The sequence below is a fragment of the Sphingomonas sp. PWP1-2 genome (assembly GCF_049898305.1).
Classification (GTDB): Bacteria; Pseudomonadota; Alphaproteobacteria; order Sphingomonadales; family Sphingomonadaceae; genus Sphingomonas; species Sphingomonas glacialis.
This window is the reverse complement of the sequence record NZ_JAFCXM010000002.1, coordinates 562,549-618,348: the sequence shown is the minus strand read 5'-3', so window position 1 is coordinate 618,348 and position 55,800 is coordinate 562,549. Positions and strand designations below refer to the sequence as shown.

The 55,800-nt window shown below is 65.3% G+C and carries 53 protein-coding genes and 1 tRNA gene (1 of these 54 only partly in view); 28 read left to right on the top strand and 26 right to left on the bottom strand.

All coding sequences use genetic code 11. The features are described from left to right. The 8 genes from ACP7C5_RS07775 to ACP7C5_RS07740 all read left to right on the top strand — a co-directional run. Window positions 1–88 carry the 3' end of a hypothetical protein gene (locus ACP7C5_RS07775; RefSeq protein ID WP_426263782.1) on the top strand. 524 nt of this gene lie to the left of the window's left edge, so only the last 88 of its 612 coding nucleotides appear in the window; the start codon falls outside the window, past its left edge; it ends in the stop codon at window positions 86–88. Between the two features lie 91 nt (window positions 89–179). Continuing rightward, window positions 180–401: a helix-turn-helix transcriptional regulator gene (locus ACP7C5_RS07770; protein ID WP_426263781.1), complete on the top strand. Its 222-nt coding sequence runs from the start codon at window positions 180–182 to the stop codon at window positions 399–401. After that, window positions 398–1,525 carry a hypothetical protein gene (locus tag ACP7C5_RS07765; protein WP_426263780.1) on the top strand — a complete coding sequence of 376 codons (1,128 nt, stop codon included), beginning with the start codon at window positions 398–400 and terminating at the stop codon, window positions 1,523–1,525. Before ACP7C5_RS07770 ends, ACP7C5_RS07765 begins: the two co-directional genes overlap by 4 nt. A 197-nt stretch (window positions 1,526–1,722) precedes the next feature. Continuing rightward, complete coding sequence (locus ACP7C5_RS07760) at window positions 1,723–3,222, top strand: N-6 DNA methylase (RefSeq protein ID WP_426263779.1); 1,500 nt, start codon at window positions 1,723–1,725, stop codon at window positions 3,220–3,222. Then, window positions 3,212–4,378, top strand: coding sequence for a restriction endonuclease subunit S (locus tag ACP7C5_RS07755; RefSeq protein WP_426263778.1), 1,167 nt, complete (start codon window positions 3,212–3,214; stop codon window positions 4,376–4,378). The genes ACP7C5_RS07760 and ACP7C5_RS07755 overlap by 11 nt, the downstream gene beginning before the upstream one ends. Continuing rightward, window positions 4,375–7,419 (top strand): type I restriction endonuclease subunit R, encoded by a 3,045-nt coding sequence (locus ACP7C5_RS07750; protein WP_426263777.1) that lies wholly within the window; start codon window positions 4,375–4,377, stop codon window positions 7,417–7,419. The genes ACP7C5_RS07755 and ACP7C5_RS07750 overlap by 4 nt, the downstream gene beginning before the upstream one ends. After that, window positions 7,419–8,159, top strand: a complete 741-nt coding sequence (locus ACP7C5_RS07745; protein WP_426263776.1) for a M48 family metallopeptidase — start codon at window positions 7,419–7,421, stop codon at window positions 8,157–8,159. Before ACP7C5_RS07750 ends, ACP7C5_RS07745 begins: the two co-directional genes overlap by 1 nt. 8 nt (window positions 8,160–8,167) lie before the next feature. After that, on the top strand, window positions 8,168–8,872 hold the full coding sequence (locus tag ACP7C5_RS07740; protein ID WP_426263775.1) for a hypothetical protein: 705 nt from the start codon (window positions 8,168–8,170) through the stop codon (window positions 8,870–8,872). Window positions 8,873–9,007: 135 nt separating this feature from the next. On the opposite strand, the gene ACP7C5_RS07735 is transcribed toward ACP7C5_RS07740, so the two are convergent. Then, entirely contained in the window at window positions 9,008–9,370 is a 363-nt protein-coding gene (locus ACP7C5_RS07735) for a lyase (RefSeq protein WP_426263774.1), read from the bottom strand. A 190-nt stretch (window positions 9,371–9,560) separates the two neighbouring features. Between ACP7C5_RS07735 and ACP7C5_RS07730 the strand changes: the two genes are divergently transcribed. Together ACP7C5_RS07730 and ACP7C5_RS07725 are read left to right on the top strand one after the other, a co-directional pair. Next, the gene (locus tag ACP7C5_RS07730; RefSeq protein WP_426263773.1) at window positions 9,561–9,878 is read left to right on the top strand and encodes a hypothetical protein; all 318 of its coding nucleotides are present in this window, start codon (window positions 9,561–9,563) and stop codon (window positions 9,876–9,878) included. Window positions 9,879–9,973: 95 nt separating this feature from the next. Continuing rightward, window positions 9,974–10,537: a recombinase family protein gene (locus tag ACP7C5_RS07725; protein WP_426263772.1), complete on the top strand. Its 564-nt coding sequence runs from the start codon at window positions 9,974–9,976 to the stop codon at window positions 10,535–10,537. A 762-nt stretch (window positions 10,538–11,299) separates the two neighbouring features. Here the strand turns inward: ACP7C5_RS07725 and ACP7C5_RS07720 are convergent. The 6 genes from ACP7C5_RS07720 to ACP7C5_RS07695 all read right to left on the bottom strand — a co-directional run bounded on the left by ACP7C5_RS07720 (window position 11,300) and on the right by ACP7C5_RS07695 (window position 17,303). After that, a tRNA-Lys gene (locus ACP7C5_RS07720) sits at window positions 11,300–11,375 on the bottom strand. 109 nt (window positions 11,376–11,484) lie between these two features. Beyond that, window positions 11,485–12,603 (bottom strand): rod shape-determining protein RodA, encoded by a 1,119-nt coding sequence (rodA, locus tag ACP7C5_RS07715; protein ID WP_133188014.1) that lies wholly within the window; start codon window positions 12,601–12,603, stop codon window positions 11,485–11,487. Continuing rightward, complete coding sequence (gene mrdA / locus ACP7C5_RS07710) at window positions 12,600–14,624, bottom strand: penicillin-binding protein 2 (protein WP_426263913.1); 2,025 nt, start codon at window positions 14,622–14,624, stop codon at window positions 12,600–12,602. The genes rodA and mrdA overlap by 4 nt, the downstream gene beginning before the upstream one ends. A 77-nt stretch (window positions 14,625–14,701) precedes the next feature. Next, complete coding sequence (mreD, locus tag ACP7C5_RS07705) at window positions 14,702–15,211, bottom strand: rod shape-determining protein MreD (protein ID WP_189674630.1); 510 nt, start codon at window positions 15,209–15,211, stop codon at window positions 14,702–14,704. Window positions 15,212–15,218: 7 nt separating this feature from the next. After that, the gene (mreC, locus tag ACP7C5_RS07700; protein ID WP_426263771.1) at window positions 15,219–16,136 is read right to left on the bottom strand and encodes a rod shape-determining protein MreC; all 918 of its coding nucleotides are present in this window, start codon (window positions 16,134–16,136) and stop codon (window positions 15,219–15,221) included. 120 nt (window positions 16,137–16,256) lie between these two features. Further along, on the bottom strand, window positions 16,257–17,303 hold the full coding sequence (locus tag ACP7C5_RS07695) for a rod shape-determining protein (RefSeq protein ID WP_010186326.1): 1,047 nt from the start codon (window positions 17,301–17,303) through the stop codon (window positions 16,257–16,259). A 160-nt stretch (window positions 17,304–17,463) separates the two neighbouring features. On the opposite strand from ACP7C5_RS07695, the gene mutL reads away from it, so the two are divergent. Further along, window positions 17,464–19,299 carry a DNA mismatch repair endonuclease MutL gene (mutL, locus tag ACP7C5_RS07690; RefSeq protein ID WP_426263770.1) on the top strand — a complete coding sequence of 612 codons (1,836 nt, stop codon included), beginning with the start codon at window positions 17,464–17,466 and terminating at the stop codon, window positions 19,297–19,299. Between the two features lie 69 nt (window positions 19,300–19,368). Beyond that, entirely contained in the window at window positions 19,369–19,749 is a 381-nt protein-coding gene (locus ACP7C5_RS07685; RefSeq protein ID WP_426263769.1) for a hypothetical protein, read from the top strand. A 274-nt stretch (window positions 19,750–20,023) separates the two neighbouring features. Here the strand turns inward: ACP7C5_RS07685 and rplI are convergent, their stop codons facing one another. The 4 genes from rplI to ACP7C5_RS07665 all read right to left on the bottom strand — a co-directional run bounded on the left by rplI (window position 20,024) and on the right by ACP7C5_RS07665 (window position 21,853). Next, window positions 20,024–20,623, bottom strand: coding sequence for a 50S ribosomal protein L9 (gene rplI, locus ACP7C5_RS07680; RefSeq protein ID WP_426263768.1), 600 nt, complete (start codon window positions 20,621–20,623; stop codon window positions 20,024–20,026). 12 nt (window positions 20,624–20,635) lie between these two features. After that, complete coding sequence (gene rpsR, locus ACP7C5_RS07675; RefSeq protein WP_010186331.1) at window positions 20,636–20,860, bottom strand: 30S ribosomal protein S18; 225 nt, start codon at window positions 20,858–20,860, stop codon at window positions 20,636–20,638. Window positions 20,861–20,874: 14 nt separating this feature from the next. After that, window positions 20,875–21,309 carry a 30S ribosomal protein S6 gene (gene rpsF, locus ACP7C5_RS07670; protein WP_133188028.1) on the bottom strand — a complete coding sequence of 145 codons (435 nt, stop codon included), beginning with the start codon at window positions 21,307–21,309 and terminating at the stop codon, window positions 20,875–20,877. Between the two features lie 172 nt (window positions 21,310–21,481). Continuing rightward, window positions 21,482–21,853 carry an RcnB family protein gene (locus tag ACP7C5_RS07665; protein WP_189674634.1) on the bottom strand — a complete coding sequence of 124 codons (372 nt, stop codon included), beginning with the start codon at window positions 21,851–21,853 and terminating at the stop codon, window positions 21,482–21,484. Between the two features lie 219 nt (window positions 21,854–22,072). On the opposite strand from ACP7C5_RS07665, the gene fabD reads away from it, so the two are divergent. The 6 genes from fabD to mltG all read left to right on the top strand — a co-directional run bounded on the left by fabD (window position 22,073) and on the right by mltG (window position 26,985). After that, entirely contained in the window at window positions 22,073–23,008 is a 936-nt protein-coding gene (fabD, locus tag ACP7C5_RS07660; protein ID WP_426263912.1) for an ACP S-malonyltransferase, read from the top strand. Between the two features lie 42 nt (window positions 23,009–23,050). Continuing rightward, window positions 23,051–23,467 carry a GxxExxY protein gene (locus ACP7C5_RS07655; protein ID WP_426263767.1) on the top strand — a complete coding sequence of 139 codons (417 nt, stop codon included), beginning with the start codon at window positions 23,051–23,053 and terminating at the stop codon, window positions 23,465–23,467. Window positions 23,468–23,489: 22 nt separating this feature from the next. Then, entirely contained in the window at window positions 23,490–24,230 is a 741-nt protein-coding gene (gene fabG / locus ACP7C5_RS07650) for a 3-oxoacyl-[acyl-carrier-protein] reductase (RefSeq protein ID WP_426263766.1), read from the top strand. Window positions 24,231–24,324: 94 nt separating this feature from the next. Further along, window positions 24,325–24,561: an acyl carrier protein gene (locus tag ACP7C5_RS07645; protein WP_010186338.1), complete on the top strand. Its 237-nt coding sequence runs from the start codon at window positions 24,325–24,327 to the stop codon at window positions 24,559–24,561. Between the two features lie 123 nt (window positions 24,562–24,684). Further along, window positions 24,685–25,944 (top strand): beta-ketoacyl-ACP synthase II, encoded by a 1,260-nt coding sequence (fabF, locus tag ACP7C5_RS07640; protein ID WP_133188038.1) that lies wholly within the window; start codon window positions 24,685–24,687, stop codon window positions 25,942–25,944. A gap of 75 nt (window positions 25,945–26,019) precedes the next feature. Then, the gene (mltG, locus tag ACP7C5_RS07635; RefSeq protein WP_426263765.1) at window positions 26,020–26,985 is read left to right on the top strand and encodes an endolytic transglycosylase MltG; all 966 of its coding nucleotides are present in this window, start codon (window positions 26,020–26,022) and stop codon (window positions 26,983–26,985) included. Between the two features lie 152 nt (window positions 26,986–27,137). On the opposite strand, the gene eda is transcribed toward mltG, so the two are convergent. The 8 genes from eda to ACP7C5_RS07595 all read right to left on the bottom strand — a co-directional run bounded on the left by eda (window position 27,138) and on the right by ACP7C5_RS07595 (window position 34,632). Continuing rightward, window positions 27,138–27,749: a bifunctional 4-hydroxy-2-oxoglutarate aldolase/2-dehydro-3-deoxy-phosphogluconate aldolase gene (eda, locus tag ACP7C5_RS07630; RefSeq protein ID WP_426263764.1), complete on the bottom strand. Its 612-nt coding sequence runs from the start codon at window positions 27,747–27,749 to the stop codon at window positions 27,138–27,140. Further along, window positions 27,746–28,714, bottom strand: coding sequence for a glucokinase (gene glk / locus ACP7C5_RS07625; protein WP_133188044.1), 969 nt, complete (start codon window positions 28,712–28,714; stop codon window positions 27,746–27,748). Before glk ends, eda begins: the two co-directional genes overlap by 4 nt. Before the next feature lie 63 nt (window positions 28,715–28,777). Then, entirely contained in the window at window positions 28,778–30,598 is a 1,821-nt protein-coding gene (edd, locus tag ACP7C5_RS07620) for a phosphogluconate dehydratase (protein WP_426263763.1), read from the bottom strand. A 28-nt stretch (window positions 30,599–30,626) separates the two neighbouring features. Then, window positions 30,627–31,343: a 6-phosphogluconolactonase gene (gene pgl, locus ACP7C5_RS07615; RefSeq protein ID WP_426263762.1), complete on the bottom strand. Its 717-nt coding sequence runs from the start codon at window positions 31,341–31,343 to the stop codon at window positions 30,627–30,629. Window positions 31,344–31,519: 176 nt separating this feature from the next. Further along, complete coding sequence (zwf, locus tag ACP7C5_RS07610; RefSeq protein WP_426263761.1) at window positions 31,520–32,986, bottom strand: glucose-6-phosphate dehydrogenase; 1,467 nt, start codon at window positions 32,984–32,986, stop codon at window positions 31,520–31,522. 71 nt (window positions 32,987–33,057) lie between these two features. Beyond that, a complete protein-coding gene (gene argC, locus ACP7C5_RS07605; protein WP_426263760.1) occupies window positions 33,058–33,987 on the bottom strand; it encodes an N-acetyl-gamma-glutamyl-phosphate reductase in 930 nt (309 codons plus the stop codon). Next, window positions 33,984–34,376: an SH3 domain-containing protein gene (locus tag ACP7C5_RS07600; RefSeq protein ID WP_322163892.1), complete on the bottom strand. Its 393-nt coding sequence runs from the start codon at window positions 34,374–34,376 to the stop codon at window positions 33,984–33,986. Before ACP7C5_RS07600 ends, argC begins: the two co-directional genes overlap by 4 nt. Continuing rightward, window positions 34,297–34,632: a MarR family transcriptional regulator gene (locus tag ACP7C5_RS07595; RefSeq protein ID WP_029625324.1), complete on the bottom strand. Its 336-nt coding sequence runs from the start codon at window positions 34,630–34,632 to the stop codon at window positions 34,297–34,299. The genes ACP7C5_RS07600 and ACP7C5_RS07595 overlap by 80 nt, the downstream gene beginning before the upstream one ends. Window positions 34,633–34,879: 247 nt before the next feature. On the opposite strand from ACP7C5_RS07595, the gene secG reads away from it, so the two are divergent. Together secG and ACP7C5_RS07585 are read left to right on the top strand one after the other, a co-directional pair. Then, window positions 34,880–35,284: a preprotein translocase subunit SecG gene (gene secG / locus ACP7C5_RS07590; RefSeq protein ID WP_133188054.1), complete on the top strand. Its 405-nt coding sequence runs from the start codon at window positions 34,880–34,882 to the stop codon at window positions 35,282–35,284. A gap of 107 nt (window positions 35,285–35,391) precedes the next feature. Continuing rightward, a complete protein-coding gene (locus ACP7C5_RS07585; protein ID WP_322163891.1) occupies window positions 35,392–37,026 on the top strand; it encodes a CTP synthase in 1,635 nt (544 codons plus the stop codon). A gap of 27 nt (window positions 37,027–37,053) precedes the next feature. Here ACP7C5_RS07585 and ACP7C5_RS07580 read toward each other — a convergent pair whose 3' ends face one another. Together ACP7C5_RS07580 and ACP7C5_RS07575 are read right to left on the bottom strand one after the other, a co-directional pair. Beyond that, a complete protein-coding gene (locus ACP7C5_RS07580; protein ID WP_426263759.1) occupies window positions 37,054–38,202 on the bottom strand; it encodes an aspartyl/asparaginyl beta-hydroxylase domain-containing protein in 1,149 nt (382 codons plus the stop codon). 163 nt (window positions 38,203–38,365) lie between these two features. Then, a complete protein-coding gene (locus tag ACP7C5_RS07575) occupies window positions 38,366–38,836 on the bottom strand; it encodes an Hsp20 family protein (RefSeq protein ID WP_189674645.1) in 471 nt (156 codons plus the stop codon). A gap of 261 nt (window positions 38,837–39,097) precedes the next feature. On the opposite strand from ACP7C5_RS07575, the gene ACP7C5_RS07570 reads away from it, so the two are divergent. From ACP7C5_RS07570 to ACP7C5_RS07540, 7 genes are all read left to right on the top strand, one after another. Beyond that, the gene (locus tag ACP7C5_RS07570; protein WP_426263758.1) at window positions 39,098–41,578 is read left to right on the top strand and encodes a TonB-dependent receptor; all 2,481 of its coding nucleotides are present in this window, start codon (window positions 39,098–39,100) and stop codon (window positions 41,576–41,578) included. 491 nt (window positions 41,579–42,069) lie between these two features. Continuing rightward, window positions 42,070–43,320, top strand: coding sequence for a lipoprotein-releasing ABC transporter permease subunit (locus ACP7C5_RS07565; protein ID WP_189674647.1), 1,251 nt, complete (start codon window positions 42,070–42,072; stop codon window positions 43,318–43,320). After that, the gene (locus ACP7C5_RS07560; protein WP_189674648.1) at window positions 43,313–43,987 is read left to right on the top strand and encodes an ABC transporter ATP-binding protein; all 675 of its coding nucleotides are present in this window, start codon (window positions 43,313–43,315) and stop codon (window positions 43,985–43,987) included. The genes ACP7C5_RS07565 and ACP7C5_RS07560 overlap by 8 nt, the downstream gene beginning before the upstream one ends. Next, window positions 43,984–44,583 carry a GNAT family N-acetyltransferase gene (locus ACP7C5_RS07555; protein WP_426263757.1) on the top strand — a complete coding sequence of 200 codons (600 nt, stop codon included), beginning with the start codon at window positions 43,984–43,986 and terminating at the stop codon, window positions 44,581–44,583. The genes ACP7C5_RS07560 and ACP7C5_RS07555 overlap by 4 nt, the downstream gene beginning before the upstream one ends. Further along, entirely contained in the window at window positions 44,580–45,059 is a 480-nt protein-coding gene (locus ACP7C5_RS07550) for a glutathione peroxidase (protein ID WP_426263756.1), read from the top strand. Before ACP7C5_RS07555 ends, ACP7C5_RS07550 begins: the two co-directional genes overlap by 4 nt. 227 nt (window positions 45,060–45,286) lie before the next feature. After that, complete coding sequence (gene dnaE, locus ACP7C5_RS07545) at window positions 45,287–48,904, top strand: DNA polymerase III subunit alpha (protein ID WP_426263755.1); 3,618 nt, start codon at window positions 45,287–45,289, stop codon at window positions 48,902–48,904. A gap of 109 nt (window positions 48,905–49,013) precedes the next feature. Beyond that, entirely contained in the window at window positions 49,014–50,594 is a 1,581-nt protein-coding gene (locus tag ACP7C5_RS07540) for a long-chain fatty acid--CoA ligase (protein WP_426263754.1), read from the top strand. A gap of 162 nt (window positions 50,595–50,756) precedes the next feature. Here ACP7C5_RS07540 and ACP7C5_RS07535 read toward each other — a convergent pair whose 3' ends face one another. Both ACP7C5_RS07535 and ACP7C5_RS07530 read right to left on the bottom strand, forming a co-directional pair. Beyond that, window positions 50,757–51,050, bottom strand: coding sequence for a DUF167 domain-containing protein (locus ACP7C5_RS07535; RefSeq protein ID WP_426263753.1), 294 nt, complete (start codon window positions 51,048–51,050; stop codon window positions 50,757–50,759). Further along, window positions 51,047–52,120: a PA0069 family radical SAM protein gene (locus ACP7C5_RS07530; protein ID WP_426263752.1), complete on the bottom strand. Its 1,074-nt coding sequence runs from the start codon at window positions 52,118–52,120 to the stop codon at window positions 51,047–51,049. The genes ACP7C5_RS07535 and ACP7C5_RS07530 overlap by 4 nt, the downstream gene beginning before the upstream one ends. 57 nt (window positions 52,121–52,177) lie before the next feature. Here ACP7C5_RS07530 and ACP7C5_RS07525 point away from each other — a divergent pair, with 57 nt between their 5' ends. After that, window positions 52,178–52,516, top strand: coding sequence for a VOC family protein (locus ACP7C5_RS07525; RefSeq protein ID WP_189674655.1), 339 nt, complete (start codon window positions 52,178–52,180; stop codon window positions 52,514–52,516). A gap of 73 nt (window positions 52,517–52,589) precedes the next feature. On the opposite strand, the gene moaB is transcribed toward ACP7C5_RS07525, so the two are convergent. From moaB to ACP7C5_RS07510, 3 genes are read right to left on the bottom strand one after another with little or no spacing between them, the layout of a single operon-like run. Next, window positions 52,590–53,117, bottom strand: coding sequence for a molybdenum cofactor biosynthesis protein B (moaB, locus tag ACP7C5_RS07520; protein WP_426263751.1), 528 nt, complete (start codon window positions 53,115–53,117; stop codon window positions 52,590–52,592). Continuing rightward, the gene (locus ACP7C5_RS07515) at window positions 53,107–54,909 is read right to left on the bottom strand and encodes a lytic transglycosylase domain-containing protein (RefSeq protein ID WP_189674657.1); all 1,803 of its coding nucleotides are present in this window, start codon (window positions 54,907–54,909) and stop codon (window positions 53,107–53,109) included. Before ACP7C5_RS07515 ends, moaB begins: the two co-directional genes overlap by 11 nt. Further along, window positions 54,906–55,658: a uracil-DNA glycosylase gene (locus ACP7C5_RS07510; protein ID WP_426263750.1), complete on the bottom strand. Its 753-nt coding sequence runs from the start codon at window positions 55,656–55,658 to the stop codon at window positions 54,906–54,908. The genes ACP7C5_RS07515 and ACP7C5_RS07510 overlap by 4 nt, the downstream gene beginning before the upstream one ends. Window positions 55,659–55,800: the final 142 nt, after the last annotated feature.

Genomic DNA, 55,800 nt, shown 5'->3' with positions numbered 1-55,800 from the left:
TCCGCAGGATGTCCACGTCTGGGCATGGATTGCCAAGCGTATGATCGACCGCGAGACGGTCGAACAAGCGACGCCAGAGCGCCCTTAGCATGTGATTTTTACCCCCGCGTTGTGGTCATGTGTTTCCGATCCAAAAGCGTCAATCTGTCATAACCAGCCATGCGGTGATTGAGAGTGACATGCCGATATTGATCGAACCACCTATGACGAGCCGGGACGTGTCCGAGCTTCTCAACGTGTCTCAACGGACATTGCATCGTTGGGGACGGCTCAGGAAGGGGCCGCCGAGCATCAAGGTCGGACGCTCGGTGTTTTATCGGCGTGCCGCCGTTGAAGGCTGGCTGCTGTCGCTTGAAGGTGATGGGGATCGCGGTGCAATCGTTGCAAGGAAGCATCGGTGAGCGTCGCGCAGCAACGGCGCTTCCGCAGCCGTCTCCAAACGCAGATCGCGCGCCGTAGTGCAGCCGGAAGTAGCGGGGCCATCGCCAGCGGCCTGCTGTCGCGTGAGACGGAGCGGTATCTGACATCGCACGCGGTTCAGTCCTCGGTTTTATACGACCTATGGGTCCGCAAGCACGGATTGCCCGAGGCTCAGCGACTGTGGACGTCTGCCCAGCGAGCGCCGGTCTGTCCTCACAGCTATCGGCGCTTCCGACCTTCGACGATCGCGTTCTTTCATAAGCCCCGTTCAACCGAGGGCGTGCGGAAGATATGCCGCCTCGCCGAGGTTGAGAAGATGTGGCACGTTATCGCACGCGATCTGATCGTTGCGCAGCATCAGCCCCGGCCACATATCGGCGATTGGGTCGGTCGCGGACGCGACTGGCAGATTGATCAAATTCGGGCTGCGCTCACCTCGCCGGTGCAAGGTGTCGTGTGTGCCGACATCACCCGCGCTTTTGCCAGCGTCAATATGGATGCTGTCTATGATCTTCCCTACCTGCCCGAACCGTTGACCAGAAGGGCGATTGACTACAGGTCACACAGGTTCGTTCGCAGGGAGCGAAGCGAATACGCTAGGGATGTCGCCTTAGCTGTTCGTAGTTATGATGGTGATCTCGAAAGGTCCCCGTCCGGCCTTATGGAGGGCTCCCCCGCGTCAAACGCGATATTCTCGGTACTCATGGATGACCTGCCAGATCACTTCGGGGAAGGCATAAGCGTTTTTCTCTATTGTGACAATATCATCTTGATAGCACCAACGGTATCGCGCGCCCTGCAAGCACGGGAAGCACTCGCTCGGTATCTCACCGAGCACCGGGCGGGGCCATTTGACATGCGAAGTTACGTTGGCGAGGTCGGTGAGGGCTTTGATCACCTTGGCTACAGGCTGTGGAAGCGGCGCACGGGCGGCGCGGAAGTCAGTCTGTCGAGGTCGGGTTGGATCAAGCTTGTGGATCGCCTGTTCGAGGGGAACCGCGATACCGTAGCGATGGCGATATGGCTCAAAGCTTCCTACGGACGGTGTTCGGCCCGAAGTCTAGCAAGCTTCATGCTATTTGTTCGCGATGGCATCGGTGGATAGCTGACGCTATGAGCATTTTCTCGCCAAGGGCGGCAGCGAGCAGCCGAACCCATTCCCAGTTTTGCCAGTCGCTTGTGCAACCCGTTGCGCCGCACTAGCCGCCGTTGATCATTGCCCTCGCCCGCCATACACAGACAACGGTTTGGCCACGACATCACGCTTCAAGCGCGGGCACGGGCGTTTCGATTGGGATAATGATGGCGAGGCTTACACAGCAGGAACTGGAACGGCACCTGTGGGGTGCGGCGGACATCCTGCGCGGCACGGTCGATGCCGGGGACTACAAGCAGTACATCTTCGGCCTCCTCTTCTATAAACGCCTCTGCGATGTGTGGGACGAGGAATACGAAAAACTCCTCGCTGAGACGGGCGACCGCGAGGAAGCCGCCGACCCGGACGAGCACCGTTTCCATATCCCGACCGAGCACCGCTGGGATGCCATGCGCCAGCAGTCCACGCAGATCGGCCAGCGGCTGAATAATGCGCTGGCGGCTATCGAAGACGCCAACCTGCGCTTGCGCGGCGTGTTCAACTCGGTGGACTTTGCCAATCAGGACCGCTTCTCCGACGCCTTGCTGGAGAAGCTGCTGGCCCATTTTGAGAAGTACCGCCTGCGGAACGCCGACGCGCCCGCCGACATGCTGGGCGACGCTTATCTATACCTCATCAAGATGTTCGCTGAGGGCGCGGGCAAGAAGGGGGGAGAGTTCTATACGCCCCGGTCCATCGTCCGGCTCATGGTCGAGATCATCGACCCGCGCGCCGGCATGTCGGTCTACGATCCCACCTGTGGATCCGCTGGTATGTTGCTGGAGGCGGTGCAGTATCTGAAGGATCGCGGCGAGGATGCCCGCAGCCTCTCGCTCTACGGGCAGGAGAAGAATTTCGCGACGTGGGGCATCGCCGAGATCAACCTGTTCCTCCACGACGTGGACGACGCCTTCATCGCCAAGGGCGACACGATCCTGTCGCCCAAGCGGTATGACCCGAAGGCCCGCGAGTTTGTCGAGGGCATCGGGGCCTATGACCGAGTGCTGGCCAACCCGCCGTTCTCAGAGAAGGTGTGGGGTTACGACGTCTGGCAGAACGGCGATCCTTTCGGGCGCGATGACTATGGCTGTCCGCCTAAGGGCTATGGCGACCTTGCTTTCGTTCAGCACATGCTCGCCAGCCTGAAGGATGATGGGATGCTGGCGGTCGTGGTGCCGCACGGCGTGTTGTTCCGTGGTGGGGCCGAGGGTCGCATCAGGGAGGCCATGCTTGCCGCAGACGTGATAGAGGCGGTTGTCGGCCTTGCGCCCAATCTGTTCTACGGTGCGGGCATCCCTGCCGCCCTGCTAATCTGCCGGAAGAAGAAGCCTGCCGACCGGCGCGGCAAAGTGCTGATCGTCAACGGCAATGCCATCTACCAGCCCGGCAAGGCTCAGAACTTCCTGACCGACGATCATGTGAAGGCGCTGGCCGACGCGGTTCATGGCTTTGCCAACATCGACAAACTGGCCCGCGTAGTGTCGGTGACCGAGATTACCGCCAATGCGCACAACCTCAACATCAGCCGCTATGTGCAGACCGGCGCGGATGCCAAGGCGGTCGATGTCGCGGCGGAGGTGGCCAAGCTGCAAGACCTGATTGCCCGGCGCAATGACGCCGAAGCAGTGATGTTCGATCATCTGCGGAGGCTCGGTTATGTCGATTGAGGTGGCCGAACTTGAACAAGCGGTTGACCACTTGCCGGATAATTGGGCAAGCCGCCGCTTGCTCGACATCTGTCGGCCCCGCCAGTGGCCAACGATCTCTCGTGAGCAGTTCACCGAAAACGGCTATCCGGTCTATGGTGCAAACGGTCAGATCGGTTTCTACTCACAGTTTACCCATGATAGCGAGACCATTGCGATTACGTGCCGGGGAGCGACTTGTGGGACCATCAACTTAGTTCCGGCTAAGTCATACATCACTGGTAACGCAATGGCGCTGGATGATCTGGACGACAGTCTTGTGGCCCAAAGCTACCTTTATCAGGCGCTCCAGCATTGGGGCGTTGCCAATTCCATCTCGGGATCAGCGCAGCCGCAGATCACAAGGCAGTCACTCAACCATGTGGCGTTTCCGTTCCCACCTCTCGACGAGCAAAGGCGGGTCGCCGAGGTGCTGCGGTCGGTGGATGAAGCGATTGCGGCGGCAGTGGCTGCGGCTGATCTGGCGGAGAACTTACTCGTCCGTGTTCGCGACGAAGTAATATCGCAGCCGATATGGGGCATGACCACCCTGTCCGATGCGACATCTGCGGGTCTCTTCACGGACGGAGATTGGGTCGAAAGCAAGGACCAAGACCCCAATGGTGATGTGCGCCTGATACAGTTGGCAGACATAGGGGATGGCTGCTTTGTCGATAAATCAAGGCGTTATCTTACATTGGAAAAAGCGCACCAGCTTCGCTGCACATTTCTGGAAGAGGGTGACTTGCTTATTGCGCGGATGCCAGACCCGTTGGGCCGTTGCTGTCTATTTCCCGCGATCAATCAGCCTTCGGTGACGGTCGTTGATGTCTGCGTTGTCCGGGCATCCCAAATCACGTCGAACCGATATTTGAACCACGCCATAGCCACGTCGGAGTTTCGCTCGCAGGTATTGGCCTGTGCATCTGGCACCACGAGAACCAGAGTATCGAGAGGCAATCTTGGCCAGTTGGAACTGGCAATGCCGCCTTTGGCTGAACAGGAGGCTATCGCCGATGAACTGGATCAGATCAGCGTCGTCGCGGGTGAGCAACAGCAGGCTGCCGAGCGGCTAAAAGACCTCAAGCACGGATTGATGTCCGACCTTTTTTCTGGCCGCGTCCGGGTGCCCGCATGAGCGAGTATCGCCTTGCCGAAAAGCCCGCGATGGAAGTGCTGGCAGCGCTGGGCTACCAGCCGCTCGCGCCCGTGGCGGCGTTGGCGATGCGGGTGGGAGAGAACCGCGTCATCCTCAAGCCGGTGCTGATCGCGGCGTTGCAGGCGCTAAACGGTATCGGCGCGGGCGATGCCGAGGCGGTCTATACCGACCTTGCCACCCTGTCTGACAACGAGGAATGGCAGCGCAAGTTGCTCGGTGGCTATTCGCGCCGCCTGTCCGGGAAGAACCGCGACCGGCCCATTGCCCTGATCGACTTCAAGACGCCCGGCAACAACACGTTCCACGTCGTGCGCCAGTTGCGCGTCGCCGCCCAGCGCCCGCGTATCCCCGACATCGTTCTGTTCGTGAACGGCATCCCGCTGGTGGTGATCGAGGCCAAGTCCCCGCTGAAAGGCACCGCGACTGGCGACGAGGCGTTCGAGCAGATCAAGCAATATGAGCGCGACATCCCGCGCCTGTTTTACCCCAACGCCTTCAACATCATCACCGATGGGATGAAGACCGAGTATGGCGCGACCGGCTCGCCATCGCAGTTCTATGCGCCGTGGCCCGACGCATGGCCACGCACCCCCGATGACTTTCCGAACTCTCTATCCAAAGACCTGTGGTGCCTGTGTGAACCATCGCGCTTGCTGGACCTGCTGGCGCATTTCATCGTGTTCGAGATCGACCCGGAAACGGGCCGGAAGATCAAGAAGGTCTGCCGCTATCAGCAGTTTCGTGCCGTCAACAAGGCGGTGCAACGGGTTGCAGCGGGCGAGCACCGCAAGGGCCTGATCTGGCACACGCAGGGCAGCGGCAAGAGCCTGACGATGGTGTTTCTGGCGCGCAAGCTGAAAACCCACCTGACGCTCGACGCGCCGACACTGGCCAACCCTAACATCCTTGTGCTGACCGACCGGATCGACCTCGACGACCAGATCAGCAAGACCTTTGTCGCGTGCAGCCTGCCCAACCCGGCGCAGTGCGGATCAGTAGCGGCGCTGCGCGATGCGGTGAACCGGGGCGGCAACGGGCAAATCCTGTTGTCCACCATCTTCAAGTTCGCCGGATCGAAGGAGCCTATCCCCAACTCGGCCAACTGGATCGTGCTGGTGGACGAGTGCCACCGCACGCAGGAGAAGGACTTGGGCGCCTTCCTGCAAGCGACGCTGCCCGATGCCCACTTCTATGGCTTCACGGGCACACCGATCAAATCGACCGACAAGGACACCTACGCCCGGTTCAGCGTTGCGGGCGAAGGCTACCTCGACAAATACGGCATCGACGACGCGGTGCGTGACGGTGCGACCGTGCCGATCCTCTATGAAGGTCGCAAAGCCGATTGGTCGATCAACGAGGCCGAGATCGACATCCTGTTTGACCGCTGGTTTGTCGATCTGCCCGACGACAAGCGCGAGGAACTGAAACGCAAGGGCCTGACGCTGGCGACCATCGCCAAGCACCCCGAGCGTATCCGGCTGATCGCCTATGACGTATGGGAGCACTTCAAGCAGGTGTGCCAGCCGGACGGCTTCAAGGCGCAGATCGTGGTCGTAGATCGCGAGGCCATCGTGCTTTACCGCGCCGCCCTGTCCGGTGTGATCGCCGCCGATCTGGTCAAGGGCGGCATGGATGCCGAGACCGCGCGGGCGGAGGCCGACGCGATGATCGCCTGCGTGTTCTCGAAAAGCCAAGAGGACAACAAGCCGAGCGAGAACGCCGAGGTTCAGGCGCTGCGCGACGGGCTGGAGGCGTTCTATCTGGACGCCGAGGGCGAGAAGGACGCCAAGAAGCGGTTCAAGGCATACGGGCAGGAGCCGAGCTTCCTGATCGTGTGCGACAAGCTACTGACCGGGTTCGACGCGCCCATCGAGCACGTCATGTATCTCGACAAGCCGCTCAAGGAGCACAACCTGCTCCAAGCCATCGCCCGGACCAACCGCACCTGTTCGATCAAGCTGCCCAGCGGCGGCGAGATCGCCAAGCCCAATGGCCGGATCGTCGATTACATCGGCGTCACCAACCATCTGGACGAGGCGCTCAAATCCTACCGTGCCGATGATGTCGAGCACGCGCTGCGCGACATCGCCGTGCTGCGCAACGACCTCAAGGAAGCCCACGCCCGCTACCGGGCGCAGAAGCGCGCCATGGGGCTGGAAGGCATGGACGAGAAAGCCGCTGCCTATGCCGCCGCCGCTATCGCTGCCGATGGCCGCGAGGACGAATGGTTCGACCTCCAGCGTCTGGCTCGCACCTTCATCAAGGTCTACGCCGACCTGTCGCCTGACCCTGCTATCCTCGACTTCACCGCCGAGGTGAAATGGGCCGCCGCGTTCCTGCGCCTCGCCACTCAGGCTATCGCCAAGGACGAGAGCCTCGATCACCGCAGCTACAGCGGCAAGATCAGAGACATGCTGGAAGAGCATGTGCACGTTACCGGCCTGTCCACCACCATCCGCCTGCGCAACATCACCGACCCGAACTTCGCAGACGATTTTGCCACTGACGACAAATCCGAAGCCGAGCTACAGGAAGCCTTCGTGCGCAAGTCCGCCGAGCTTCGCCGCGTTACGCGGGAACTGGTGGACAAGAACCCGGAGCAGTATGGCCGGTTCTCCGAGCGCGTGATGGAGATCATCCGCCGTTTCGAGGCGGGGCAGGTCGCCGCCGCCGATGGCTTGGCGGACTTCGAGAACCTGACCGGCGACATTCAGGCCGAACAGGGCGCGCACGCCGACCTTGGCATGGACGAAAACGCCTTCTCCATTTTGCGGATCATGGAGGCCATCGCCCCGGAGACCGAGCACGAGACCTTGCAGGCCGCCGCTATCGCCATCGGCGCGGTCTATTCCGGTGCCGCCGCGACCCAGCCCGCCTTTGCCCACATGGACGCCTACTTGCGCAGCTTGCGCCAGCAGGTCCGCCGCATCCTGACCGACCATGGCATCGGCGAAACCAAGGCCATCCGCGAGAAGGTCGAAGAGTTTGCCATCCACGCCTATGGGGCCGGGGCCTGATGCCTACGATCCAGATAGGCAGGGCCGCGATCGCCTACGAGCTTCGCCGCAGCGCCACGGCGGCAGAGCGGCGCATCACCGTCACGCCCGGCCATGTTGAGGTGATGGCGCTGACCACCGACAACGACGGCGACATCGCGGGCTTCCTCGACCGCAAGCGGCAGTGGCTGTTCAACACCATGCGCGACATGGAGCGCATCGCCGCCAGTCGCCATGCCGTGCCCCGGTTCATGACCGGATCGAAGATACCCTACCGGGGCCGGAACATGCCGCTGACCGTCCGTCGCACGGATGCCGAACGGATCGCCATTACCTACCGCAACGGCTTCATCGTTGATCTGCCACACTGGACGGGCGTTGATCCTGATCACCTTGTTGCGAGCGAGTTGAAGCATTGGCTCAAACAGCGCGCCCGGCGCGACGTGAACGAGATCGCAGCCGATTACGGAAAGCGGTTCGGCCTCACGCCTCGATCCATTCGGGTCGCGGACTTCGCAAACGGTTGGGGCTCATGTGGGCCGGAGGGCAGTGTCCTAATCAACTGGCACCTGATTTTCGCGCCAAGAAAGGTGCTCGAATACGTCGTCGCGCATGAGCTTACCCATCTTCGACATCGCTCACATGGCCGGGCATTTTGGGATTACCTCGCCACGATAGTTCCCAGTTGGAAAGCCTCGAAAGGTTGGATTGATAGCCATCAGTCCGAGTTGTCGTCGGACTTCCTTCATGTGACCACATAAAGGGCTGTATGGGCGTTCCGTATCACACCAGCCGTGATGTGCCGGGGAGATGCCTTTGGCTCATCGACCGGCTTTTTGCCAAAGTGCAGACCATCACGGCTCCCCACGAGGCCGACCTCGGCCCATTGGACGCGACATTCCTTTTTGCGATGTCCACTTTGATCCTAACGCTCCCGATTGAGCGATTGGAACGTCACCGTCGAAAGGAGGCGCTTGGCTTGCAGGGCTACATGGATGACCGTCCACTTGATCCCTTGGCGGCCAAAGAGATTGATGCCGTGTTGGGAAGCGATGCGACCGCTTTCAACTTATCACCTTTTTACATCCCCGGTGCTTGGAGTTTTGCGTCCGTAAAATACGAGCCTGACCAAAACTTAGCCCGTGAGTTTCCAGAGGAACTGGCCGACGGATTGTCTGCACAGGAGGCGAAGAGCGCAGCCGAACAGTTGAGTGCAAGGGCTTGGATGAACTGCCTACGTAATGCGCTGGCTCACGGGGGTATCGTCTACCTCGACGCCGAGGGTCGGCAGACAAACGGCCAGCCGACCCGTATGATGGGCTTCGTCAGCGCTGAGTACGGCAAAGAGGGAATGAGAAAACCGCCAGATCGGTTGATCGCTCTCCGCACGACGCCGGATGCCTATCGCGCCACTCTGGAACGATGGGTATGTTGGGTTCAAGGAACCGGCTTATCGGAGGCACTTGCAGCGTAAAGCAACATCGCTCTCACACGGCCCTGCTCATGCGAGACTGATGCTCGCGGCGATTGTCCGGCTCACACGGGTCTGTGCTCGGTCAGCGAGACACCTGTCGCACATGTTTTAGAAGCAAGCGCGGCGCACGCCCGTTCATGTCGCTTGCCCTCTTTCGCAAGCGGCAAGGGCATCCCGTGCGAGGTTGTCCAGCCACTCGTTATCGGAGGGCTCGGTCCAAGGCCGCAGGCTCTCTACCAAGGCCGGGTCGGCGATGATTGCGGCCGCCTCGAACACCGCCATGCTCGCGTGGTCGCCGGATAGGGCCTCCAAGACGAACGGTAACGCGAGCCGGACATCTCGCCGTGCGATGCCCAGCAGGGCCTCGGCTCGAACTGCGTCATCGTCGTCAACCGCAGCGGACAGCAACGCCTCTCGCACGCTAGGTGTATTTGCATCCTCCTGCGAAAGAAGCATCGTCGCCCAATCTCGATTGGACCGATCTTCGTCGCGGGTCATTGCGACTAGTCTCCGCATGTTCGCTTCCGCCATAAGACTGCCTGATAAAGGCGCTTCCTCGGCGATGATCGCTTTCAGAAAGTCAGATGCTGGCTCGTATCGCTCGCTCATCTCGCAGGCATAGCGCCATTTCGGAACAGTCGCTATCGCGGCGATTGCGGACCTTCGTGCATCCGGCCATGATCGTTGCATGAGCCGCGCCGAATACCTCAAAACAGCGACCCCGCAAATCATTGCGGAAGTTCGCATGTATGACACGGCGAACGGAGGGCGGACCGGACCAGCATTTCCGGGCTGGGGATGCCCCTGCATGGTTTCTCGTATGGAGCCGCTCGTCGGATATGACGCCCTTCCTCTCCTTGGAGATCAACCGTTATTGCCCGGTGAGACCCGGCGTTTAGGGTTCGTCTTCCTGTCCCCCGAGAACGCGGTTCCGGTGATGCGAGCGGAGAAACATTTCTATCTTTGGGAGGGGGGCTTTATCGGCGAAGCGGTGGTCATCGATTGAACGCAAGCAGTCTCCGAAAAATGCAAATAACGCATTGTTTTCCGTGACTTAGTTGGGAGCGTGTGGCATGCTCAACTCGTCGAGAGGAGTATCCAATGCTTGTAGGTTACGGACGGACGAGCACTGTTGAGCAGATTGCCGGACTAGATGAACAGACCCGCCAACTCGCTGCAACGGGTTGCACTAAGGTTTTCATCGAACAGGTGAGTTCGGTCGCGGCCCGCGCCCAGTTGACCGCCGCTATCGATTTCGTGCGAGAAGGCGATACGCTTGTTGTGACGAAGATCGACCGACTTGCCCGATCAACCACCGACCTGCTAAACATTGTCGCCGTTCTCGAACGAAAGTGCGTCGCGTTGCGTGTCACCGACTTCGGCGGCGGAGAGTTGGATACGGCGTCGCCGACCGGGAGGATGCTGCTCACGATGATGGCGGCCATCGCCGAGTTCGAGCGAGCGATCATGCTGGAGCGACAGAAAATCGGAGTTGCGAAAGCCAAAGGCGAAGGCCGCTACCGGGGTCGCGTGCCGACCGCCCGCCGCCAGAGTGCCCGTGTGATCGAACTACGCGCGTCTGGCCTCGGTGCATCCGCAATCGCTGCCAATCTCTCTATCAGTCGCGCTTCTGTCTATCGCATCCTCGGCGAGCCAACGGCTTGAACGCCAAGGGCTATTACAACGGCTTCGGCCCGGCAGACCGCAACGGGACACTCGCTATCGTGAGAGCCGCGCTCGCAGATGGCACGCTCCCTACGCCGACCCGGTGCTCAGTATGCGGTGTCCGAGCCACGAAGCCGTTACAGTGGCACTCGGAAGACTACCGGAAGCCGCTCAATGCGCACCCGATCTGCCGAGGGTGCCATGTCCGGGTCCACGCACGGTTTCGGCACCCTGATCGCTGGCAGGCCTACGTCGCGCGGTTGCCGCCTGCCGATTGGGTCCAACGCCTTACGGTCGATCCTCGGTCGCTCACCCGGCCTTTCGACGAGAGCTATCCAGAGGGCTTATTGAAGATGCTGCCATCGGTTCCCGCTGTCAGCTTGCCGAGCGAAGGCAAGTCTCAGTTTCCTGCTGGCTAATCACACGATAAAACGGAAAACGAACTGAACAGGAGTAGCCGTTATGGGGACGAAGGCAGCATGGACGCCTGAGCGTCGAGCGCGGCAAGCGGACATCATCCGGCAAACGAAGCCGTGGGAACAATCGACTGGCCCACAATCGGCGGCGGGGAAAGCTGTGAGCGCTCGCAATGCCTATGCCGGTGATTGGCATCACGAAGCGCAAGCGCGACTGGCAAATGCGCGGTCGGGTGCTCTTGCTTCGTTTGGATACGTCCGGCTCCCAAGAGGTGTCCTGTGACGGACACCAGACGGACACAAAAACCGGGTTAGGGTCGCCTAGATGGCTAAGTCATTGAAATAATGGTGGACGCACTTGGGCTCGAACCAAGGACCCGCTGATTAAGAGTCAGCTGCTCTACCAACTGAGCTATGCGTCCATACCGCGGCGATCTGCGAGGCGCTTGGTGGCGCGACCGCTGCGGGAGGCGGTCGATTAGCAGCGTCGCCGCGCGATGCAAACCCTTTTTGTGCAGAGCGGCAAAAAAACTACCAGCGCACCGGCGAACGGCGATTGGTCCGGTCGATCGACATCAGAATCCCGAGGCACAGCATGAAGGTCATCTGGCTCGATCCGCCGTTGCTGATCAGCGGCAGCGGCACGCCGACCACCGGCGCCATCCCCATCACCATCGCCATGTTGATCGAAACATAATAGAAGATCGTCGCGGCAAGCCCGGCCGCGGTCAGCTTGGCGAAGCGCGATTGCGCCTGCATCGCGGTCGACAGACCCCATTGCACGATCACGAGGAACGCGATGATCAGCAACACGCCGCCGACCAGCCCCCATTCCTCCATCATCGTCGCGAGCGCGAAATCGGTATGCCCCTCGGGCAGGTAATCGAGATGGCTTTGCGTACCGTTGAGAAAGCCCTTGCCGAAGATCCCGCCCGATCCGATCGCGATCTTCGACTGGCTGATATGATAGCCGATCCCGAGCGGATCGCTTTCGGGGTCGAGGAACACCAGGATGCGGTTGCGCTGATAGCCGTGCAGGACGAAATTGACCGCGAGCGGAACCGCCGCGCCGAGCGCGAGCGCGCCGCCGATGAACAGGCGGAGCGGCACGCCGGCGAGGAACATCACGGTGATGCCGCCGATCATGATCATCAATGCGGTGCCGAGGTCGGGTTGCTTCATAACCAGCGCCGCAGGAACCAGGATCAGCAACGCCGCGGGCCAGATCGCGCCGAAGCGACGCGTCTCGTTGGGCGGCAGCAGATCGTAGAATTTGGCGCAGGTCAGCACGATGCACGGCTTCATCAGCTCGGACGGCTGGAGTCGGAAGCCGATCCCGAGATCGAGCCAGCGCTGTCCGCCGCCGCGGATCGCACCGACGAGCTCGACGAGCACGAGCATCACGCACAGCGCGCCATAAGCAGGAAGCGCGGCATTGCTCCACACCCGCTCGGGGATGCGCGACAGCACGATCGCGCCGCTGAGGAAGACGAAGAAGCGGATGCCTTGCGACAGCGCCCAGGGGCGAATGCTGCCGCCCGCCGCCGAATAGAGCACGAGCGAATCGAAACAGCCGATCGCGAGGACGAGCAGCAGAATCTTCCACGGCAATTGCGCGAGCGGGGCAGGGACGAAACTCAGACCGCTCATGGGACATCCCGCTCGGTGGTGCCGTCCTCGGCGACGGTGTTGCCGTGCGCGGCGGTGTTGGCGAGCTCCTCTGCGGTCGCGACGTCGGCCGCCGCGGCGGCTTGCACCGCGGGCGCGTCGGTCGGGGCGCTCGCACCGAATTCGGTCTGCGCGCCGACCGCGAGCGGCGGCGCGTTGGCGGCGGCGCGGTAGGCCGCGGTCTCGGCCGCCATGCGCGTGCGGATGTCGCCACCCCAGGTCGCCTCGCCCTCGATCAGCGACGCCATCGCGCGGTCGCGATCGAACAGATATGTCATGATGTCGCGTGCGATCGCGGGCGTATCGAGATTGCGCACGGTATGGCCGCCATGTTCGAGCACGACGGCGATCGCGTAGCGCGGCTTGTCGTGCGGCGCGAAGCCCTGGAACAGCGCGTGATCGCGCATCTTGAAGGGAAGTTGGCCATTCTTGAGCACGCCGCCCGCGCGCTCGGCCATGGTGATCCGGCGGACCTGCGCGGTCCCCGTCTTGCCCGCAAGCGCGACGCCCGGGATGAGCATCCGCGCCGCGCCGCCGGTCCCGCCGCCATTGACCACGCCCCACATCGCCTGGTGGATCGTATCGAGATGCTCGGGCGCGAACGGCAGGGCAGGGGCGCCGTGGCGGACATCCGCTGCGAGGATGCTCGGCTGGAGCGCGCGACCCGAGGCGAGCCGCGACGCCATCACCGCGAGCTGGAGCGGATTGGAGAGCACATAGCCCTGGCCGATCGACGCATTGAGCGAATCGGCGACGGTCCATTGCTGCTTGTAGCGGCGCAGCTTCCACGCCGTATCGGGGACGGTGCCATAGCGCTGGCTGTTGAACGGCAGCTCGAACTTCTGCCCGAGCCCGAGCGACCGCGCGACCGGGGCGACATGATCGTAGCCGAGCCGCCGTATCATCTCGTAGAAATAGATGTCGCAGCTCTGCATGATCGCGTTCTTGAGATCGAGCGCGCCGTGCCCGCTCTTCTTGTGGCAATGGAACACGCCCGTCCCGACGCGCAGCGCGCCCGAGCAGACGACGCGGTCCGACGCCGGCACGCCTGCACCGAGCAGCGCGAGCCCGTTCATCGGCTTGACGGTCGAGCCCGGCGGGTAGAGCCCCTGCAGCACCTTGTTCATCAAGGGCACGTGGTCGTTTTCCGACAGCATCTTCCATTCGAGATGGCTGATCCCGTCGGAGAAATTGTTGGGATCATAGGCTGGCATCGACACCATCGCGAGCATCTCGCCCGTGAGGCAGTCGATCACCACCACCGAGCCCGACTGCGTGCCGAGCCGGCGTGCGGCATAGTCCTGCAGCCCGGCATCGATCGTCAGGCGCGCGTTCGCGCCGGGCTGATCGGGCCTGGTGGCGAGCTCTGCGACGAGCTTGCCGCGCGCGGTGACCTCGACACGCTTCTGCCCGGCGACGCCGCGCAACTGCTTCTCGAGCGTCTTTTCGAGGCCGTCCTTGCCGAGCTTGAAGCCCGGCGTGACCATCAGTTGGTCGTGCGTCTGCTTATATTGTTCGGCCGAAGCCGCGCCGACATAGCCTGTCAGATGCGCGACCGCTGCGCCTGCGGGATAGCTCCGCGAGAAGCCGCGCGTCGGGGCGACGCCGGGCAGCTCGGGCAACCGCACGCTGACCGCGGCAAAGCGCTCCCAGTCGAGGTTCTCGGCGACCTGCACGGGCTGGAACCCGGCGGCATGTTCGAGATCGGCGACGAGCCGGTCCATTTCCTCGGGCGGCAGCTTGAGCAGGTCGCGCAGCAGTGCGAGGACATGGTCCTTGTTCTCGAGCCGGTCGGGGATGATGTCGACGCGGAAATCGGTGCGGTTGTTGGCGATCGGCGCGCCGTGGCGATCGACGATCCAGCCGCGGCGCGGCGGCACCAGCGTCATGTTGACGCGGTTGCTCTCCGACTTGAGCGTATATTGCTCGTTCTCGACCACCGCGAGCCACGTCATCCGCCCGGCGAGCGCAAGGCCGAACACGCCCTGCGCCGCGCCGAGCATCACGGTGCGCCGCGAGAAGCTGTAGCTTTGCGCGGCCTCGGTCGCGACGCGGCCGCTCGGGCGAAAGGCGCCGCCGCTCACATCTCCTCCTCGTCGTCGCCGAGCAGCGTGCACAGCCGGACCACCAGCGGGAACAACAGGATCGACACCGCGATCTGCAGCATCAGCCCGGTATCGACATGCGCGCCGATCGGCGATGCGACCAGACGCCCGAGGAGTAGGCAGAAGGCGATCGCGCCCGCCGCGATCAGCCAGTCCTGCCAAAAATCGCGATAGACGATGCGCTGGTCGATCAGGTCGATCATGAACAGGCACAACGTCCAGAACAGCATCGCGTTGCCGAGCGGTTGCCCGCTGAGCAGATCATCGAAGAAACCGAGCGGCAGCGGCGCCCAGATGCGCAGGCTCTCGGGTTTCGTGAGCCGCCAACCGAGCAGCATCAACAAGCCGAACGGCGGCAGCACCGGGAAACTTGCGACCATCGGCCACAGGGTCAGGGCCGATCCGATCGCGACGGTGATCGCGGGCACGAACCGGCGGAAGCTCTGGTCGGGGACCTCGTCGAAGGGGCCGCGGGCTTGCCTCATCGCGCGCTCACGGCTTCTTCTTGGGCGGACGCGGCGTGGCCGTCGCCTTGGGCTGCGGCGCGGGGGCTGGGATCGGCGGCGCGGGCGGCATGAAAGCGCGTTGAACCAGCGCATAATCGACCGTATCGGCCTGCGTGAACGCGCGCGCGATCGAGGCATCGCGTCCACGCCGCAGCACGCGCGCGACGGGGACGTCGGGCGGATAGATGCCGCCCGTCCCCGACGTCACGAACACATCGCCCGGCGCGAAATCGGTCGTCGCCGAGGCGACCGACTTGACGTCGATCAGCCCGTCGCCGCGTCCGGTCGCGAGCGCGGGCACGCCGTCGCGCGTGCGGCGCACCGGCACGACGCTTTCCGGGTCGCTCAGCAACAGCACGCGGGCGCTGTTTGGCCCCGCCTCGAGCACACGGCCGATCAGCCCCTCGGGCCCGCGCACCGGCTGGCCGCTTGCGACGCCCTGCCACGATCCAGCGTTGAGCACGGCGACGCGGCGCGTGCTCGACGCCGACGAACTGACGAGCCGGGCGGTAACGACGGGCTCCGATATCCGTTCGCGGACCTGGAGCAAGGCGAGCAGGCGGCGGTTCTCATAGGAGAGCGAGCGCGCGCGGAGGAACAGCGCATGCTGCGCGGCAAGCTGCTTGCGCAGCGCGGCGTTCTGATCGTGCACCGCGAAATAGCTGCCGATGCCGCCGGGAATCGCGCCGATCCCGCGCCCGACGCCCGCCAGCCCCGAGGACAGCGGGGTGCTCACTTCGGCAACGCTTGCGCGCAGTGCTGCAAAGGCGACGGGGTCCAAAGTCGACAAGGCAAGCAGCACCGCCCCGACGAGCGACCCCGCTACGGCGACGACATATCCTGCAAAAAGGCTGTATTGCGCCCGCCGCGAAAACCCCGGACGCCGATTGCGAGGCGGCGCCATCATACCCCCATCAAAAAGCCCGAGGGCCAGTAAAAACCTTGTTTCGCCTTACGCGATGTGCCGCGCCCTGAGTAGGGTCAATCCCTCGGCCCAGACCGCGCAACGGCTCACTTCACCGCGTCACGCGCTGTGGAGGACGCCGCGATAGACCGGATCCTCGAGCGCGCGCCCGGTGCCGAGCGCGACGCAGGTGAGGGGGTCGTCAGCGATCGTGACGGGCAGGCCGGTCTCGTCGCGCAGCACTTCGTCGATGCCCTTGAGCAGCGCGCCGCCGCCGGTGAGCACGATGCCCTGGTCGACGATGTCGGCGGCAAGCTCGGGCGCAGTGTTCTCGAGTGCGATGCGGACGCCCTCGACGATCTGGCCGACGGGCTCGGAAAGCGCTTCGGCGATCTGGCCCTGGTTGATCTGGATTTCCTTGGGAACGCCGTTGACGAGATCGCGCCCCTTGACGTGGATCGTGAGACCGATGCCGTCCGCCGGCGGCTTGGCGACGCCGACTTCCTGCTTGATCCGCTCGGCGGTCGCATCGCCGATGAGCAGGTTGTGGTTGCGGCGGACGTAGGAGACGATCGCCTCGTCCATCTTGTCGCCGCCGACGCGCACCGAAGTGGTGTAAGCGAGGCCGCGCAGCGAAAGCACGGCGACTTCGGTCGTGCCACCGCCAATGTCGACCACCATCGAGCCGATCGGCTCGGTGACGGGCATGTCGGCGCCGATCGCGGCGGCCATCGGCTCCTCGATCAGCCAGACCTGGCTGGCACCGGCGTTCGACGCGGCATCGCGGATCGCGCGGCGCTCGACCGATGTCGACCCCGACGGCACGCAGATTACGATCTGCGGCCAGCGCATGAAGCGGCGTTGCCCGCCATGCACCTTGTGGATGAAGTGCTTGATCATCTGCTCGGCGACGTCGATGTCGGCGATGACGCCGTCGCGTAAGGGGCGGATTGCCTGGATGCTGTCGGGAGTCTTGCCCATCATCAGCTTGGCGTCGTCGCCGACGGCCTTGACGCGCTTGACGCCGTTCAAGGTCTCGACCGCGACGACCGACGGTTCGTTGAGCACGATGCCCTTGCCGCGCAGATAGACCACCGTGTTGGCGGTCCCCAAATCGATCGCCATGTCATGGGAGGAAAAGCGGAAGAGATTCGAGAAAAAGCCCATGGATCGTTCCGTTTCACGCCGGACTTAGTGAACTGCCGACAGGTCGCACAATATCGTGACGTCGCTTACAACCAAGGCGTTCAGCGCGGCGATGAAACCGCTCTGATACGTGGTGGAATGCGGGTCGCGGGAGGCTTGCGATTGGGCTAGAGCCTGCACCATGTCAATACGCCGCCTGCCCGAACATCTCGTCAATCGTATCGCTGCCGGTGAAGTGGTCGAAAGGCCCGCCAGCGCGTTGAAGGAGCTGGTCGAAAATGCGGTCGACGCCGGTGCGACGCGCATCGCTGTGCGCCTGGCGGGCGGGGGAACCGACCTTGTCGAGGTAACCGACGACGGCTGCGGCATGACGCCCGAAGACATGGCGCTCGCGCTCGAGCGGCACGCCACTTCGAAGCTTCCCGACGAGGCAATCGAAAACGTCAGCACGCTCGGTTTTCGCGGCGAGGCGTTGCCCTCGATCGCGAGCGTCGCGCGGATGACGCTTGAGAGCCGCGTGCGCGGTGAAGAGGGCTGGGCGCGGGTGGTCGATAATGGCGTGGTGGTGTCCGAAGGGCCGGCGGCGATTCCGCCGGGGACGCGGGTGCGCGTCGAGGCCTTGTTCGAGCGCGTGCCGGCGCGGCGCAAGTTCCTGCGCTCGCCGCGCAGCGAATTCGCCGCGTGCCTCGACGTGGTCAAGCGGCTGGCGATGGCGCGGCCCGATATCGGCTTCTCGGTCGAGCATGACGGGCGGCGCTCGCTCGGCGTCACCGGCGGCGAGACGCTGCCCGACCGCGTGGCGGCGCTGACCGATCGCGGGCTGGTCGACAATGGGGTGGGGATCGATTTCGTGCGCGAGGGGATCGGGCTGGGCGGGATCGCCGGGCTGCCGACCTTCAACCGCGGCGTGGCGGACCATCAATATCTGTTCGTCAACGGGCGGCCGGTGAAGGATCGGCTGCTGATCGGCGCGATCCGCGGTGCGTATGCCGAGATGATGCCGCGCGACCGGCACGCCGTGGTGGCGCTGTTTCTCGACGTTCCGCCCGACGCGGTCGATGTCAACGTCCATCCGGCGAAGACCGAGGTGCGCTTCCGCGATCCGGCGATGGTGCGCGGACTGATCGTCAGTGGCTTGCGGCGGGCCTTGGACGAGGCGGGACATCGCAGCCAGTCGGCCCCCGAGAGCGCGCTAGCTGCCTGGACGCAGGAGCAAAGCCCCTCCCCTTCAGGGGAGGGGTTGGGGTGGGGCCGTGTGCCACAAGACGAGGCGCCTGCTTTTTGGTCAGCCGTCCCCACCCCCAACCCCTCCCCTGAAGGGGAGGGGCTTTCACTGGATCAGCGTTCGTACGCGCTCAACGAGCGCCGCAGCGTCTTCACCCCGCCGCCGCAGGCCCGCGCCGAACCCGCTTATGCCCCCCCGCCCGAAACGATCGACTTCCCGCTCGGCGTCGCCCGCGGCCAAGTCGCGAAAACCTATATCGTCGCCGAAAGCCCAGACGGGCTGATCCTCGTCGATCAGCACGCCGCGCACGAACGGCTCGTGCTCGAACGCATGCGCAAGGCGATGGCCCAGGGCGGCATCGCGAGCCAGGCGCTGCTCCTCCCCGAAGTGATCGAACTCGACGAACCGGCTTGCGATCGGCTCGAAGCGCGCGCGGCCGAGCTCAGCGAATTCGGCCTCGATCTCGACCGCTTCGGCCCGCACGCGATGCTGGTGCGCGGCGTGCCCGCAATGCTCGGGCAGAGCGACGTGACCGGGCTCGTCACCGATCTCGCCGACGAACTCGCCGCGTTCGACGAGGCGCTGTCGCTGCGCGAACGGCTCGACCATGTCGCGGCGACGATGGCGTGCCACGGCTCGGTCCGCGCCGGGCGGATCCTGTCGGTTGCCGAGATGAACGCGCTCCTCCGCGAAATGGAAGTCACCCCCCATTCTGGGCAGTGCAACCACGGCCGGCCGACGTGGGTGAAGCTCGCGCATGGCGATATCGAAAAGCTGTTCGGACGCAAATAGCGGGTCCGCCCGCCGCGCATCAACCGCTTTTCAACGCTTGGTCTGCTACCGCTCGCCCCGGAGGCGAGGATGTACAAGATCACGGTCGATCGCGGTCATGCGCTGGTCAAGATCGAGATGCGCGCGATGCTCGATGTCGCCGATAGCGCGCGGCTCGTGTCCGAGCTGATCGCGCAGATCACGGAGGCGCGCCTCGCAAGCTATGCGCTGATCCTCGATATCGCGCAGTGTCCGATCCAGTCGCAGCAGATGATCGCCGCGATGGGCGAACATCTGACGAAGATGCAGCGCGTCCGCGCGATCGCGATCGTCACCGGCGCGATGCTCGCGCGGCTGCAGGTCCGCCGGATCTTCTCGCAGCCCTTCACCCGCTTCACTTCGACCTATGACGAGGCGTTGCGCTGGGTGCTGTCAGGCGTCGAGCCCGGCGGCGCCTCGACACCAGGGTGAAAGCAAGAAAGCTTTCCAAAAGCTGAACCTTTGCCGGGGTCGCGCATTCTAGGGGCAACCCCTGCAAAACAGTTCAGCAAAGCGATTCGCCCAATGGCCAAAGTTCTCCCGGTTGTCCTCGCCCTAATCCCGTTCGCAGCGCTCGTCGGCGCGTGCGCGGTGACAGGCTAAACCCGCTCCGCTCCAGCCCCCTCTCCCCGGGGCGGAGACCAAGAAAAGGGCCGCCCGGATTGCTCCGGACGGTCCTTTTTTTGTCGACAGACGCTGCGGAGGCTTACGCTTCTGCGGTCGCCTCGTCCGAGGTGTTCGATACTTCGGCGGTCGCACCAGGCTCGGCGTTGGGATCGTAATCCTCGACGAAACCGGCCTCGTCCTTTTCGAACATGGCTTCCATGACGTTGACGCCATCGGCCTGCATCTTCGCCTCTTCGGGCGAACGGGCGATATTGACCTTGATCGTCACCGACACTTCCGGGTGGAGCGAAACCTTGACCTCATAGAGGCCAATCGCCTTGATCGGCTTGTTGAGCACGATCGCCGACTTCGGCACCTTGTGGCCTTCGGCCTCGAGCCCGTCGATCAAATCGCGAACCGCGACCGAACCGTAGAGCTGACCGGTGTTCGACGACTGACGGATCAGCGTCAGCGTGATGCCGTCGATCGTCTTGGCTTCGACCTCGGCCTCGGTGCGCTTCACGGCGTTGTCGGCCACGATCTTCTCGCGGTTCTTCTCGAAGACCTTGCGGTTGGCTTCGTTCGAACGGAGCGCCTTCTTGTTCGGCAGCAGGAAGTTGCGGGCGAACCCGTCCTTCACCTTGACGACGTCGCCGATGTTGCCGAGCTTCTCGACGCGTTCCAGCAGGATGATATCCATCTGTTGGGCCCCTTACTTAACGATGTAGGGCAGCAGGCCCAGATGGCGCGAACGCTTGATCGCCTGGGCGAGCTCACGCTGCTTCTTGCCGCTCACCGAAGTGATGCGGCTGGGAACGATCTTGCCACGCTCGGAGACGAAGCCCTGGAGCAACCGGACGTCCTTATAGTCGATCCGGGGGGCATCCTTGGCCGAGAACGGGCAGGACTTGCGGCGGCGGAAAAATGGGCGTGCCATTGTCTATAACTCCCTTATTCGCCGTCGAAGCTGCGGCGGGGGCGATCTTCACGATCACCACGGTCGGGACGATCGCCACGGCCTTCACGGCCGCCTTCGCGGTCGCCACGACGCTCACGGTCGCGGTCCGACTTGCGCATCATGACGCTCGGGCCTTCTTCCGAGGCATCGATCTTGACGGTCATGTAGCGGATGATGTCTTCGTTGATCTGCGTCTGGCGCTCCAGCTCGGCGATCACGTTGCCCGGGGCATCGATCTCGAGCATGACGTAATGCGCTTTGCGGTTCTTCGCGATCTTGTACGCGAGGCTGCGCAGACCCCAATTCTCGGTCTTGACGACCCGACCTTCGTTGTCGTTGACAATCTTGGTGGCGATTTCCGCCAGAGCGTCCACCTGCGCCTGTGCCAGATCCTGGCGCGCAAGGAACACGTGCTCGTATAGAGCCATGTGTCTCGTCTTTCATTCTTGGCCGATCGCTGACGCCCGCACCATGCGAGACGCCCCTCCGGCTATCGTCTTCAATAGCAACCGGGGCGGAAAGCGTGCGCTCTCCACCCCGATCGGTGTGCCATAGCGAAATCGGCGCGGAAGGCAAGCCTCCCGCGCCGGTTCGCGGGTCTTAGTTGAACGCGCCGCCAAGCACAGCGCCGATCAGGCCGCCGCTGAGTGCGACGAGGACGGCGTCGTTCCCCGAGCGCACCCAGTGATAGCCGCGCGGCGGGGCGTAGAGGCGACGGCCGCGATACTGGCGCCAATCGCGGATTTCCTGATAATTGTTGGCATAGCGGCGATCGAAGCGCTGGCCGCGCGCCCAGCGACGAGCTTGCTGCGGCCGGACGACGCGACGCTCTGTGACGACCGTGCGGCCATTGGGCTGCTGACGGATCACCGTGGTGCGGCGCTCGTCGCGCTGCTGGGCCGATGCGCCGGTTGCGGCAAGCGGGCTCAGAATCGACGATGCAGCGAGGGCTGCGAGAATGAACTTGTTCATGATGAACTCCTTGTTTCGGACGGCGCCTTAACTCCCGGCGTCGAACCCAATCTAGGAAGCGTTTGTCGCGCATCCGTGACGACCAGAACCCGAAATGGTCGCAAAGTGTCCCGGCCGGAACGGTCCCGTTCAGCTTGGTCGCTGCCGTGGATGTTGCCCGCCCGGTTCTTGACGCGGGTTTGGCCGAGCGCCTAACCGCCGGGGCAAAGGAGTATCATGATGCGTGCGTTTATCTTCCCGGGGCAGGGCAGTCAGTCGGTCGGCATGGGCAAGGCTCTCGCCGAAGCCAGTGCGGTTGCGCGTGCGGTGTTCCAGGAAGTCGACGATGCGCTCGGTCAGCATCTCTTCCGGTTGATGTGCGATGGTCCCGAAGACCAGCTGCAGCTCACCGAGAATGCCCAGCCCGCGATCATGGCCAACGCCATCGCGACACTGCGCGTGCTGGAAGAAGAGGGCGGCGTGCGGCTTGCCGACAAGGCCGATTATGTCGCAGGCCATTCGCTCGGCGAATATAGCGCATTGTGCGCAGCGGGCGCGATCGACCTGGCGACGACTGCCAAGCTGCTCAAGCTGCGCGGCCAGGCGATGCAGGCGGCGGTGCCCGTTGGCGTCGGCGCGATGGCGGCGCTGCTCGGCGCCGACGTCGACAAGGCGCGCGCGATTGCCGAGGCGGCAGCCGAAGGCGAGGTGTGCACCGTCGCCAATGACAATGATCCGTCGCAGGTGGTGATCTCAGGGCATCGCGGCGCGATCGAGCGTGCGATCGCGCTTGCCAAGGAAATGGGCGCAAAGCGCGCGGTGTTGCTGCCGGTGTCGGCGCCGTTCCACTGCCCGCTGATGCAGCCTGCCGGCGATGCGATGGAGAAGGCGCTCGCCGAAGCGCGGATCGATGCCCCGCTCGTGCCGCTGTTCGCCAATGTCACGGCGGCGGCGGTCGGCGACCCCGACACCATCCGCCGGCTGTTGGTCGAGCAGGTGACCGGCATGGTGCGCTGGCGCGAATCGGTGCTGGCGCTGCAGGCGGCAGGCGTCGAGCGCTTCGTCGAATTCGGCGGCAAGGTGCTGACGCCGATGGTCAAGCGGATCGCGGGCGATGTCGAGGCGGTCAGCGTGGTGACGATGGACGATGTCGAGGCTTTGGTTAAGGTGCTTTAAGAAGGGGTTGTTCACGCGGAGACGCGGAGACGCGGAGAAGAAGTGAGAGATATAGACGAGATCAGCGGAGATGTGCTCGACGTAGCGTTGCGCTTGCACCGCGATTTGGGGCCCGGCTTGCTGGAGAGCGTCTATGAGCTGGTGTTGGCCGGTAAGCTATCCGCGCTCGGCTATGAGGTGGCGCGTCAGCGCTCGGTTGATATCGAATTTGAGGGCATGCGGTTCGACGCTGCGTTTCGGATCGACCTGCTCGTCGATCACCGTCTCCTCGTCGAAGTAAAATCGGTCGAGCGGCTCAATGTCGCACATGCCAAACAACTTTTAACCTACCTGCGACTGACACGGCAGCCCGTCGGGCTGTTGATCAATTTCGGAGGCGCGACGCTCAAGGAAGGAGTGCGACGGATCGTGAATAATCACCACTCCTCCGCGTCTCCGCGTCTCCGCGTCTCCGCGTGAATCAAATCTGATGGAGAGTAGAATGTTCGACCTAACAGGCATGACCGCGCTCGTGACCGGGGCCTCCGGCGGGATCGGCTCGGCGATCGCTCAGGCGCTGGCCGCGCAGGGTGCGCGGCTTGCGGTTTCGGGCTCCAACGTCGCCAAGCTCGAGGCGTTTCGCGACAGCCTCGGCGGCGAGCATGTCGCGCTGCCGTGCGATCTGTCGGATGGTGCCGCAGTCGATGCGCTCGTGCCCGCCGCGGTCGAGGCGCTTGGCGGCAAGCTCGACATCCTCGTCAACAATGGCGGCATCACGCGCGACAATCTCGTGATGCGGATGAAGGACGACGAGTGGGATCAGGTGATCCGCGTCAATCTCGAGGCCGCCTTCCGCCTCGCGCGTGCGGCGGCGCGGCCGATGATGAAGGCGCGCTTCGGGCGAATCGTGTCGATCACTTCGGTCGTCGGGACGACCGGAAATCCGGGCCAGGCGAACTACGCCGCGTCGAAGGGCGCGCTCACCGCAATGTCGAAGGCGCTCGCGCAGGAGCTCGCCAGCCGCGGCATCACCGTCAACTGCGTCGCACCCGGTTTCATCGCCTCGCCGATGACCGAAACGCTGCCCGATGCCCAGAAAGAAGCGCTCAACGCCCGCATTCCCATGGGAAAAATGGGCGCAGGGGCAGACATCGGCGCGGCAGTGGTCTATCTCTCGAGCCGCGAGGCGGGCTATGTCACCGGACAGACGCTGCACGTCAACGGCGGCATGGCCATGATCTAAAGGGGATCTGAGTGTCCCTACTTGCAAGCCTCGGACGCGCGTTCTACGTGCGTTCAGGAATTCCAACACCCCCATCGATAGAGGGACGATACACATGAGCGAGACCGCAGACCGCGTTAAGAAAATCGTCGTCGAGCATCTCGGCGTTGAAGCCGACAAGGTGACCGAAGACGCGAGCTTCATCGACGATCTGGGCGCGGACAGCCTCGACATCGTCGAGCTCGTCATGGCCTTCGAAGAAGAATTCGAAGTCGAGATCCCCGACGATGCCGCCGAGAAGATCACGACCGTCAAGGACGCGATCACCTTCATCGACGAGCACAAGAGCTGAGCCTAGCGCTTTTAGCGCGGCCGCACGGCTGATGTACAGGAACGGCTCCCCGTCCCAGGGCAATGACCGGGGGTGGGGGGCCGTTCCCATTTACGAAGATCAAGAATTTACACGGAGATGGCCATGCGGCGTGTTGTCGTAACCGGACTGGGGCTCGTGACGCCGCTCGGCGCCGATGTCGAAACCGCCTGGGCGAATATCCTCGCGGCGAAATCGGGCGCGGGGACGATCACGCGCTTCGACGCGACCGATTATGCCTGCACGATCGCGTGCGAGGTCAAGCCCGCCGACCATCCCTACGGCTTCGACCCCAACAAGCGCGTCGACCACAAGGTCCAGCGCCAGGTCGACCCGTTCATCATCTACGGCATCGATGCCGCCGGCCAGGCGCTCGAGGATGCCGGCCTCCTCGACATGACGCTCGAGCAGAAATATCGCGCCGGCTGCTCGATCGGCGCGGGCATCGGCGGCCTGCCGGGAATCGCCAGCGAATCGATCGTGTTGCACGAAAAGGGCCCGCGCCGCGTCAGCCCGCACTTCGTCCATGGTCGCCTCATCAACCTCATCACCGGCCAGGTGCAGATCAAATACGGCTTGATGGGCCCCAACCACGCCGTCGTCACCGCCTGCTCGACCGGCGCGCATTCGATCGGCGATGCCGCGCGGATGATCGCGATGGACGATGCCGACGTGATGCTGGCAGGCGGCGCCGAGGGCGCGATCTGCCCGCTGGGCATCGCCGGCTTCTCGCAGGCACGCGCGCTCTCGACCAATTTCAACGCAACCCCCGAAAAGGGCAGCCGCCCGTATGACAAGGATCGCGACGGCTTCGTGATGGGCGAGGGCGCAGGCGTCGTCTGCCTCGAGGAATATGAGCATGCCAAGGCACGCGGCGCGAAGATCTATGCCGAGGTGATCGGCTATGGCCTGTCGGGTGACGCCTATCACGTCACCGCGCCGCATCCCGAAGGCTCGGGCGCGTTCCGGTCGATGGAAATGGCGATGCGCAAGTCGGGTCTCGAGCTCTCGGACATCGATTACATCAACGCGCACGGCACCTCGACCCCGCTCGGCGACGAGCTCGAGCTGAACGCGGTGCGCCGGCTGTTCGGCGACAATATCAAGACGATGTCGATGAGCTCGACCAAATCGGCGATCGGGCATCTGCTCGGCGGCGCGGGCGCAGTCGAGAGCATCTTCTGCATCCTCGCGATGCGCGACCAGATCGTCCCGCCGACGCTCAACCTCGACAATCCGAGCGACAATTGCGTGGGCGTCGACCTCGTCCCGCACGTCGCCAAGAAGCGGTCGGTCAAGGCGGTGCTCAACAATTCGTTCGGCTTCGGCGGGACGAATGCCAGCCTCGTCCTGCGCGCGATGTGACGGCGCGCCGTGCGTCCGCCCAAACGCGGCGCGCGGCGGCCGGCGCGCGGTTCTACCCGAAGCAAGGATAGCGCCATGCGCAAGGTCGGGTGCCTGGGACTGCTGATTGGCCTCGCGGTGATCGCCGCGTTGCTGATCGTCGTGCAGATGTGGGGCGGCCGCGGGCCGCTCGCGCGTCCGATCAGCGTACAGATCGCGCCGGGCAGCAGTCTGGCAGCGGCCTCGGTCGAGCTCGAGAAATCGGGCGCGATCGCGTCGGCGAGCCGTTTCCGCATGTTCGCCAAGGTCTTCGGGGCGGACTCGCCGATCAAGGCGGGCGAATATCGCATTCCCGCGCATCTCAGCCAGGCCGATATCCTCAAGGTGTTGCAGGGCACCAAGACGATCCAGCGTTTCGTGACGATCCCGGAGGGGTGGCCCGCGGTGATGGTCAAGGACGCCCTCGACCGCGCGACCGAGCTAAAAGGCAGCGTCGAGGTGCCGCCCGAGGGTAGCGTGCTGCCCGACAGCTATGCCTTCCAGCGCGGCGACGAGCGCAGCTTCATCCTCAAGCGGATGCAGAACGTGCGCAAACGCTACCTCGCCGCCGCCTGGGCGAAGCGCGCGCCGGGGCTCGCGGTGACCACACCCGAAGAGGCGCTGATCCTCGCGTCGATCGTCGAGAAGGAAACCGGCAAGCCAAGCGAGCGTGCGATGGTTGCGGCGGTCTATTCGAACCGGTTGAAGCGCGGGATGATGCTGCAGGCCGACCCGACGATCATCTATCCGATCACCAAGGGGCGTCCGCTCGGACGCAAGATCCTGCTGTCCGAAGTGCATGCGGTCAACGCGTACAACACCTATGCGATGGTCGGGCTGCCGGTCGGGCCGATCTGCAACCCCGGGCGCGCGTCGATCGACGCCGTGCTCAACCCCGCCAAGTCGAACGCGCTGTATTTCGTGGCGGACGGGTCGGGCGGGCATGTGTTTGCCGACACGCTCGAACAGCATAACGCCAATGTCGTGAAGTGGCGCGCGTATCGCGCGGCGCACGGGATATAGGGGGGGGCGGCGCGAGCCTGTCGACGATCGCCCTCTGACCAATCAGAGCGTCACCCCGGCCGTGTGCCGGGGTCTACCGGGCCGCACATCCTGCACGCGCAGTTCGCGCATCGCGGTGGACCCCGGCACAAGGCCGGGGTGACGGGGAGGTCTTACCCGCGCAACCTGCTCGCAGCCCGCGCGATCGCCTCGACTTCTCCCATCGTCGCGCCCTTGGGCGTCACCCAGCTGCCGCCGACGCACAGCACCGGCTTGAAGCTCAGCCACTCGGGCGCGCTTGCTTCGGTGATGCCGCCGGTCGGGCAGAAGCTGCACTGGTAGAAGGGCGCGGCCAGCGCCTTGAGCGCCTTCAACCCGCCATTCGCCTCAGCCGGGAAGAACTTGAAGTTGGTGAGGCCGAGGTCGAGCCCGGTCATGATGTCGGCGGCGTTGGCGATGCCGGGCAGGAACGGCACGCCGCTCGCGATGATCGGCTTGGCGAGGCGCTCGGTCAGGCCGGGCGAGACGATGAACTCGGCGCCGGCATCGACCGCCTGCTTGAACTGATCGGGATTGACGACGGTGCCCGCACCGACGATCGCGCCCGGCACCTTCTTCATCTCGGCGATCGCCTCGAGCGCGGCGGGGGTCCGCAGCGTGACTTCGAGCACCTTCAGACCGCCGGCGACGAGCGCCTCGGCAAGCGGGCGCGCGGTCGCGGCATCGTCGATCACCAACACGGGGATGACGGCGCTGGTGCGCATGATGTCGGTGATGGTCGTCATAGCGTATGCTCCTGGGCAAAGGCGGCAGCCGCGCCGAACAGGCCGGGCTGTGGATAGGTGATGAGCTTGACCGGGATCGCCGCCATGCGGCCCTGGAAGCGGCCCTTGGCGGTGAAGCGCTCGGCAAAACCCGATTTACGGATATGGTCCTTCAACCGCAGCCCGAGCCCGCCCGCGATGACGACGGCGTTCGAGCCATGCGCCAGCGCGAGATCGCCCGCGACTGCACCGAGCGCCATGCAGAAGCGATCGAGCGCCGCGACCGCGAGGCTGTCGCCTTCGTCGAGCGCCGAACTCCAGATCGCCTTGTCGTCGAGCCGCGTGATCGAGCGATGCTCGATATGCGCGAGCGTCTCGTAGATCGCGACGATGCCGGGGCCCGAGACGACGCGCTCGGCCGAGACGCGCGTATAGGCGGTGCGCAGCCGCTTCACCATCGCATCCTCGATCGCGTCGAGCGGGGCGAAGTCGATATGCCCGCCTTCGGTTTCGAGCACGTGATAGCGCTCGGGCGTGCGCAGCACTTGCGCGACGCCGAGCCCGGTGCCGGGTCCGCAGACCGTTATCACGCCGTGCTCGGGGAAGGGTATGTCGGGACCGCACAGATGCAGGAAATCGCCATGATCGACTTGCGCGACAGCCTGGCCGACCGCGCCGAAATCGTTGATCAGCACGAAGTCGTCGACGTGGAGCCGTTCCTTGATCAGCGGCGGGCGGATCACCCAGGGGTTGTTGGTCAGCTTGATCACGTCGCCGCTGATCGGCGAGGCGACCGCGATCGCGGCTGCACGCGGCAGCGGGCGGCCGATCTGCTGGCCGAACGCCTCCCACGCGGTCTGGAAACCGGCATATTCGGCGGTCTTGAGCGTGACCGGCTCGCCGAGCGTGACGACGCGGCCCGTGTCGACCTCCGCAATCGCGAAGCGCGCGTGCGTGCCGCCGATATCGACCGAAACGACTTCCATTCTAATCCCCTCCAATATCTCGCATCGTGCGCGCCGCTGCGTTGGCCGCAACGCGTGGGGCAATTACCAGCCCATACCTGTTAGCAGCGGCGACGCCCCGCGCTCGGCCTCGTTCGCATTGGCGCGGAACAGGCCGAACAACTCGCGGCCCATGCCGTCGGCCTCGGGCGGCGCGGTCGCGGGCACGCGCGCGGCCCACTCGACCGGATCGACCAAAGCCTCGAGCACACCCGCTTCGGCATCGAGCCGGATCATGTCGCCGTCGCGAACGCGCGACAGCGGGCCGTCGCCCAATGCCTCAGGCGAGCAATGGATCGCCGCGGGCACCTTGCCGCTCGCGCCCGACATGCGGCCGTCGGTGACGAGCGCGACGCGGTAACCCCGGTTCTGGAGCACGCCGAGCGCGGGCGTGAGCTTGTGCAGCTCGGGCATGCCGTTGGCGCGGGGGCCCTGGAAGCGCATCACCACGACGACGTCGCGCGTCAGTTCGCCCGCCTGGAACGCGGCGAGCACCGCGGCCTGGTCATGGAACACCGCTGCCGGCGCCTCGATCGTCCAGCGATCGCGCTCGACCGCCGAGACCTTGATGCATGCGCGACCGAGATTGCCGGTGAGGATGCGGAAGCCGCCCTCGGGCGCGAACGGCGCGGCGGGGGTGCGCACGATCGTCTCGTCGCCGCTCGGGCCGGGATCGACCCAGGCGAGCGTGCCAGCGTCGTCGAGCCGCGGCTTGCGGCCGTAGTCGGTCATGTCCGCGCCCGCGACGGTCATCAGGTCGCGGTGGAGCAGCCCGGCATCGGCGAGTTCGCGGATGACGTACGGCATGCCGCCGGCATCCTCGAAGCCGTTCACGTCGGCCGCGCCATTGGGATAGACGCGTGCGACGAGCGGGACGGCCTTCGACAGGCGATCGAAATCCTCCCAGTCGATCACGATCCCGGCGCACGCCGCGATCGCGGGTAGATGCAGCAGGTGATTGGTCGAGCCGCCGGTCGCGAGCAGGCCAATCGCCGCGTTGACGATCGCCTTTTCATCGACGCACAGGCCGATCGGGCGATAGCTGTCGCCGTGCCAGCCGATCTGCGTGACGCGGTGGACTGCGGCGCGCGTGAGCTCCTGGCGGAGCTTGGTGCCGGGATTGATGAAGGCGGCGCCGGGCATGTGCAGGCCCATCATCTCCATCATCATCTGGTTCGAATTGGCGGTGCCGAAGAAGGTGCAGGTGCCCTTCGAATGGTAAGCGCCGATCTCGGCCTCGAGCAGCGCATCGCGGCCGACCTTGCCCTCGGCATAGGCTTCGCGAACTTCGACCTTGGCCTTGTTGGGAAGGCCCGACGGCATCGGCCCGGCGGGGATCAGCACCATCGGCAGATGCCCGAAGCGCAAAGCCCCCATCAGCAGGCCCGGCACGATCTTGTCGCAGATGCCGAGCAGCGCCGCGCCCTCGAACATGCCGTGGCTGAGCGCGATCGCGGTCGACAGTGCGATCGTGTCGCGGCTGAACAGCGACAGCTCCATGCCGGCATACCCTTGCGTCACGCCGTCGCACATCGCCGGCACGCCGCCGGCGACCTGCGCGGTCGCGCCGGCCTCGCGCGCCCAGACCTTCATCTGCTCGGGGTAGCGATAATACGGCGCGTGCGCCGAGAGCATGTCGTTGTACGAAGTGACGATGCCGATGTTCATCGCCTTGCCGGCAGTGAGCGCGGGGCGATCCTCCTCGGTGCCGGCATAGGCATGCGCGGCGTTGGCGCAGCCCATTGCGGGCCGCTCGATATGCGTGTCGCGCGCCCGGCCGATCAGCGCGAGATAGGCGTCGCGCGTCGGCTTCGAGCGAGTGATGATGCGGTCTGTGACGGCCGCGATTTCGGAATTGAGGGTCACGACAATCTTCCCGGGGAGGGGTTGGAGATCATTCGGCGGCCCAGTGAATATCCACCGGCAGCTCGGCATCGGCAAGCACTCTCCCGATCGGATATTTCGACGACGGACCCTGCTTGATCGCGGCTTCGATCACCGACTTCTTGGCGTCGCCCGTCACCGCGATGATCAACGCGCGCGCCGAGACGATCGCGGCGCGGCTGAGCGTGACGCGGGGGACCGGGGCTTCCTTCGGCAGCGGATCGGGCATCACGCCGAGCGCGCGGCGCTCGTTCGGGCCCGACAGCGCTTCGTCATAATCCGGGCCGGGGAAAATCGACGCGGTGTGGCCGTCGGCTCCGACGCCGAGCAGGCACAAATCGAGCGGCCAGTGCAGATCCTGCATCAGCGCATCGGCCGAGCGGCCGGCGGCTTTATAGTCGGCGGTCGCGGTCGGGACGATCGGCATGACGCGTGCGCCCTTGGGCAGGAACGCCTTGGCGATCATCGTGACGTTCGACAGCGGATCGCCCAGCGGCACGATGCGCTCGTCGACGGGGACGATCGTCACGCGCTTCCAGTCATGCTTGGCGGCGGCGAGCTTGGCGTAGATCGGGATCGGCGTCCTGCCGCCGGATAGCGCGATTACGGCCGCGCCGCGCGCGTCGATCGCGCTGTCGATGATGAAGCCGATGTCGCCGGCGACGGCGGCGGCCATCTCCTCGGCGTCTTCATAGTCCCACCATTCGATTTCGTGTTCGTCGCTCATGTCTCTTCTTCCTGATGGCCCTCTCCCGCGAGCGGGAGAGGCTACGTAGACTTGGTCGCGCCTCTTCGGCGCGGCCTAGTCGAAGTCGGTGAGGGCCTTCTTTTCGATCGTTGAAAAAGAAGAGGGCCCTCACCCAACCCTCTCCCGCGAAAGCGGGAGAGGGCTTTAAAAACGAACTACTCGTCGAGCCAGGTCACGCCATCGCGCTCGGTCAGCGCGATCGCGGCGCTCGGGCCCCAGCTGCCCGAGGCATAGCTCTTGGGCTTCATGTCGTTGGCGACCCAGCCGGCGCGGATCGCGTCGATCCAGGTCCATTGCGCCTCGACCTCGTCGCGGCGGACGAACAGCGTCTGGTCGCCCTCGATCAGGTCGAGCAGCAGCCGCTCGTACGCGATTCGCCGGCGCGAGCCCGCGAACTCGGCATCGAGGCTGAGGTTGAGCGGCACTTCGCGCAAACGGATCCCGTCGCGGTCGAGCCCGGGCTCCTTCGCCATCACCAGCAGCTGCACATATTCCTCGGGCTGCAGCCGGATCACCAAGACGTTGGGCTGGAGCAGCCCGCCACGGTTCGAGAACATCGAATGCGGCACGGGCTTGAACTGGATCGCAATCTCGCTCCGCCGCGTCGGCATGCGCTTGCCGGTGCGCAGGTAGAAGGGCACGCCCTGCCAGCGCCAATTGTCGACATGCGCCTTGATCGCGACGAAGGTCTCGGTCGTCGAGGGCTTTTCGAGCTCGTCGATATACCCTTTGACGATCTCACCGCCGCTCGCGCCAGCGCCGTACTGGCCGGTGACGGTGTCGCGCGGCGCATCCTGCGGCTCGATCGTGCGCAGCGAGCGGAAGACCTTGGCCTTTTCGTCGCGGATCGCATTGCCGTCGAAGCGGGCAGGGGGCTCCATCGCGATCAGCGCAAGGAGTTGCAGCATGTGGTTGGCGACCATGTCGCGCAGTGCGCCCGCGCCGTCGTAATAAGCCGCACGCTCCTCGAGCCCGACCGTCTCGGAGATCGTGATCTGGACGTTGTCGATGCCGCGCGCATTCCACACCGGCTCGAAGAACGAATTGCCGAAGCGCAAGGCGAGGATGTTCTGCACCGTCTCCTTGCCGAGATAGTGATCGATCCGGAAGGTCCGCTCTTCGGGGAAGGCGGTCGCCACGGTATCGTTGATCTCGCGGCTCGACGCGAGGTCGTAGCCGAGCGGCTTTTCCAGCCCGATGCGGACGGTCTCGCCGGCGAGGCCCGCCGAGTCGAGCCCGCGGATCACCGCTTCGAACAAGGACGGCGCGGTCGACAGGAAGATCGCGAGACCGCCGGCGACGTCGCCGACCTTGGCGGCGAGCTCCTTGTAATGCGCCATGTCGGTCGCATCGAGCGCCTGGTACTGGACGCGCTCGAGGAACGACTTGATCGCCTTGGCGTCCATCCGGTCCTTGGGGACGAACTTCTCGAGCGCTTCCTTGGCGAACTTGCGATAGCTCTCGTCGCTATTCTCCGAGCGCGCAGTGCCGGTGATTGTCAGCCCTTCGGGGAGGAGGCCGTCGGCGTGCAGGCCATAGAGCGAGGGCAACAACATGCGCTGCGCAAGGTCGCCGGTCGCGCCGAACAGAAGGAGTTTGCCGACGGGCGTGCGATTGGCCATGCGAAATTCGAGCTCCTGGGGAAGGCATCACCTAGGGAACGCCGGACGTCCCGCCAAGCTGAAACCTTGCGTTACACAGTGAGGCCGGCGAGCGGATCGAGCCCGGCCATGATGTTGAGATTCTGCACGGCGGCGCCCGCCGCACCCTTGCCGAGATTGTCGAGCGTCGCGATCAGCCGTGCCTGCCCGGTCTCGGCATTGCCGCAGACGCGCAGCGTCAGCCGATCGGTGCCGGCGTCATCCTCGATCTGCACTGCGGACGCATCGCCATCGGCGATTCGGATCAGCCCACCCTCGGGATAGGCCTCGCGCAACGCGGTTTCGCACGCGAGCAAGGTCGGCCGGCGCGGGAAACGGTACAGTGCGAGCGGCACCTCGACGATCATCCCGCGATAGGTGTTGGCGACCGACGGGGTGAAGATCGGCGGATGCTCGAGCCGGGCATGCTTCTGCATCTCGGGCACATGCTTGTGCGCAAGCCCAAGCGCATAGGCGCGCGTGGCCGGGGGCGGGTTCACGCCCTGATATTCGGCGATCATCGCCTTGCCGCCGCCCGAATAGCCCGACACGGCGTTGACGGTGATTCCCCAATCGACCGGCACCAGCCCGGCGCGAACGAGCGGACGCAGCAACGCGAGAAAACCCGTCGGATAGCAGCCAGGATTGGAAACGCGTTTTGCCTCGGCGATTGCATTTGCCTGGCCGGGCTCGACCTCGGCAAAGCCGTAGGTCCAGCCCCCGGCGACGCGGAACGCGGTCGAGGCGTCGATCACGCGCGTGCGGCTATTGGCGATGAGCGAAACCGCCTCGCGCGCGGCGTCGTCGGGCAAGCACAGGATCACGAAGTCGCTGTCATTCAGCGCCTCGGCGCGCGCCACCGGGTCCTTGCGCCGCGCTTCGTCGAGCAGCACGATCGCGATGTCATCGCGTTCGGCCAGCCGTTCGCGGATTTCGAGACCGGTGGTGCCGGCGGCGCCGTCGATGAAGACCGAAACGCTCATGCGGCAGGCCAGGACAGCGTGTCGGCATCGACATAGCCGACGAGTCCCGCGCCCGGCGCAAGTCCCCAGGCGCGGCCTTTGACGAATTCGAGCACTTCGAACACATCGCCCGTCTTGAGATCGGTCAGCACGGCAGACTCCGGATCAGCGCCTTCGCGAAGGCCCGTAGCGCTGATCACGATGCGTTGCACGCACGAAGCATAATGCGGCGCGAAGACGCGATCGGCCAAGCGGATGTCGGCGAGGTCGCGGCGCACGGCGTGCGTGCGCGGATCGAGCTCGACCGACTGCCCGCTGAGCGCAAAGCTTCTACGCGGCGGCGTGCCGGACGATCCGCTGTCGTGCGGGTTGGGGCGTGGTGTCGCCGATAAATTGGCCGAAATCGTCAAGAAAACTTGCCCCCTCGGACGTACGCGCAACAAAGATGTTGCGCTTGTCATTGTCGTCCCGTTGGCGGCGCAGATAGCCCAGGGTACCGAGCCTGTTCAAGGCGCGCGTGACAACGGGTTTGGAGACGTTGAGCATCGCCGCCAGCCCGCGCACCGTATGCGGCCCTGGTTTGAGATACACTACCAGCAGAAGTGCCATCTGGCGATTGGTCAGATCAGGCTCACCCGACCGGACATAATCGACCAGTGTATGCATCCAGTCGGCAAGCGCATGATCTGTCTGTATCGCCACAGCTAGTGTCCGCAAATAACTCGGTAACCCCCACCAGCGGGGATATTCCTGGTCCACTAACGTTCCGGGAAGCCACAGGTTTCAGTTCGATAGCGAAATGTGACGGACAGGTTGCGATAACGGTCGTTGCGCGCGCGGTTGATCGCGCGGCTTACCTCGCCTATGTGCCCGGCTTCGCTGTTAAAGCGCCCCCAAGGAATCAGCCCGCTTCATGTTTCTGTTCCAGTTTCTCCTCGTGGTCCATTTCGTCATCGCTCTCGGGCTGGTGACGGTCGTCCTGATGCAGCGATCCGAGGGCGGCGGGCTCGGCATGGGTGGGAGCCCGGCCGGTTTGATGTCGGCGCGCGGGGCAGCGGATTTCCTGACGCGCGCGACCTCGATCCTCGGCGGTCTGTTCATCGCGCTCAGCATCCTGCTCGCGGTGCTCGCGGCGCAGGGCAAGTCGGTCAAGGTCGATGCCAGCGCCAAGCCGGCTGCGGTCACCGCGCCGGTCCAGGCGCCAGTCGCACCGGGCGATCCCAACGTGCCGTTCGCCTCGGGCGCGCGCAGCGCGCTGCAGGCCGCGCCGAACAGCGCGGCGCCGGTCGGCAACACGTCGGTTCCGCTCGCACAGTAAACCGACCGGGTCCCTTCGCGCGCGGCTCGATCGGTCGCGCATATCCACCATTTCCCGGAGTCGCGCGCTTGCCGCGCCACCCCGTTTGACGCTAGGCCTTTTCTCCCATGGCGCGGTTCATCTTTATCACCGGCGGCGTGGTCTCCTCGCTCGGCAAGGGTCTCATGGCAGCGAGCCTCGCGGCTCTCCTGCAAGCGCGCGGCTACCGCGTGCGGATTCGCAAGTTCGACCCCTATCTCAATGTCGATCCCGGCACGATGTCGCCCTACCAGCACGGCGAAGTCTATGTCACCGACGACGGGGCCGAGACCGACCTCGATCTCGGGCATTATGAACGCTTTACCGGTGTCGCCTCGCGCCAGTCGGACAACGTCACGAGCGGCCGGATCTATCAGCAGATCATCACGCGCGAGCGGCGCGGCGATTATCTCGGCGCGACCGTTCAGGTCATCCCGCACGTCACCGACGCGATCAAGGAATTCGCGCAAGACCAGACCGACGATCTCGATTTCGTACTGTGCGAGATCGGCGGCACCGTCGGCGACATCGAGTCGCTGCCCTTCATCGAAGCCATTCGCCAGCTCCGCAACGATCTCGGCCGCGGCAATTCGGTCAGCATCCACGTGACGCTGGTGCCCTATATCGCTGCCGCCGGCGAGCTGAAGACCAAGCCGACGCAACATTCGGTGCGCGAACTGGCAGCCCTCGGCGTCCAGCCCGACGTGCTGGTGTGCCGCTGCGAGCAGCCTTTGCCCGACAGCGACCGCGCGAAGATCGCGTTGTTCTGCAACGTTCCCAAGGAAGCCGTCATCCCGGCGCTCGACGCCAAGAGCATCTATGCGGTGCCGGTGCAGTATCACGAGCAAGGCCTCGACGACGCGGTGCTCAACGCGTTCGGCATCCTGCCGGGCAGCGCACCCGATCTGTCGCGCTGGACCGACATCATGGACCGCGTGACCAACCCCGAGGGTGAAGTCACCGTCGGCGTGGTCGGCAAATATGTCGGCCTGCAGGACGCGTACAAGTCGCTCGGCGAAGCGCTGGTGCACGGCGGCATCGCCAACAAGGTGAAGGTCAACGTCGAGTGGATCGACGCCGAGCTGTTCGAGGCGGACGACGCCGACATCACCGCCCGTCTCGAGCCGCTCCACGCCATCCTCGTTCCAGGGGCGTTCGGGTCGCGCGGCGCGGAAGGCAAGATCGCCAGCGTCCGCTTCGCACGCGAGCGCGAGATCCCGTATTTCGGGATCTGCTTCGGGATGCAGATGGCGTGCGTCGAAGGTGCACGCGATCTCGCCGGGATCCCCGATGCGAGCTCGACCGAGTTCGGCGCGACCGCCGAGCCCGTCGTCGGCATGATTACCGAATGGATGAGCGCGGCCGGCATCGAGAAGCGCGAACATGGCGGTGATCTCGGCGGCACGATGCGGCTCGGCGCCTATCCGGCGAAGCTCGACGGCAACAGCGTGGTGTCGAGCATCTATGGCGAAACCGATATCTCGGAGCGCCATCGTCACCGCTACGAGGTCAACACCGCGTATCGCGAGCGGCTCGAAAAGGGCGGTCTGGTGTTCAGCGGCATGTCGCCCGACGGAACGCTGCCCGAGATCGTCGAGCGGCCCGACCATCCGTGGTTCGTCGGCGTGCAGTTCCACCCCGAACTCAAGAGCAAGCCGTTCGACCCGCATCCCCTGTTCAAGAGCTTTATCGCCGCGGCGGTCAAGCAGTCGCGGCTCGTCTGAGCTGGTCGTCGGGGGTGGGCGACACGCTCACCCCTGATCGACGAACGCTTCGACCGCACCGAACAGCACGCTCAGCGCCTCGCGCTCGGGTTCGGTGAGCTCGGGCCGCCATATCTCGAACAGCAACACGACGCGCGTGATGTCGCCGCGGTTCCAGGCTTCGTGTTCGATCGAGTCGTCGAATACCAGCGCTTCGCCGAGCGTCCAGCCGCGCGTCTCGGCGCCGACGCGCAAGCCGCACTCGGGCGCGGTGATCAGCGGCAGATGCACGATCAGCCGCGTGTTGAGCATCCCGTGATGCGGGGTGATGTGCGTGCCGGGCTTGAGCAGCGAGAACAATGCCATCGGCGCGCGCTGGTCGATCCGCGGCATCGGCGTCGCGGCGAGCGCCGCCATCGTCGCCGGGCAACGCTCGGCATTGCCCGCGACCGGCGTGCCCGCGCGCAGCAGATGGAACGCGCCCCAGCTCGCGTCGTCGCGCAGCGGGTTGGGCGGCGGGGGGCGATCGGCCGGCGTCGCGACATAGGGTGGAAAATCCCCGTCGCGCGCCATCACCGCGTGCAGTTCGGCCTGGATATCGCCCGTCGCCGCTTCGAGGGCAGGGAGCCAGTCGAACTGGCTGCGATCGAAAAAGCCGATTTGCGGCAGGCCCGGAAAGTAGAAGCTCGACGGCCGCTGGACGAAAATCTCGGACTTGCCCGTCAGCAGATCGATCGCGTGCTCGACGCGGCGAGTCGCCGGGCTCAGCCGGATGCCGCTGGCCGCCAGATGATCGTGCAGGAACGCTTCATAGTCGCGCGACGTCGCGGCGATGAAGCCAGCCGCGCGCTCGAGATCAGCCTGCAGCTCTGGCGGGAGCACATCGCGCTGCCCCGCCGCATTGGCGATCGCGGCTTGGTAATACGCTGCGGCACCGCGTTGATCGGTTTGGGCGGCAAGGTCGCCCATCATGATCAACGCTGGGATATGATCGGGCTGCAGACCGAGCAGCCGCTGCAGTGCGCGTCGGGCGCCGGCTTCGTCGCGCAACGCCCCGCACGCGAAGGCGAGCGGAAAAAGCGCGCGCGGATCGCTTTCGATCGCGCAGAGCAAGGCGCGACCGCGCGTCGCGTCGCCGCGGCGCAGCGCCGCGATGCCTTCGTCGAGATAGCGCTCGACCGGGAGGCTCGTTGCCATCAGGCGGTGTCGCGCGGTCGAGGCGGCATGGCGGAGACTCCTGATCGGCCGGGTTCGGTCCTGTCAGGCTAGCAGGGGCGCTCCGATCCGCAACCGGCCAGAGTGCGCAATCGGCGGCGCCGGGATTGCTCCCGACACCGCCGTAAGGGCGCTCGAACGAGCGTTATGCCGCCTTGACGTCGCTCGCGGAGTCGACCGCGACCAGCGGGGCACCGGTCTTGATCGCGATGGTCTTGGGCTTCATCGCCTCGGGCACTTCGCGGACCAGGTCGATCACCAGCAAGCCATCATTGAGCCGCGCATCCTCGACCCGCACGAAATCGGCGAGTTCGAAGCGGCGCTCGAAGTTGCGGTTGGCGATGCCGATATGGAGGAACGCGGCGGTCGCCTCGTCCTGCGCTTCCTTGCGCCCCTTCACCTGCAACAGGTTCTGCTGCGCGGTGATCTCGATGTCGTCGCGGCCGAAACCGGCGACGGCGAGCGTGATGCGATAGCGGTCGCCATCGAGTCGCTCGAGATTGAAGGGCGGGTAATTATCGGCGCTCGCCTGGCGCGCATTGGCCTCGAGCATGTCGAACAGCCGGTCGAAGCCGACGGTCGAGCGGCGATAGGGGGTCAGATCGAACGTACGCATAAAAACTCCTTTGATTAAGCGAGTGTCGTCGAAATCGAGCCGGGTCCGCTGCTGCGCGACCCGCCCGGTGCCGCCTCCCAAAGAGCGCCGCACTCGCTGAATCTGGTTGGCCGCGCACCGAGTTCAAGAGGCCCCGCCGCGGTTTTTGAAGCGATGCTAAAGCGCACCTATCGCGGCCCCAAGAACGAGCGCAAGTGATAGTCCTCGCATTTGGTGGGCATATGGCGCGACTCGGGAAAAGCCCGAAACCAGGGGACCGTCATGCTTGATTCCTTTCCGGCTCTGCTGCTCGCGTCGACCGCGCTCGGAAGTCCCGCCGTGGTGACCGATCCGCCCGTTGCCGCAGACGGACCCGTGGTTGCCACCCAGGCGGACGCGCCGGCAGCGCAGGAGAATAGCGGCGACATCCTGGTCACCGCCCGGCGCCGCGCCGAAACGCAGCAGACCGTGCCGATCGCGCTCTCGGTGCTGACCGGCAAATCGCTCGCCGAGAGCGGCACGTTCAACGTCAACCGGCTGCAGCAGCAAGTCCCTTCGCTGCAATTCTATTCGAGCAACCCGCGCAACTCGGCGATCAACATTCGCGGGCTCGGCGCGCCGTTCGGCTTGACCAATGACGGGATCGAGCAGGGCGTCGGTTTCTATATCGACGGCGTCTATATCGGCCGCGTCGGCGCGGCGACCTTCGACTTCATCGATGTCGACCGGGTCGAGGTGCTGCGCGGGCCGCAGGGCACGCTGTACGGCAAGAACACGACGTCGGGTGCGCTCAACATCACGACGCGCGCGCCCAGCTTCACCCCTGAAGTCCGCGCCGAAGTGAGCGTCGGCAATTACAATTTCGGTCAGCTCAAAACCTCGGTTTCGGGCCCGATCAGCGACACGCTGGCGATCCGTCTGTCGACCTCGGCGACGACGCGCGACGGCACGATCTACGACGTCGCGAGCAAGACCGATCTTCATCGCCAGCGCAATCTCGGCTTTCGTGGACAGGCGCTCTACAAGCCGACCGATACGCTGAGCCTGACGCTGTCGGGCGATTTCAATGTGCAGAACCCGCTCTGCTGCGCGCAATATTACGCGCGCGTCGGCACGACGCAGCGCGCGGCGAACCGGCAATATGGCGCGCTTGCGGCCGCGTTCGGCTATGCCCCGCCGAGCACAAACCCGTTCGACCGCGTCACCGATCTCGACGCCAGCATCAATTCGCGCCAGGAAGTCGGCGGTGCGTCGCTCGTCGCCAATTGGGACCTCGGGCCGGCAACGCTGACCTCGGTCAGCGCGTGGCGCTATTGGGACTGGCAGCCGGCCAACGACCGCGATTTCATCGGCCTGCCGATCACCACGATCTCGCAGAATCCGTCGCAGCAAAAGCAGCTCTCGCAGGAGTTTCGGCTCGCCTCGAACGGCAAGAGCCGGCTCGACTATACCGTCGGCGCCTTCCTGTTCCACCAGACGATCCGCACCCAGGGTTCGCAGGTGCAGGGATCGGCGGCGAGCCGCTTCCTCCTGTCGGGCAGCGACGCCAGCAATCCGAACGTGCTCAACGGCCTGACCTCGACCAACACGATCGCCTTCGACAATACGAGCTTCGCCGTGTTCGGCAAGCTCAACTGGGCGTTGACCGACAAGCTCCATCTCCAGCCGGGGCTTCGCGTCAATTACGACAAGAAATCGGGCACCTACGATGCGGTCGTCAGCATCGCCAACAGCCAGTACAGTTTCGTCGCGACCGGTGCGAATGTCGCGGCCCTGCTCGCCGCGACCCCAGCGGGCGCGGCGCGCACCACCTTCCAGAACCAGATCACCACGCTCGCCCCGCAGCATTACAGCCCGCGGTTCAGCGCGTGGAACGTGTCGGGCGATCTCACGCTATCTTACGACTTTGCGGCGGACCTCCACGGCTACGCCTCCTATGCGCGCAGCTTCAAATCGGGCGGGATCAACCTGTCGGGCCTGCCGCTCAACGCGACCAGCACCGGCGTCGACCTGACGACGCAGACCGTGAAGCCCGAAAAGGTCAACGCCTATGAGATCGGGCTCAAGACGCAGTTTCTCGACCGTCGGCTGACGCTCAACCTCGCCGGTTTCTGGACCGACATCACCGATTATCAAGCGACCGTGAACAACAATGCGATCAACGTGATCCGCGGGTATCTCGCCAATGCCGGCAAGGTGCGGTCGCGCGGGTTCGAGTTCGACTCGAGCTTCCGTCCGAGCCGGCGTTTCTCGGTCTATGGCAACGGCGCTTATACCGACGCCAAATACGTCGACTTCAAGAACGCGCCATGCCCGCCCGAGCTTTCGGGCGGGAGCGCCGCCAGCGCGACCAGTCCGGCGACCGCGGCGGGCGTCGCGGGGGGCGTCAGCCCGGCGGCGTGCGACATATCGGGGCAACGGCTGCCGGGGATCTCGAAATGGTCCTTCTCATACGGCGGCGAATACAATGTGCCGGTCGGCCGATCGGGCGGGCAGGTCTATGTCGGGTATGACGGCAGCTATCGCTCGCGCTTCTCGTCCAATCCGTCGCCCTCGGCCTATACCTGGATCGGGGGCTATGCGCTCTCGAGCTTCCGGCTCGGCTATCGCAAGACGGATTTCAACGTCTACGCCTGGGTGCGTAACGCGTTCGACCGGAAGTACTTCGAGCTGCTGTCGACGCAATCGGGCAGTACGGGGTTGATCGTCGGGCAACCGGGCGATCCGCGGACGTTCGGGGGTACGATTTCCAAGACGTTTTGAGTTGGTCTCCCTCCCTTTCCCTCTCCCGCATGCGGGAGAGAGTGGCCGAGCGCAGCGAGGTCGGGTGAGGGCAGTGGGGCGAAGGTAGAGAAAACGCCGGTCGGCAAAGCCGCCGTCGGACGGGTTCGCCACGAGGGCGACCCGCCGGCCGATTTGGGCGATCCGCTCCCGCGGACCGGCGCGCGGCACGCGCCTTCGCCCAAACGCAAACGTCCGGGCCGTTTCCGACCCGGACGCCTGCGTGACGATCGCTCGTCAGCCCCCATTTAGGCCTTCGCTGCCAGCCCTGCGGCGGCGCTGAAGGCCAGTCCCCGAACCCACGGCCGTTGCCTGTGTGTCAGTGACAAAAGCGTTACGAGCGCGTCGGGAGGTTGTCATGGGGAATGTGGCCGTTGCGAACCGATTGCGGCGCGGCTGTGGCGCTTGCGCAACAGCTGCGTCCTTGGGGCAAGCGGTTGCCAGCGCATCGGCCGCGTCCTAGAGCGCTCGCCATGATCCTCTCCCGCTATGAACGCATGATCGCCCGGCGCTATTTGCTGCCCGGCAAGGGCGAGGGGTTCATCTTCCTCGTCGCCGGTATCAGTCTTGTCGCCGTGATGCTCGGAGTCGCCGCGCTCGTCATCGTGATGAGCGTGATGAACGGCTTTCGCGCCGAGCTGTTCGACAAGATCGTCGGGCTCAACGGCCATGCCGTCGTCCAGGCGTATGGCGGCCAGATGCGCGACTGGCGTCAAGTCGTCGGGCTCGCCGAGACGACCAAGGGCGTGACCAGCGCAACGCCGCTGATCGAACAGCCGCTGATGGCGACCTATAACGGCCGCGTCGAAGGCGTGCTGGTGCGCGGGATGCGCGTGTCGGACATCCGTTCGAACAAGACGATCGGCAGCAAGGTCGTGATGGGCTCGCTGTCGTCGCTGATGCCGGGCAGCGGGCAGATCGCGATCGGCTCTGGGCTTGCCGACCAATTGGGCGCGGTCGTCGGCAGCCAGATCTCGCTGATCAGCCCGCAAGGGCAGACCACGCCGTTCGGCACGGTGCCGCGGATCGTGCAATATACTGTCGGCGCGGTCTTCACGATCGGCGTCTATGATTACGACAAGGCCTATATCATCATGCCGATGGAGGACGCGCAGACGCTCCTCATGCTCGGCGACTCGGTCAACATGATCGAGCTGCAAACGAGCAATGCCGATCAGGTCGGGCCGATCCTCGCGCCGCTTGCGAATAAGGTCGGCAAGATGGGGGTCATCCAGGACTGGCGGCAGATGAACGCGCAGCTGTTCGAGGCGCTTGCGGTCGAGCGCGTCGCGATGTTCACCGTGCTGTCGATCATCATCCTCGTTGCGGTGTTCAACATCCTGTCGTCGCTGATCATGCTGGTGCGCGCCAAGACGCGCGACATCGCGATCCTGCGCACGATGGGGGCGAGCAGGGGCGGGATGATCCGCATCTTCATGACGGTCGGCACGACGATCGGCGCGCTCGGCGTCGTCGCGGGGCTGATGCTCGGGTTCATCTTCCTCTATTTCCGCCAGAGCGTCGTCGATTTCGTCCAGCTCGTGACGGGGCAGAACCTGTGGGATCCCTCGATCCGCTTCCTGAGCGAACTGCCATCGAAGACCGACCCAGTCGAAGTCACCGTCATTGCGCTGATGGCGCTGCTGTTCAGCTTCCTCGCCACGCTCTACCCCGCGCTGAAAGCGGCGAGCACCGATCCCGTCCAGGTGTTGCGCTATGAATAATCCGGTCCTCGGCGTCACCGGGCTGACGCGCAGCTTCGAACAGGGCGGGCAGACGATCGAGGTCCTGCGCGGCGTCGACTTGCAAGTCGGCGCGGGCGAGATCGTCGCGTTGCTCGGCCCCTCGGGTTCGGGCAAGTCGACGCTGTTGCAGGCGGTCGGGCTGCTCGAGGGTGGCTTTGGCGGCTCGATCCTGATCGATGGCGAGGAGACCGCGCGGCTCAACGCCGACGGGCGCACGCGCGTCCGGCGCGACAAGCTCGGCTTCGTCTATCAATTCCACCATTTGCTGCCAGACTTCAACGCGACCGAGAATGTCGTCCTGCCGCAGATGATCCGCGACAAGACGCGCGCAGAGGCCAACGAGCGCTCGACCGCCTTGCTAACCGCGCTCGGCCTCGGCCACCGCCTGACGCATCGCCCGAGCCAATTGTCGGGTGGCGAGCAACAACGCGTCGCGGTCGCGCGCGCGCTGGCCAATCAGCCGGCGCTGGTGCTGGCGGACGAGCCGACCGGCAATCTCGACGAGGCGACCGCCGACGTGGTGCTCGCCGAATTCCTGCGGCTCGTGCGCGGCGAGGGGACCGCCGCGCTGGTCGCGACGCACAACGAGCGGATGGCGCTCAAGATGGACCGTGTCGTGCGGCTGCACGAGGGGCGCTTGGCATGAGCTGGACCGACGCGCCGACGATGATCGGGCGGCACGTCACGCTCCGCCCAACCCAGCCCGAGGACCGCGACGCGATCGTCGCGGCGGCGGCGGATGGGAAGATCAGCGAGCTGTTCTTCACCAACGTCTCGACGCTGACCGATCCCGAAGCCTTTATGGCGGCCTTGTTCAAGGAACGCGACTTCGGGCGGGCGATGCCGTTTACCGTGTGCACGCCCGACGGCCGCGTCGTTGGGCTCACGCGCTATATGCGGATGAGCGCAGGCCATAAGCGGCTCGAAATCGGCGGGACGTTCTACGCCAAGTCGGTCCAGCGCAGCGGGGTCAACACCGAGGCCAAGCTGCTGCTGCTGCGTCATGCCTTCGAGGTACTGGGTTGCAACGCGGTCCAGATCCGCACCGACTGGTTCAACAAACGCTCGCAGGCGGCGATCGAGCGGCTCGGCGCCAAGCGTGACGGGATCTTGCGCAACCACCAGGTGATGGATGGGCGGGTGCGCGATCTTGTGGTGTATTCGATCATCGCGAGCGAATGGGCCGGCGTCGAGCGCAACCTGCGCTTCCTGCTCGCGCGCAACGAAGGGACATCCGCATGACCGCGATCACCGACCTCACCGTCAAGGCCGCCGATGGCTCGCCCGTCGCTCTCTCCGCCTATGCGGGCAAGGTCTTGCTGATCGTTAACACCGCCTCGAAATGCGGGTTTACGCCGCAATATGAGGGGCTCGAGGCACTGCATCGCAAGTTCGCCGGGCAGGGCTTCGAGGTGCTCGGCTTTCCGTGCAACCAGTTCGGCGCGCAGGAGCCGGGCGATGCGGCCGAGATCGCCAACTTCTGCTCGTTGACCTATGACGTGACCTTCCCGGTGTTCGCCAAGATCGACGTCAACGGGGCGAACGCCGATCCCTTGTTCACCGAACTCAAGAAGCAGGCGCCGGGCCTGCTCGGCCTGCAGGGCATCAAGTGGAACTTCACCAAGTTCCTCGTCGGCAAGGACGGCCGCGTCGTCGAGCGCTATGCGCCGACGACCAAGCCTGCCGATATCGAGGCGGATATCGCGAAGCTGCTGTAGATTGGTTCGCGCGGAGGCGCGGAGAACGCAGAGATGGCGCGCTCCTAGCAAGCGACTGATAGACCCTCACGTTTCAGGTAGGCGCGCGCCGCGCGTTTCAGTCTTCCGCTCTGCGTCCTCTGCGCCTCTGCGCGAACAAAACTTCTTATCCTCCCCTCGACGATATCCACCGCATTTTGCGAGTCACCGCCTTCCCTGAATCCGGCGCACCCCCCATAGTCACATCCATGTCGCATTCCGGTTTCGTCCCCCTTCGTATCTTCTCCTCCTTCACCATGCTCGACGGCGCGATCGAGCCCAAGGCCATCGCCAAGCGCGCGCAGGAACTCGGTTTCCCGGCCGCCGCGCTGACCGATCGCAACGGCCTCTACGCCGCGATGGCCTATTCCGACGCGGCGCGCGCGGCGGGCGTGCAGCCGATCATCGGCGCAATGCTCGGTGTGTGTCGCCCGGGGATGCCCGAGGGCATGACGCCGGTGCTCGACTGGATCGCGCTCTATGCGCAGGACGAGGTCGGCTATCAGAACCTGTGCGTGCTCGTCTCGCAGGCGCATCTCGATCGCCCGCTCGAACTCAATGCGCATGTCGATTTCGCCGCGCTCGAGGGGCGCACCGACGGCCTTATTGCGCTGACCGCCGGCCGCGAGGGCGGGCTTGCCAAGCTGTTCGCCGAAGATCAGCCTCACCGCGCGCTGGCCTATTGCGAACGCCTCGAGACGCTGTTCCCCGACCGGCTCTATATCGAGTTGACACGGCGCGGCGACGAGATCGAGACCAAGGCCGAGAACGCGCTGCTCGACCTGGCCTATGACCGCGATCTGCCGATCGTCGCGACCAACCCGTGCTGCTTCGCCGAGCCCGGCTTCAGCGAGGCGCACGACATCCTGCTGTGCATCGCCAGTTCGACCTACATTGCCAGCGAAGACCGCGTGCGCAGCTCGCCCGATGCGTGGATGAAGCCCGCCAAGGACATGCGCGCACTGTTCGCCGATCTGCCCGAGGCGATCGACAATACGCTGGTGGTCGCGCAGCGCTGCGGCGTCGCGGCGCCCAAGCGCAAGCCGATCCTGCCGAGTCTGGCGGGTGATCCGACGGCGGAAGCGGCGAAGCTGCGCGAAGACGCGCATGCCGGGTTGGAGCGGCGATTGGATCGCATTGCCGAGCTCGCCGTCTCTGCTCCCCTCCCGCCTGCGGGAGGGGCTGGGGGTGGGCGCTCGACCTCAACAAGCGATACTGCAGCCGGAGAGCGCGAGCCCACCCCCAACCCCTCCCGCAAGCGGGAGGGGGGTGAAGAAGGGGGAGCCGAAGACTGGCGCGCCGTCTACCGCACCCGGCTCGATTTCGAGCTCGACGTTATCATCCAGATGGGCTTTCCCGGCTACTTCCTGATCGTCGCCGACTTCATCAAATGGGCGAAGGATCACGACATCCCGGTCGGCCCGGGCCGTGGCTCGGGCGCGGGCTCGGTCGTCGCCTGGGCGCTGACGATCACCGATCTCGATCCGATCAAGCTGGGGCTGCTGTTCGAGCGCTTCCTCAACCCTGAGCGCGTGTCGATGCCCGACTTCGACATCGATTTCTGCGAAACCCGCCGCGGCGAGGTGATCCGCTACGTCCAGGAGAAATACGGCCGCGACCAGGTCGCGCAGATCATTACCTTCGGACGGTTGAAGGCGCGCGCGGTGCTCAAGGACACCGGGCGCGTGCTGCAGATGGGCTATGGCCAGATCGACCGGCTCGCCAAGCTGATTCCGAACTTGCCCGCCGATCCGTGGACGCTGAAGCGCGCGCTCGACGGCGTGGTCGAGCTCCACGCCGAGTACAAGTCCGACAGCAACGTCCGCCATCTGCTCGACCTCGCGATGCAGCTCGAGGGCCTCCCGCGGCACAGCTCGACGCACGCCGCGGGCGTGGTGATCGGCGATCGGCCGCTCGCCGATCTCGTCCCGCTGTATCGCGATCCGCGTTCGGACATGCCCGTCACGCAGTTCGACATGAAATATGTCGAGGGCGCCGGTCTGGTGAAGTTCGACTTCTTGGGCCTCAAGACGCTCTCCGTGCTCAAGAAGGCGATCGACCTGCTCGCCGCGCGCGGGGTGGTGCTCGATCTCGACGCGCTCGAATGGGATGACGAGGGCGTCTACAAGCTGCTCCAGAAGGGTGACACGGTCGGCGTCTTCCAGCTCGAATCCGAGGGGATGCGGCGCACGTTGTCGGCGGTGCGGCCGTCGAACTTCGGCGACATCATCGCGCTCGTCTCGCTCTATCGCCCGGGCCCGATGGACAACATCCCGATGTTCGGCCGCCGCAAGAACGGGCTCGAACCGATCGAGTACCCGCATCCGCTGCTCGAGGGCATCCTGTCCGAGACCTACGGCATCTTCGTCTACCAGGAACAGGTGATGCAGGCCGCGCAGATCCTCGCGGGCTATTCGCTCGGGCAGGCCGACATGCTGCGCCGCGCGATGGGCAAGAAGAACCAGGCCGAGATGGACGCGCAAAGAGCCCATTTTGCCGAGGGGTGCCTGACGATCAACGGCATCAACGCCGCCAAGGCGAACGAGCTATTCGACTTGATCGACAAGTTCGCCGGCTACGGCTTCAACAAGTCGCACGCCGCCGCCTATGCCTTGCTGTCGTACCAGACGGCATGGCTCAAGGCGCATCACCCACACGAATTCTTCGCCGCCTCGATGTGCTTCGATCTCACGCTGACCGACAAGCTCAGCATCTTCGTCGACGACATGCGGCGGCTCGGCGTCAAGCTGCTGCCGCCGTGCATCCTGCGCAGCGAAGCCGACTTCACGGTGGAAGACAGCGGCGACGGGCTCGCCGTCCGCTATGCGCTCGCCGCGCTGAAATCGGTCGGCGAGGGGGCGATGGAGAAGGTCGTCGCCGAGCGCGACGCGAACGGGCGGTTCGACTCGATCGACGATCTCGCGCGCCGGATCGACCCGCGCGTCATGAACAAGCGCCAGCTCGAGACGCTCGCTGCGGCGGGCGCGTTCGACGGACTCAACGATAATCGCGCGGGGATCCTCGCTTGCGCCGAGACGATCCTGGCGACCGCCGCGCGGATCCACGAGCAGAAGACCAGCGGGCAGGGCGGTCTGTTCGGCACTGCGGAAGCATCCGAGCCGCCGATCAAGCTCCCGCTGTCGGCGCGCTGGACGCTTGCCGAGCGGATGGACCAGGAGCGCGACGCCTTCGGCTTCTATTTCTCGGCGCATCCGGTCGATCGCCACAGCCACCTCGCCAAGATGCACGGCGCACGCAGCTTTGCGACCTTGGGCGAGCTCAACATCCCCGACGACGGGACGCGGACCGGCGCGACGATGGCGGCGCTGGTCGAGGATGCGCGCTGGCGGACATCGGCGCGCGGCAAGCGCTATTTGATGGCGACGCTGTCGGATCCGTCGGGGCAGTTCGTCGCGACGTGCTTCGACGATTCGGTCGCCGCCGATCTCGAGGAAGCGGCGCGCAACGGCGGATGCGGGCTGGTGACGGTCGAGCTCGATCGCCGTCCGGGCGAGGAAACACCGCGCGTTTCGGTCAAGCGGATCCAGCCGTTCGAGGCGCTCGCCAACGATGCGCGTTTCAGCCTCGAGCTGACGATCGCCTCGCCCGCCGGCATGGCGTCGCTCGCGGCGATGATCGGCGATGCGCGCGGCGCACGTGGCGAGGTATGGGCGACGGTCGCGGTTCCCGGGGGAAATACCGCGCGCGTTCTGCTCGGCCGCGACTTCCTGCTCGACGGCGAGCTTGTCGGGCGGATCGAAGCGCTGCAGGATGTCGGCAATGTGGTGCTGCGCACCAGCGGCGCGCAGCTGTCGCTGGTGGGTTGAGCTGACATAGCGCCCTCCCGCTTGCGGGAGGGCTGGGGAGGGGAGTGGTGAGAGCGGGCAGCGACATGCCCTCCCCCGGCCCCTCCCATAAACAGGAGTGGAGTCTGGAATGCTCGGTGGAATGCAGGATTTCGAATTGCGGGTGCCGCGGCTGCTCGATCATGCCGCGCGCGAGCATGGCGGGCGCGAGATCGTCACACGCTGGGCCGACGGTAGCGAAACGCGCAGCACCTGGGCCGGCGTCGCGCACGACGCCAAACGGCTGGCGCAATCGCTCGAACGCCTCGGCATCGCCCCCGGCGACCGCGTCGCGACGCTCGGCATGAACCACGGATCGCATCTCGTCGCCTGGTACGGCACGATCGGGATGGGCGGGGTGGTCCACACCATCAATCCCCGCCTGTTCGACGAACAGCTCGTCTACATCGCCAACCACGCCGAGGACCGCGTCCTCCTCTACGACAAGCAGTTCCAGCCGCTGGTCGATCGCCTCAAGCCGCTGTGGACGAGCATCGAGCACTATATCTGCTTCGACGACGGCGCGTTCGACGCGCTGCTCGACGCGGAGGACGGCGGCTATGCCTGGGTCGAGGGCGACGAGCGCGCGCCGTGCATGCTCTGCTACACCAGCGGCACGACGGGCAACCCCAAGGGCGTGTTCTACACCCACCGCTCGACGCTGCTCCACGCGATGCACGCCGCCTCGCCCGCGGTGATGACGCTGAGCGCGCGGTCGACCGTGCTGCCGATCGTGCCCCTGTTCCACGCCGCCGCCTGGGGGCTGTGCTTCGCCGCGCCGCTCGCGGGCACCAAGCTCGTCTTCTCGGCGGTCAACGATGCCGCGGTGCTGTGCGGCCTGATGAACCGCGAGCACGTGACGCTGGCGGGCGGGGTGCCGACGGTGTGGCTCGCTTTGTTCCAGCATATCGACACGACCGGCGAGCTGCCGCGCACGCTCGAGGCGATCACCGTCGGCGGCTCGGCGGCACCGCGCGCGATGATTGCGCGCTTCCTCGATATGGGGATCAAGGTGATCCATCTGTGGGGGATGACCGAGACCTCCCCCGTCGCGACTGCCGCCGCGCCGCCAGCCAATTGGGACGAGCTGTCGCGCGACGACCAGCTCGACCTGCTCCAGAAGCAAGGCAGCATACCGTTCGGGATCGAGCTGCGCGTGCTCGACGACGATGACCGGGAGCAGCCCCGCGACGGCGTGTCCTCGGGGCGGCTGCAAGTCCGCGGGCCGTGGATCGTCCAGCGCTATTTCGGTGCGGAGGAGGACGCGGTCGACGCCGATAACTGGTTCGACACCGGCGATGTCGCCGTTCTCCATCGTGATGGCACAATGCAGATCACCGATCGCGCCAAGGACGTGATCAAGTCGGGCGGCGAGTGGATCTCGTCGGTCGACCTCGAGAACGCCGCGGTCGGCTGCCCCGGCGTCGCCGAAGCCGCCGCGATCGGGATCTATCATCCGAAGTGGGACGAGCGCCCGCTGCTGGTGGTCGTGCGCAAGCCCGACAGCATGGTGGAAGCTGCCGAGATCCGCGCGCATCTGGGCGAGCATGTCGCGAAATGGTGGCTGCCCGACGAGATCGTCTTCGTCGACGACCTGCCGCACACCGCGACGGGCAAGATCCTCAAGACCGCGCTGCGCGCCCGCTTCAAGGATCATGTGCTGGCGGGGTGAAGCTGGGCCTGCGCCTGCGAGCTCCCCTAACTCTCGCTTCCCCGGCGCAGGCCGGGGCCCAGGAGTAGAGCGAGCGAAGGCGTGCGGTGTGTTCGATGATCTCGGCAATCGCTCCTGGGCCCGGCCTTCGCCGGGGAAGCTACAGGGTTCGAGGCGACGGCCCTAGCGCGCGATCTGCACGACCTTATCCCGCGCGGTCGCCCCGCGCACCAGCGTCAGCGCCGATTTCGGGCAGCCGAGCGCCTCGGCGAGCAATCCAAGGATCGCGTCGTTGGCCTTGCCGTCCTCGGGCGTGATCGTCGTCCGGATCGAAAGCACGCGTGCCGCCCCCTCGGCAGGGAGCGCCACCGCGTTCGCGCTCGCATTGGGCGTGGCCCGGACCGCGATCTGCCCGCGCGCGTCGACCAGCGCGAGCACCGCGGCACGGTCGGGCAGGCGATGCTTGACGCGGCTCATCCGAACAAATCCCCCTGCGGCCCCGCCGGGGGGCGGAACAGGTCGCTGCGTAGCGCAATCCGCTCGACATTCATGCCATGTTTGCGACACGCGATCTGGAAGCGCGTCCGCAGCAGCTCCGCCCACGGCCCGCTGCCGCGCATCCGCGTGAAGAAACCCGGATCGTTCTCGCGCCCGTCGCGGATCGAGGCGATGATCGCCATCACCTTGCTCGCGCGATCGGGAAAATGCGCGTCGAGCCAGGCCTTGAACAGCGGCGCCACCTCCCACGGCAGCCGCACCGGAATGAACGACACCGAACGCGCACCCGCCTCGGCCGCGCGCTCGATCAGCTGTTCGATCTCGTGATCGGTGATCGCCGGGATCACCGGGGCGATCGAGACGTGCGTCGGGATCCCCGCCGCGACGAGTGCGCGCACCGCCGCCAAACGCCGCGTCGGGGTCGGCGCACGCGGCTCGAGCGTCATCGCGATCTTCGGATCGAGCGAAGTGAGCGAGATCGCCACCGCCGCCAGCCCCTTCGCCGCCATTGGCGCGAGCAGATCGATATCGCGCACGACGCGGTCGGACTTGGTGGTGATCGTCAGCGGGTGGTTGGTCTCGGCGAGCACATCGAGGCAGGCGCGCGTGATCTGCCAGTCGGTCTCGATCGGCTGATACGGATCGGTGTTGGTCCCGAACGCGATCGGCTGCGCGACATAGCCGCGCTTGCCGAGTTCGGCGCGGAGCAGCACCGCGGCATCGGGCTTGGCGAACAGCTTGCTCTCGAAATCGAGCCCTGGCGAGAGATCGTGGAAGGCGTGGGTCGGCCGCGCGAAGCAGTAAATGCAGCCATGCTCGCACCCGCGATACGGATTGATCGAGCGGTCGAAGCCGATGTCGGGCGAGCTGTTGCGGCTGATGATCGTCCGCGCACGCTCGACCGTCACGGTGGTTCGCAGGCGCGGAGTCTCGCCGTCGATCGCAAAGCTATCATCAAGCCAGTCGCCATCGGCCTTGCGCGCTGGCAGGTTGAAGCGCTGGCTCTCGCGATTGAGCGTCGCACCGCGACTGGGGCGTTTGTCGGCCATTGACGCTGTCTAGCAAGTGCACCAGAACACAACAAGAACGACGTTAGGGGGACGGACATGGCACGATTGAACTATCTCGAGCTGCCGGTGCGCGACACCGCGACCGCCAAGGCTTTCTATTCGGCGGCATTCGGCTGGCAATTCAGCGATTTCGGGCCGAGCTATGCCGCGACGACGACTGGCGATACCGAGATCGGGTTCCAGGCCGACCCGGCCGAGGCTACCGCTGCGGCGCTCGCGGTGATCGCGGTCGACGATCTCGAAGCGACCGAGGCTGCAATCCGCGCGGCAGGCGGGGAGATCACGCGCGCGGCGTTCGATTTTCCCGGCGGGCGCCGCTTCCATTTCCGCGATCGTTCGGGGCACGAACTTGCCGTCGCGCGCTACGATGGCTGACGGAGTTCCGCTGAGCGTGTCGAAGCGGTGTTGGCCCTTCAATGCGCGGAAGAAGGACAGCCCTTCGAAAGGCTCACCGTTCGCGCAGGCGCGGCATCAATTCGACGAAATTGCAGGGCTTGTGCCGAGAGTCGAGCTGGCTCGCGAGGATACCGTCCCAGCCATCCTTCACCGCGCCGGTCGAGCCCGGTAGCGCGAAGATATACGTCCCGCGCGTCACGCACGCACACGCGCGCGACTGGACGGTCGAGGTGCCGATCGTCTTGAAGCTCAGCCAACGGAACAGTTCGCCGAACCCCGGAATCAGCTTGTCGGCAACGCGCTCGATCGCCTCGGGCGTAACGTCGCGCCCGGTCACCCCGGTGCCACCGGTCGAAATGATGCAGTCGACCGCCGGATCGTCGATCCAGCGGTGCAGCGTCGCCACGAGCAGATCGGCATCGTCCTTGACGATCGCGCGCGCCGCCAGAACGTGGCCCGCGTCGGTCAACCGAGCGACGAGCGTGTCGCCAGAACGATCATCGGCCAGGCCGCGCGTGTCGGAAACGGTGAGAACGGCAATCCGGACGGGAAGAAACGTCGCGGCTTCGTCAATTGGCACTGGCGACCGCCTTGTTGGGAAGGCTCGCCGAAGCACGATAGCCGTTGCTCGAGGTCAGCCGCACCGCCGCCGCCCCGGGCAGGCCGGGGAAGCGCGGCCACATGCCCTGCGCGAGCGCCGCGCGGCTGACCGACGCCGGCTTGCCGGTTTGCGCTTCATAGACCCAGTAATTGCGCAGCACGGTGGTGACGTAGCCACGCGTCTCCCAATAGGGGATCGATTCGATATAGAGCAGCGGATCGCCGCCATCGCGCGTCTGCGCGTTCCACAGCTCGACCGGGCCGGGGCCGGCATTGTAGGCAGCGATGACCTTGGGGAGCAGTCCCTCGGTGCACCGCTGGTCGCGCAATTGCTCGAGATAGCTTTGGCCGACCTCGAAATTGGTGCCGGGCCGTGACAGCGCGCTGCGGTCGAAGCTGCGGCCTTGCTTGCGCGCGATGTCGGTCGCGGCGCGCGGCATCACCTGCATCAAGCCGTAAGCGCCCGCCGGACTCACCACATCGGTGCGGAAGCGCGATTCCTGGAGCGTGTGCGCAAACACCAGCGCCTTGTCGACGCGCCAGCCGCCATCGGGCGCCCAGTTCGGCGCGGGGAAGCGCGCCTCGAGCGGCGGCGTCGCGCCGACCGGTCCATTATGCGACAGCCACACTTGCGTTGCGGGCAAATCGAGCGCCGCCGCCACGCGGACCAGCGCAGGATATTCGGAAGGATCGCCGATCCGCGCCTGCTGGCGGATCACCGCATCGGCGAGGCCGTTCTCGCCGATCTCGACCAAGGCGGCCGCGACGCGGACGTTGGGACGACGCCCTACCTGCTGCCAGTCGCTCGTCCCCGACAGCGTTGCCGCGCGATTGGGCGCATCCTTGATGCCGAGCGCCTGGCGCGCGAGCAGGCCGTAAAAGGTCTCGCGATATTGCGCGGCGTTCTTGAGGCGGTTCTCGATCCGGTCGGGACGGCCGCACTGCATGTCGGCGCGCGCGGTCCAATAGAGCCCGGCGGCGCGCAGTTCGATATCGCTCGCACGCGCGGCGACGCTCTGGAAAAGATCGCCCGCGGCGGCGCAATCGCGCTGCCGCCACGCGGCGAGCGCACCGACCCACACCGCTTCGACCGCGAAATCGCCGTAGCCGCTGCCCGCGCGCGCCGCCATCGTGCGGGCGTTGGCGTCGTCGCCGGCAAGATAATACATCCAAGCGATCTTGCGTTGCCACTCGGTGACCGAATCCGACGACAGGCCGGGGGTCGATTCGAGCAACTGCTGGGCTTCGAAGCCGCGATCTTCCTTGATGAAGGGCTGCATCTTGAGCGCCAGCTCGACCGCAAGCATGTCGCCAGTGCCGAAGCTCTTGGCGCGCTTGCGGGCCGGTGCGCCGTCGATCCAGCGCAGCGCACGCGCCTCGGGCAAGGGTGGCAGGCCGACGCCGCCGCGCGACGCCGCCATCGTCAGGATCTGTTTGGCCTGCGGGAGCTCGGGCGCATCGGCGAGCAGCTTCATCAGCGGGTCGAGATCGGCCTTGGGCGAGCCCTTGGCGGTGAGCAGTTCGGCCTCGGCGATCGCGTGGAGCGGCCCGGGCTTGAGCGAGGCCAGGAGGAGCTGCGCATCCTGCCACTTCTGCGCGCGGATATTGGCGAACACCGCGCGATAGGCATCGCGCTGTTCGGCGTCGAGCTGAGTCGGGATGATGCTGCGCTGGCTGGTCTGGACCGACGCCATCGGCGGTTCGCCCGCTGCCTGTGCGATGCCCGGCACCGCCAGGATAAGAGCGGTGAGAAGAACCCGCTTTGCGCTCATGCGCTCAACCCCGCGATCAACATTTGTAAATCCTTCCACGCCCGGGCCTTGTCGGCCGGGCGTTCCAGCAACAGCCGCGGATGGAAACTGGCCACCACATCGACCGTTACCGCTGGCATGCCATCTTCTAGGTTAATTGGGTGTAAACTGCCGCGGGCATGTGCGACGTCCATCCCCATCAGCGCACGGCTCGGCGCATTTCCCAATGCGAGCAGCCGCATCGGCTTCACCAGGGCGACGTGATGCCGCGCAACCTCGACGATCCGTTTCTCGATCTCGGGGGCGATCCGCCCCGCGGTCGGGCGCTTGCTGCACATCGGCACGATGTAGACCGATTCGCGACTCCGCCCGATCGCGGCGAGCATCCGGTCGAACAGTTTGCCTACTGGCCCGCCGAACAGGCTTCCCGAGTCGCCATCTTCGCGATCGGGCACGTCGGTCAAAATCATGATGTCGGCGGACGGATCGCCCGACGCGCCGATCGGATCGCCGCGCCAGTCGGCTTCGGGCGCATCGTCCCCGGCGCGCCAGGTCAGGAAATCCTCGAGCGTGCGCGGCAGCGGCAGCACGACCGGTTCCGCTACGGCGGCAACGCGTGCGCGCTGCTCGGGGACGACGACAGGGGCGACCGGGGCAGCGGTCCAATCGCGCGGTGCCTCGTCGACCAGCGAATCGATGCCGGCGTCGCGCCACCATTCGAGCGCGCTCGCCGCGGCCATCCGCCAGTCGATATTTTGGTCAGCCCCCATATATGCCTATAGCTACCATGTTGACGCGAAGGTCAATTCGCTGGCACGCGCAGCAGGACAGGAAGTGCCGCGCGCGCGACGAGACCGATGCGACGGCGCCCCGGATGGAGAAGTACCGTGAGTGAAGGCGAAAACCATCGCG

Excerpts from the sequence above, each read along its gene's own strand:
- ACP7C5_RS07695 (WP_010186326.1), bottom strand. The coding sequence starts at position 17,303 with ATGGGCTTTTTCTCGAATCTCTTCCGCTTTTCCTCCCATGACATGGCG.
- ACP7C5_RS07735 (WP_426263774.1), bottom strand. The coding sequence starts at position 9,370 with ATGACCCGCGACGAAGATCGGTCCAATCGAGATTGGGCGACGATGCTT.
- ACP7C5_RS07580 (WP_426263759.1), bottom strand. The coding sequence starts at position 38,202 with ATGGCAACGAGCCTCCCGGTCGAGCGCTATCTCGACGAAGGCATCGCG.
- ACP7C5_RS07685 (WP_426263769.1), top strand. The coding sequence starts at position 19,369 with ATGTACAAGATCACGGTCGATCGCGGTCATGCGCTGGTCAAGATCGAG.
- ACP7C5_RS07535 (WP_426263753.1), bottom strand. The coding sequence starts at position 51,050 with ATGAGCCGCGTCAAGCATCGCCTGCCCGACCGTGCCGCGGTGCTCGCG.
- rodA (WP_133188014.1), bottom strand. The coding sequence starts at position 12,603 with ATGAGCGGTCTGAGTTTCGTCCCTGCCCCGCTCGCGCAATTGCCGTGG.
- ACP7C5_RS07770 (WP_426263781.1), top strand. The coding sequence starts at position 180 with ATGCCGATATTGATCGAACCACCTATGACGAGCCGGGACGTGTCCGAG.
- mltG (WP_426263765.1), top strand. The coding sequence starts at position 26,020 with ATGCGCAAGGTCGGGTGCCTGGGACTGCTGATTGGCCTCGCGGTGATC.
- ACP7C5_RS07665 (WP_189674634.1), bottom strand. The coding sequence starts at position 21,853 with ATGAACAAGTTCATTCTCGCAGCCCTCGCTGCATCGTCGATTCTGAGC.
- ACP7C5_RS07550 (WP_426263756.1), top strand. The coding sequence starts at position 44,580 with ATGACCGCGATCACCGACCTCACCGTCAAGGCCGCCGATGGCTCGCCC.
- ACP7C5_RS07530 (WP_426263752.1), bottom strand. The coding sequence starts at position 52,120 with ATGGCCGACAAACGCCCCAGTCGCGGTGCGACGCTCAATCGCGAGAGC.
- ACP7C5_RS07515 (WP_189674657.1), bottom strand. The coding sequence starts at position 54,909 with ATGAGCGCAAAGCGGGTTCTTCTCACCGCTCTTATCCTGGCGGTGCCG.
- fabD (WP_426263912.1), top strand. The coding sequence starts at position 22,073 with ATGCGTGCGTTTATCTTCCCGGGGCAGGGCAGTCAGTCGGTCGGCATG.
- rpsF (WP_133188028.1), bottom strand. The coding sequence starts at position 21,309 with ATGGCTCTATACGAGCACGTGTTCCTTGCGCGCCAGGATCTGGCACAG.
- ACP7C5_RS07585 (WP_322163891.1), top strand. The coding sequence starts at position 35,392 with ATGGCGCGGTTCATCTTTATCACCGGCGGCGTGGTCTCCTCGCTCGGC.
- eda (WP_426263764.1), bottom strand. The coding sequence starts at position 27,749 with ATGACGACCATCACCGACATCATGCGCACCAGCGCCGTCATCCCCGTG.
- mutL (WP_426263770.1), top strand. The coding sequence starts at position 17,464 with ATGTCAATACGCCGCCTGCCCGAACATCTCGTCAATCGTATCGCTGCC.
- fabF (WP_133188038.1), top strand. The coding sequence starts at position 24,685 with ATGCGGCGTGTTGTCGTAACCGGACTGGGGCTCGTGACGCCGCTCGGC.
- secG (WP_133188054.1), top strand. The coding sequence starts at position 34,880 with ATGTTTCTGTTCCAGTTTCTCCTCGTGGTCCATTTCGTCATCGCTCTC.
- mreC (WP_426263771.1), bottom strand. The coding sequence starts at position 16,136 with ATGGCGCCGCCTCGCAATCGGCGTCCGGGGTTTTCGCGGCGGGCGCAA.
- mreD (WP_189674630.1), bottom strand. The coding sequence starts at position 15,211 with ATGAGGCAAGCCCGCGGCCCCTTCGACGAGGTCCCCGACCAGAGCTTC.
- ACP7C5_RS07760 (WP_426263779.1), top strand. The coding sequence starts at position 1,723 with ATGGCGAGGCTTACACAGCAGGAACTGGAACGGCACCTGTGGGGTGCG.
- ACP7C5_RS07560 (WP_189674648.1), top strand. The coding sequence starts at position 43,313 with ATGAATAATCCGGTCCTCGGCGTCACCGGGCTGACGCGCAGCTTCGAA.
- ACP7C5_RS07755 (WP_426263778.1), top strand. The coding sequence starts at position 3,212 with ATGTCGATTGAGGTGGCCGAACTTGAACAAGCGGTTGACCACTTGCCG.
- dnaE (WP_426263755.1), top strand. The coding sequence starts at position 45,287 with ATGTCGCATTCCGGTTTCGTCCCCCTTCGTATCTTCTCCTCCTTCACC.
- ACP7C5_RS07575 (WP_189674645.1), bottom strand. The coding sequence starts at position 38,836 with ATGCGTACGTTCGATCTGACCCCCTATCGCCGCTCGACCGTCGGCTTC.
- ACP7C5_RS07740 (WP_426263775.1), top strand. The coding sequence starts at position 8,168 with ATGGGCGTTCCGTATCACACCAGCCGTGATGTGCCGGGGAGATGCCTT.
- glk (WP_133188044.1), bottom strand. The coding sequence starts at position 28,714 with ATGGAAGTCGTTTCGGTCGATATCGGCGGCACGCACGCGCGCTTCGCG.
- fabG (WP_426263766.1), top strand. The coding sequence starts at position 23,490 with ATGTTCGACCTAACAGGCATGACCGCGCTCGTGACCGGGGCCTCCGGC.
- ACP7C5_RS07645 (WP_010186338.1), top strand. The coding sequence starts at position 24,325 with ATGAGCGAGACCGCAGACCGCGTTAAGAAAATCGTCGTCGAGCATCTC.
- argC (WP_426263760.1), bottom strand. The coding sequence starts at position 33,987 with ATGAGCGTTTCGGTCTTCATCGACGGCGCCGCCGGCACCACCGGTCTC.
- ACP7C5_RS07730 (WP_426263773.1), top strand. The coding sequence starts at position 9,561 with ATGAGCCGCGCCGAATACCTCAAAACAGCGACCCCGCAAATCATTGCG.
- ACP7C5_RS07595 (WP_029625324.1), bottom strand. The coding sequence starts at position 34,632 with ATGCATACACTGGTCGATTATGTCCGGTCGGGTGAGCCTGATCTGACC.
- mrdA (WP_426263913.1), bottom strand. The coding sequence starts at position 14,624 with ATGCTCGGCGCGGCGCAGGGCGTGTTCGGCCTTGCGCTCGCCGGGCGG.
- ACP7C5_RS07510 (WP_426263750.1), bottom strand. The coding sequence starts at position 55,658 with ATGGGGGCTGACCAAAATATCGACTGGCGGATGGCCGCGGCGAGCGCG.
- zwf (WP_426263761.1), bottom strand. The coding sequence starts at position 32,986 with ATGGCCAATCGCACGCCCGTCGGCAAACTCCTTCTGTTCGGCGCGACC.
- rpsR (WP_010186331.1), bottom strand. The coding sequence starts at position 20,860 with ATGGCACGCCCATTTTTCCGCCGCCGCAAGTCCTGCCCGTTCTCGGCC.
- ACP7C5_RS07540 (WP_426263754.1), top strand. The coding sequence starts at position 49,014 with ATGCTCGGTGGAATGCAGGATTTCGAATTGCGGGTGCCGCGGCTGCTC.
- ACP7C5_RS07745 (WP_426263776.1), top strand. The coding sequence starts at position 7,419 with ATGCCTACGATCCAGATAGGCAGGGCCGCGATCGCCTACGAGCTTCGC.
- ACP7C5_RS07555 (WP_426263757.1), top strand. The coding sequence starts at position 43,984 with ATGAGCTGGACCGACGCGCCGACGATGATCGGGCGGCACGTCACGCTC.
- rplI (WP_426263768.1), bottom strand. The coding sequence starts at position 20,623 with ATGGATATCATCCTGCTGGAACGCGTCGAGAAGCTCGGCAACATCGGC.
- pgl (WP_426263762.1), bottom strand. The coding sequence starts at position 31,343 with ATGAGCGACGAACACGAAATCGAATGGTGGGACTATGAAGACGCCGAG.
- ACP7C5_RS07565 (WP_189674647.1), top strand. The coding sequence starts at position 42,070 with ATGATCCTCTCCCGCTATGAACGCATGATCGCCCGGCGCTATTTGCTG.
- ACP7C5_RS07750 (WP_426263777.1), top strand. The coding sequence starts at position 4,375 with ATGAGCGAGTATCGCCTTGCCGAAAAGCCCGCGATGGAAGTGCTGGCA.
- ACP7C5_RS07525 (WP_189674655.1), top strand. The coding sequence starts at position 52,178 with ATGGCACGATTGAACTATCTCGAGCTGCCGGTGCGCGACACCGCGACC.
- ACP7C5_RS07570 (WP_426263758.1), top strand. The coding sequence starts at position 39,098 with ATGCTTGATTCCTTTCCGGCTCTGCTGCTCGCGTCGACCGCGCTCGGA.
- ACP7C5_RS07725 (WP_426263772.1), top strand. The coding sequence starts at position 9,974 with ATGCTTGTAGGTTACGGACGGACGAGCACTGTTGAGCAGATTGCCGGA.